This window comes from Absicoccus sp. (genome assembly GCF_034090965.1).
GTDB lineage: Bacteria > Bacillota_I > Bacilli_A > Erysipelotrichales > Erysipelotrichaceae > Absicoccus > Absicoccus intestinalis.
Genome location: NZ_JAXDRQ010000016.1, coordinates 1 through 57,671, shown reverse-complemented (window position 1 = coordinate 57,671; position 57,671 = coordinate 1). Strand labels below are relative to the sequence as shown.

Annotated in this window: 60 protein-coding genes, 1 tRNA gene and 1 other annotated feature (1 of these 62 running past the window's edge); of the genes, 49 read left to right on the top strand and 12 right to left on the bottom strand. The window is 40.1% G+C overall.

All coding sequences use genetic code 11. The features are described 5' to 3' along the window. From SOS22_RS02810 to SOS22_RS02775, 8 genes are all read left to right on the top strand, one after another. On the top strand, window positions 1-133 hold the end of the coding sequence (locus SOS22_RS02810) for a DNA polymerase III subunit alpha (RefSeq protein ID WP_320596259.1). Its footprint begins 2,900 nt before the window's first position; only the last 133 of its 3,033 coding nucleotides appear in the window; the start codon falls outside the window, past its left edge; the stop codon is at window positions 131-133. Between the two features lie 53 nt (window positions 134-186). Then, window positions 187-258: a sequence feature (ribosomal protein L21 leader region), on the top strand. An 11-nt stretch (window positions 259-269) separates the two neighbouring features. After that, on the top strand, window positions 270-572 hold the full coding sequence (rplU, locus tag SOS22_RS02805) for a 50S ribosomal protein L21 (protein WP_128519581.1): 303 nt from the start codon (window positions 270-272) through the stop codon (window positions 570-572). Between the two features lie 2 nt (window positions 573-574). Beyond that, window positions 575-895, top strand: coding sequence for a ribosomal-processing cysteine protease Prp (locus tag SOS22_RS02800; RefSeq protein ID WP_320596258.1), 321 nt, complete (start codon window positions 575-577; stop codon window positions 893-895). Window positions 896-900: 5 nt separating this feature from the next. Beyond that, on the top strand, window positions 901-1,185 hold the full coding sequence (gene rpmA / locus SOS22_RS02795; RefSeq protein WP_128519583.1) for a 50S ribosomal protein L27: 285 nt from the start codon (window positions 901-903) through the stop codon (window positions 1,183-1,185). Between the two features lie 58 nt (window positions 1,186-1,243). Beyond that, a complete protein-coding gene (obgE, locus tag SOS22_RS02790; RefSeq protein WP_320325823.1) occupies window positions 1,244-2,527 on the top strand; it encodes a GTPase ObgE in 1,284 nt (427 codons plus the stop codon). Between the two features lie 44 nt (window positions 2,528-2,571). Further along, a complete protein-coding gene (locus SOS22_RS02785; protein ID WP_320596257.1) occupies window positions 2,572-4,113 on the top strand; it encodes a single-stranded-DNA-specific exonuclease RecJ in 1,542 nt (513 codons plus the stop codon). A 55-nt stretch (window positions 4,114-4,168) separates the two neighbouring features. Continuing rightward, on the top strand, window positions 4,169-4,690 hold the full coding sequence (locus SOS22_RS02780) for an adenine phosphoribosyltransferase (RefSeq protein WP_320325754.1): 522 nt from the start codon (window positions 4,169-4,171) through the stop codon (window positions 4,688-4,690). Between the two features lie 29 nt (window positions 4,691-4,719). Then, complete coding sequence (locus tag SOS22_RS02775) at window positions 4,720-6,921, top strand: bifunctional (p)ppGpp synthetase/guanosine-3',5'-bis(diphosphate) 3'-pyrophosphohydrolase (RefSeq protein ID WP_320596256.1); 2,202 nt, start codon at window positions 4,720-4,722, stop codon at window positions 6,919-6,921. A 10-nt stretch (window positions 6,922-6,931) separates the two neighbouring features. Here the strand turns inward: SOS22_RS02775 and SOS22_RS02770 are convergent, their stop codons facing one another. Both SOS22_RS02770 and SOS22_RS02765 read right to left on the bottom strand, forming a co-directional pair. Next, the gene (locus SOS22_RS02770) at window positions 6,932-7,468 is read right to left on the bottom strand and encodes a YdcF family protein (protein WP_320325752.1); all 537 of its coding nucleotides are present in this window, start codon (window positions 7,466-7,468) and stop codon (window positions 6,932-6,934) included. Beyond that, window positions 7,465-8,463, bottom strand: coding sequence for a nucleotidyltransferase family protein (locus tag SOS22_RS02765; RefSeq protein WP_320325751.1), 999 nt, complete (start codon window positions 8,461-8,463; stop codon window positions 7,465-7,467). The genes SOS22_RS02770 and SOS22_RS02765 overlap by 4 nt, the downstream gene beginning before the upstream one ends. 77 nt (window positions 8,464-8,540) lie before the next feature. Here SOS22_RS02765 and SOS22_RS02760 point away from each other — a divergent pair, with 77 nt between their 5' ends. The 7 genes from SOS22_RS02760 to SOS22_RS02730 all read left to right on the top strand — a co-directional run bounded on the left by SOS22_RS02760 (window position 8,541) and on the right by SOS22_RS02730 (window position 14,385). Next, window positions 8,541-9,068, top strand: a complete 528-nt coding sequence (locus tag SOS22_RS02760; RefSeq protein ID WP_320325750.1) for a YceD family protein — start codon at window positions 8,541-8,543, stop codon at window positions 9,066-9,068. Window positions 9,069-9,079: 11 nt separating this feature from the next. After that, window positions 9,080-9,250 (top strand): 50S ribosomal protein L32, encoded by a 171-nt coding sequence (rpmF, locus tag SOS22_RS02755; protein WP_128519590.1) that lies wholly within the window; start codon window positions 9,080-9,082, stop codon window positions 9,248-9,250. 103 nt (window positions 9,251-9,353) lie between these two features. Next, window positions 9,354-10,796, top strand: a complete 1,443-nt coding sequence (locus SOS22_RS02750; RefSeq protein WP_320325749.1) for a leucine-rich repeat domain-containing protein — start codon at window positions 9,354-9,356, stop codon at window positions 10,794-10,796. A gap of 51 nt (window positions 10,797-10,847) precedes the next feature. Further along, window positions 10,848-12,437, top strand: a complete 1,590-nt coding sequence (locus tag SOS22_RS02745) for an ABC1 kinase family protein (protein ID WP_320596255.1) — start codon at window positions 10,848-10,850, stop codon at window positions 12,435-12,437. Between the two features lie 4 nt (window positions 12,438-12,441). Next, window positions 12,442-12,942: a signal peptidase II gene (lspA, locus tag SOS22_RS02740; RefSeq protein ID WP_320325747.1), complete on the top strand. Its 501-nt coding sequence runs from the start codon at window positions 12,442-12,444 to the stop codon at window positions 12,940-12,942. Further along, window positions 12,924-13,841 (top strand): RluA family pseudouridine synthase, encoded by a 918-nt coding sequence (locus SOS22_RS02735; RefSeq protein ID WP_320596254.1) that lies wholly within the window; start codon window positions 12,924-12,926, stop codon window positions 13,839-13,841. Before lspA ends, SOS22_RS02735 begins: the two co-directional genes overlap by 19 nt. 46 nt (window positions 13,842-13,887) lie before the next feature. Beyond that, window positions 13,888-14,385, top strand: coding sequence for a deoxycytidylate deaminase (locus SOS22_RS02730; RefSeq protein ID WP_320325745.1), 498 nt, complete (start codon window positions 13,888-13,890; stop codon window positions 14,383-14,385). A 7-nt stretch (window positions 14,386-14,392) separates the two neighbouring features. On the opposite strand, the gene rnhC is transcribed toward SOS22_RS02730, so the two are convergent. Next, window positions 14,393-15,241 carry a ribonuclease HIII gene (gene rnhC / locus SOS22_RS02725; RefSeq protein ID WP_320325744.1) on the bottom strand — a complete coding sequence of 283 codons (849 nt, stop codon included), beginning with the start codon at window positions 15,239-15,241 and terminating at the stop codon, window positions 14,393-14,395. A gap of 36 nt (window positions 15,242-15,277) precedes the next feature. Between rnhC and SOS22_RS02720 the strand changes: the two genes are divergently transcribed. The 5 genes from SOS22_RS02720 to SOS22_RS02700 are packed head-to-tail and all read left to right on the top strand — an operon-like array spanning window position 15,278 to window position 21,398. Next, window positions 15,278-15,793 carry a CvpA family protein gene (locus SOS22_RS02720; protein WP_320325743.1) on the top strand — a complete coding sequence of 172 codons (516 nt, stop codon included), beginning with the start codon at window positions 15,278-15,280 and terminating at the stop codon, window positions 15,791-15,793. After that, the gene (locus tag SOS22_RS02715; protein WP_320596253.1) at window positions 15,774-18,083 is read left to right on the top strand and encodes an endonuclease MutS2; all 2,310 of its coding nucleotides are present in this window, start codon (window positions 15,774-15,776) and stop codon (window positions 18,081-18,083) included. Before SOS22_RS02720 ends, SOS22_RS02715 begins: the two co-directional genes overlap by 20 nt. A 14-nt stretch (window positions 18,084-18,097) precedes the next feature. Then, entirely contained in the window at window positions 18,098-19,855 is a 1,758-nt protein-coding gene (uvrC, locus tag SOS22_RS02710) for an excinuclease ABC subunit UvrC (RefSeq protein WP_320325741.1), read from the top strand. A 25-nt stretch (window positions 19,856-19,880) separates the two neighbouring features. Further along, window positions 19,881-20,927 (top strand): M15 family metallopeptidase, encoded by a 1,047-nt coding sequence (locus tag SOS22_RS02705; RefSeq protein WP_320325740.1) that lies wholly within the window; start codon window positions 19,881-19,883, stop codon window positions 20,925-20,927. Between the two features lie 9 nt (window positions 20,928-20,936). After that, complete coding sequence (locus tag SOS22_RS02700; protein WP_320325739.1) at window positions 20,937-21,398, top strand: metallophosphoesterase family protein; 462 nt, start codon at window positions 20,937-20,939, stop codon at window positions 21,396-21,398. Here the strand turns inward: SOS22_RS02700 and SOS22_RS02695 are convergent. Both SOS22_RS02695 and SOS22_RS02690 read right to left on the bottom strand, forming a co-directional pair. After that, a complete protein-coding gene (locus tag SOS22_RS02695; RefSeq protein ID WP_320325738.1) occupies window positions 21,392-22,063 on the bottom strand; it encodes a B3/4 domain-containing protein in 672 nt (223 codons plus the stop codon). The genes SOS22_RS02700 and SOS22_RS02695 overlap by 7 nt on opposite strands. A 121-nt stretch (window positions 22,064-22,184) precedes the next feature. Next, a tRNA-Arg gene (locus tag SOS22_RS02690) sits at window positions 22,185-22,261 on the bottom strand. 51 nt (window positions 22,262-22,312) lie between these two features. Here SOS22_RS02690 and SOS22_RS02685 point away from each other — a divergent pair. The 5 genes from SOS22_RS02685 (at window position 22,313) to yihA (ending at window position 28,056) form a co-directional block, all read left to right on the top strand. Continuing rightward, window positions 22,313-23,071, top strand: coding sequence for an InlB B-repeat-containing protein (locus tag SOS22_RS02685; RefSeq protein WP_320326543.1), 759 nt, complete (start codon window positions 22,313-22,315; stop codon window positions 23,069-23,071). 43 nt (window positions 23,072-23,114) lie between these two features. Continuing rightward, the gene (locus tag SOS22_RS02680) at window positions 23,115-23,843 is read left to right on the top strand and encodes a DUF3196 family protein (protein WP_320596252.1); all 729 of its coding nucleotides are present in this window, start codon (window positions 23,115-23,117) and stop codon (window positions 23,841-23,843) included. Continuing rightward, a complete protein-coding gene (gene tig / locus SOS22_RS02675; RefSeq protein WP_320596251.1) occupies window positions 23,833-25,110 on the top strand; it encodes a trigger factor in 1,278 nt (425 codons plus the stop codon). Before SOS22_RS02680 ends, tig begins: the two co-directional genes overlap by 11 nt. A 68-nt stretch (window positions 25,111-25,178) precedes the next feature. Next, window positions 25,179-27,482: an endopeptidase La gene (gene lon, locus SOS22_RS02670; protein ID WP_320326546.1), complete on the top strand. Its 2,304-nt coding sequence runs from the start codon at window positions 25,179-25,181 to the stop codon at window positions 27,480-27,482. Window position 27,483: 1 nt separating this feature from the next. Then, entirely contained in the window at window positions 27,484-28,056 is a 573-nt protein-coding gene (gene yihA / locus SOS22_RS02665; protein WP_320326547.1) for a ribosome biogenesis GTP-binding protein YihA/YsxC, read from the top strand. A 560-nt stretch (window positions 28,057-28,616) separates the two neighbouring features. Here yihA and SOS22_RS02660 read toward each other — a convergent pair. The 3 genes from SOS22_RS02660 to SOS22_RS02650 are packed head-to-tail and all read right to left on the bottom strand — an operon-like array spanning window position 28,617 to window position 33,443. Further along, window positions 28,617-29,954, bottom strand: a complete 1,338-nt coding sequence (locus SOS22_RS02660; RefSeq protein ID WP_320596250.1) for an MATE family efflux transporter — start codon at window positions 29,952-29,954, stop codon at window positions 28,617-28,619. Continuing rightward, on the bottom strand, window positions 29,951-31,882 hold the full coding sequence (locus tag SOS22_RS02655) for an NAD(+) synthase (protein WP_320596249.1): 1,932 nt from the start codon (window positions 31,880-31,882) through the stop codon (window positions 29,951-29,953). The genes SOS22_RS02660 and SOS22_RS02655 overlap by 4 nt, the downstream gene beginning before the upstream one ends. 55 nt (window positions 31,883-31,937) lie before the next feature. After that, window positions 31,938-33,443 (bottom strand): 4Fe-4S dicluster domain-containing protein, encoded by a 1,506-nt coding sequence (locus SOS22_RS02650; protein WP_320326550.1) that lies wholly within the window; start codon window positions 33,441-33,443, stop codon window positions 31,938-31,940. 108 nt (window positions 33,444-33,551) lie between these two features. On the opposite strand from SOS22_RS02650, the gene SOS22_RS02645 reads away from it, so the two are divergent. The 3 genes from SOS22_RS02645 to SOS22_RS10875 are packed head-to-tail and all read left to right on the top strand — an operon-like array spanning window position 33,552 to window position 35,513. Beyond that, window positions 33,552-34,190 (top strand): HAD family hydrolase, encoded by a 639-nt coding sequence (locus tag SOS22_RS02645; protein WP_320326551.1) that lies wholly within the window; start codon window positions 33,552-33,554, stop codon window positions 34,188-34,190. Next, the gene (locus SOS22_RS02640) at window positions 34,177-35,052 is read left to right on the top strand and encodes an RluA family pseudouridine synthase (RefSeq protein WP_320596248.1); all 876 of its coding nucleotides are present in this window, start codon (window positions 34,177-34,179) and stop codon (window positions 35,050-35,052) included. The genes SOS22_RS02645 and SOS22_RS02640 overlap by 14 nt, the downstream gene beginning before the upstream one ends. 35 nt (window positions 35,053-35,087) lie before the next feature. Further along, window positions 35,088-35,513, top strand: a complete 426-nt coding sequence (locus SOS22_RS10875) for a prepilin peptidase (protein WP_370659487.1) — start codon at window positions 35,088-35,090, stop codon at window positions 35,511-35,513. Here SOS22_RS10875 and SOS22_RS02635 read toward each other — a convergent pair. Further along, window positions 35,407-36,324 (bottom strand): RluA family pseudouridine synthase, encoded by a 918-nt coding sequence (locus SOS22_RS02635; protein WP_320596247.1) that lies wholly within the window; start codon window positions 36,322-36,324, stop codon window positions 35,407-35,409. The genes SOS22_RS10875 and SOS22_RS02635 overlap by 107 nt on opposite strands. Window positions 36,325-36,380: 56 nt before the next feature. On the opposite strand from SOS22_RS02635, the gene SOS22_RS02630 reads away from it, so the two are divergent. From SOS22_RS02630 to SOS22_RS02600, 7 genes are all read left to right on the top strand, one after another. Then, entirely contained in the window at window positions 36,381-36,770 is a 390-nt protein-coding gene (locus SOS22_RS02630) for a desulfoferrodoxin family protein (protein WP_320326554.1), read from the top strand. A gap of 36 nt (window positions 36,771-36,806) precedes the next feature. Continuing rightward, the gene (locus SOS22_RS02625) at window positions 36,807-38,030 is read left to right on the top strand and encodes a chloride channel protein (RefSeq protein WP_320326555.1); all 1,224 of its coding nucleotides are present in this window, start codon (window positions 36,807-36,809) and stop codon (window positions 38,028-38,030) included. 94 nt (window positions 38,031-38,124) lie between these two features. Beyond that, window positions 38,125-39,264, top strand: coding sequence for a glucose-1-phosphate adenylyltransferase (locus SOS22_RS02620; RefSeq protein ID WP_320596246.1), 1,140 nt, complete (start codon window positions 38,125-38,127; stop codon window positions 39,262-39,264). 2 nt (window positions 39,265-39,266) lie between these two features. Next, window positions 39,267-40,376, top strand: coding sequence for a glucose-1-phosphate adenylyltransferase subunit GlgD (glgD, locus tag SOS22_RS02615; RefSeq protein ID WP_320596245.1), 1,110 nt, complete (start codon window positions 39,267-39,269; stop codon window positions 40,374-40,376). Then, on the top strand, window positions 40,376-41,818 hold the full coding sequence (gene glgA, locus SOS22_RS02610) for a glycogen synthase GlgA (protein WP_320326558.1): 1,443 nt from the start codon (window positions 40,376-40,378) through the stop codon (window positions 41,816-41,818). The genes glgD and glgA overlap by 1 nt, the downstream gene beginning before the upstream one ends. A 118-nt stretch (window positions 41,819-41,936) precedes the next feature. Continuing rightward, window positions 41,937-42,203: a phosphocarrier protein HPr gene (locus SOS22_RS02605; protein WP_022092731.1), complete on the top strand. Its 267-nt coding sequence runs from the start codon at window positions 41,937-41,939 to the stop codon at window positions 42,201-42,203. 93 nt (window positions 42,204-42,296) lie between these two features. After that, a complete protein-coding gene (locus tag SOS22_RS02600) occupies window positions 42,297-43,997 on the top strand; it encodes a phospho-sugar mutase (RefSeq protein ID WP_320596244.1) in 1,701 nt (566 codons plus the stop codon). A 45-nt stretch (window positions 43,998-44,042) separates the two neighbouring features. Here SOS22_RS02600 and SOS22_RS02595 read toward each other — a convergent pair whose 3' ends face one another. Continuing rightward, the gene (locus SOS22_RS02595; RefSeq protein ID WP_320325735.1) at window positions 44,043-45,212 is read right to left on the bottom strand and encodes a pyridoxal phosphate-dependent aminotransferase; all 1,170 of its coding nucleotides are present in this window, start codon (window positions 45,210-45,212) and stop codon (window positions 44,043-44,045) included. After that, complete coding sequence (locus tag SOS22_RS02590) at window positions 45,212-45,706, bottom strand: Lrp/AsnC family transcriptional regulator (RefSeq protein ID WP_320325734.1); 495 nt, start codon at window positions 45,704-45,706, stop codon at window positions 45,212-45,214. The genes SOS22_RS02595 and SOS22_RS02590 overlap by 1 nt, the downstream gene beginning before the upstream one ends. A 150-nt stretch (window positions 45,707-45,856) precedes the next feature. Here SOS22_RS02590 and gap point away from each other — a divergent pair, with 150 nt between their 5' ends. The 12 genes from gap to rnr all read left to right on the top strand — a co-directional run bounded on the left by gap (window position 45,857) and on the right by rnr (window position 54,330). Beyond that, window positions 45,857-46,870, top strand: a complete 1,014-nt coding sequence (gap, locus tag SOS22_RS02585; RefSeq protein WP_320325733.1) for a type I glyceraldehyde-3-phosphate dehydrogenase — start codon at window positions 45,857-45,859, stop codon at window positions 46,868-46,870. Between the two features lie 104 nt (window positions 46,871-46,974). Further along, window positions 46,975-47,148 carry a hypothetical protein gene (locus SOS22_RS02580; RefSeq protein ID WP_320325732.1) on the top strand — a complete coding sequence of 58 codons (174 nt, stop codon included), beginning with the start codon at window positions 46,975-46,977 and terminating at the stop codon, window positions 47,146-47,148. A 12-nt stretch (window positions 47,149-47,160) separates the two neighbouring features. Beyond that, a complete protein-coding gene (cysS, locus tag SOS22_RS02575) occupies window positions 47,161-48,513 on the top strand; it encodes a cysteine--tRNA ligase (protein WP_320596243.1) in 1,353 nt (450 codons plus the stop codon). Beyond that, window positions 48,513-48,899 carry a Mini-ribonuclease 3 gene (locus SOS22_RS02570; protein ID WP_320596242.1) on the top strand — a complete coding sequence of 129 codons (387 nt, stop codon included), beginning with the start codon at window positions 48,513-48,515 and terminating at the stop codon, window positions 48,897-48,899. The genes cysS and SOS22_RS02570 overlap by 1 nt, the downstream gene beginning before the upstream one ends. Next, window positions 48,896-49,600, top strand: a complete 705-nt coding sequence (gene rlmB, locus SOS22_RS02565; RefSeq protein WP_320325729.1) for a 23S rRNA (guanosine(2251)-2'-O)-methyltransferase RlmB — start codon at window positions 48,896-48,898, stop codon at window positions 49,598-49,600. The genes SOS22_RS02570 and rlmB overlap by 4 nt, the downstream gene beginning before the upstream one ends. A gap of 25 nt (window positions 49,601-49,625) precedes the next feature. After that, window positions 49,626-50,204 carry a hypothetical protein gene (locus SOS22_RS02560; protein WP_320325728.1) on the top strand — a complete coding sequence of 193 codons (579 nt, stop codon included), beginning with the start codon at window positions 49,626-49,628 and terminating at the stop codon, window positions 50,202-50,204. Between the two features lie 49 nt (window positions 50,205-50,253). Continuing rightward, window positions 50,254-50,403, top strand: a complete 150-nt coding sequence (rpmG, locus tag SOS22_RS02555) for a 50S ribosomal protein L33 (RefSeq protein WP_128519633.1) — start codon at window positions 50,254-50,256, stop codon at window positions 50,401-50,403. A gap of 6 nt (window positions 50,404-50,409) precedes the next feature. Continuing rightward, window positions 50,410-50,619: a preprotein translocase subunit SecE gene (gene secE, locus SOS22_RS02550; protein ID WP_320596241.1), complete on the top strand. Its 210-nt coding sequence runs from the start codon at window positions 50,410-50,412 to the stop codon at window positions 50,617-50,619. Window positions 50,620-50,628: 9 nt separating this feature from the next. Beyond that, complete coding sequence (gene nusG / locus SOS22_RS02545; protein WP_320325726.1) at window positions 50,629-51,180, top strand: transcription termination/antitermination protein NusG; 552 nt, start codon at window positions 50,629-50,631, stop codon at window positions 51,178-51,180. An 18-nt stretch (window positions 51,181-51,198) separates the two neighbouring features. Further along, complete coding sequence (locus SOS22_RS02540) at window positions 51,199-51,978, top strand: HAD-IIA family hydrolase (protein ID WP_320596240.1); 780 nt, start codon at window positions 51,199-51,201, stop codon at window positions 51,976-51,978. 14 nt (window positions 51,979-51,992) lie between these two features. Further along, window positions 51,993-52,223 (top strand): preprotein translocase subunit SecG, encoded by a 231-nt coding sequence (gene secG, locus SOS22_RS02535; protein ID WP_320325724.1) that lies wholly within the window; start codon window positions 51,993-51,995, stop codon window positions 52,221-52,223. Window positions 52,224-52,266: 43 nt separating this feature from the next. After that, window positions 52,267-54,330, top strand: a complete 2,064-nt coding sequence (gene rnr, locus SOS22_RS02530; RefSeq protein WP_320596239.1) for a ribonuclease R — start codon at window positions 52,267-52,269, stop codon at window positions 54,328-54,330. Here the strand turns inward: rnr and SOS22_RS02525 are convergent. Continuing rightward, entirely contained in the window at window positions 54,299-55,069 is a 771-nt protein-coding gene (locus tag SOS22_RS02525; RefSeq protein ID WP_320596238.1) for a Cof-type HAD-IIB family hydrolase, read from the bottom strand. The genes rnr and SOS22_RS02525 overlap by 32 nt on opposite strands. Before the next feature lie 256 nt (window positions 55,070-55,325). Here SOS22_RS02525 and SOS22_RS02520 point away from each other — a divergent pair, with 256 nt between their 5' ends. Both SOS22_RS02520 and SOS22_RS02515 read left to right on the top strand, forming a co-directional pair. Beyond that, the gene (locus SOS22_RS02520; protein WP_320325722.1) at window positions 55,326-55,997 is read left to right on the top strand and encodes an ankyrin repeat domain-containing protein; all 672 of its coding nucleotides are present in this window, start codon (window positions 55,326-55,328) and stop codon (window positions 55,995-55,997) included. A gap of 15 nt (window positions 55,998-56,012) precedes the next feature. Further along, window positions 56,013-57,671: elongation factor G (locus SOS22_RS02515; protein WP_320596237.1), on the top strand; the 1,659-nt coding region annotated here is incomplete at its 3' end.

Sequence of the window (57,671 nt, the reverse complement as noted above, 5' to 3'; positions counted from 1 at the left end):
TGCGATCATGCCGCGTATGTATGAAAAAGAAAAAGAAAACATCCAAGTCGGTGCGTTTGTGAAGATCCATGGGAAAAAGGATCGATCGGATTCGATGATCGCGAATGCACTGACATGGATCAAAGAAAAGTAAAAAAAGATTGACGTGAAGGGGTCCTTTGGATAAAATACTATTGTTGCAGACTCCGCAGTCGGCAACCGCACAGAAAAGGTTTGAAAGATGCTTCGCACACCTTAATGGCGAGTATTCATGAATAGGAGGTGCACATATGTACGCAATTATTGAAACTGGCGGAAAACAAATCAAAGTTGAACAAGATGCTGTAATTTATGTTGAAAAATTAGCGGCTAACGAAGGTGATGAGGTCGTATTCGACAAGGTATTGTTCGCAGATGGTAAAATTGGAAAACCATATGTAGAAGGTGCAAAAGTTACAGGTGTCGTTGAAAAACAAGGAAAAGGTAAGAAGATCACGATCGTAAAATACCGTCCTAAGAAGAGTTCAACTCGTCGTAAACAAGGACATCGTCAACCATATACAGCTGTGAAGATTGCTTCTATTGAGGCTTAGTAATGTTCATTGCTGTTCACGAGCAAAGACATCAAAAAAATTGGGAACTCATCGTTGTAAGTGGGCATGAAGATCAGCAAGAACATGAGCAATATGCTCTTGTATGTGCACAAGTGAGTGCCATCAGTGTAGGGATTCTCAACAGCATTGATCAACAATGCCCAAACAGTTGTGAGCTCACCATGGAAGATGGCTTTGTGAGTATTCATGTAAAAGAGTCTACCCCTCTTTTACAATCGATCCTTGAAACATTTGTTATTCAATTGGATACGGTGGCTCAAGTGAATTCGAAAATAATCAAAATAAAGAAAGTTGAGGTGTAACCGACATGAAATTCGTTTTAAATAATCAATTATTCGCATCAAAAAAGGGAGTTGGTTCGACTAAGAACGGTCGTGACTCAGAATCGAAGCGTTTAGGATGCAAAGTAGCTGATGGACAAGCTTGCCATGCAGGAAGCATCATTTATCGTCAACGTGGAACAAAGATTCATCCCGGAACTAACGTAGGTCGTGGTGGCGATGACACATTGTTCGCATTAGTGGATGGTGTTGTTAAATTTGAACGTTTGGGAAAACATAAGAAACAAGTTTCTGTTTACCCACAAGCTTAAGACGAAGGACCCCGGCAATACCGGGGTTTTCTTTTAGAAAGAAGGTGTGGAAATGGCAATGTTTGTCGATCAAGTAAAAGTCAATGTCAAAGCCGGAAATGGTGGAAATGGAATCGTCAGTTTTCGCCATGAAAAATATGTTGCTTACGGCGGTCCTTTTGGCGGTGATGGGGGCAAAGGCGGCGATGTCATCTTTGAAGCCGATCCCAATATGATCACATTAATGGATCTTCGTTATCATCGAAAGATCAAGGCGACACCGGGAGAAAATGGCAAGACGAAAAAAATGCATGGAGCCAATGGCCAAGATACCATCGTGAAGGTGCCTTTAGGCACGATCGTAAAGCATGCAGATACGGGTCAAATTGTAGCGGATCTTACCCAACCGCATCAGCAACAAATTGTCGCTCATGGTGGTCGAGGTGGCCGGGGCAATTATCATTTTAAATCCAGTCGGAACACGGCACCTAAATATGCCGAAGATGGCAAACCCGGAGAAGAATTTGATTGTATCGTAGAGTTACGGGTATTAGCCGATGTAGGTCTGGTTGGTTTTCCAAGCGTTGGCAAATCCACTTTTTTAGATGCGGTCAGCCGGGCCCATCCAGAAATCGGTGATTATCCGTTCACGACACGAGCACCGAACGTTGGTGTGGTGGAAACCAAAGATGGACGCAGTTTTATTTTGGCAGATTTACCCGGATTGATCGAAGGAGCCAGCCAAGGCAAAGGTCTGGGACATGAATTTTTGAAACATATCGAACGTTGTCGGGTCATTCTACATGTGATCGATATGGGTGGTGAAGAAGGCAGGGATCCTGTCCAAGATTACAAGATCATCAATGATGAGCTGGGCTCTTATCAAATGCGCTTGTTGGAAAGACCGCAAATCGTGGTCGCAAATAAGATGGATCTGGATGCGGCAAAGGAAAATCTGCAACGCTTTAAAGCCACCTATCCCGATGTCCCGGTATTTGAAACATGTACGATCATTCACGAAGGATTGGATCCCGTCTTACGCAAAGCAGCGGATCTGTTAGCCAGCACGCCACCATTTCCAATCATGGATGACTGGGGTCAAGATGCTGGGGTTACCTATACTTTGGAAGCCAAACCCAAAGACTTTGAAATCATCAAAGTGGAACCGCATGTCTTTGAAGTCAAAGGGCCAAAAATTGATCGATCCTTTGACATCACCAAGCTCAACACGGAAGAAGACTATTATTTATTTAGTCAGCGGATGCGTTATATGGGCATTGATGATGCGTTGCGTAAAGCAGGTTGTCAAGATGGCGATACGGTTCGAATTCATGGATTTGAATTTGATTTTATTGAAAGCTAGAGCAGAACGATCGTTCTGCTTTTTATTTGTGCTATAATACGAACATGGAAAATTTAGCACAAAAAGTTTTACAATTTATCGTCTCCGATCCAAAAGAATGGGACTATTGGACCCATACGCAAAGGCTGGCTCCCGTTTCACAAGCACCATCTATACAATCGTTTGTGGACTTTATTTCAACCCATAAAGACGAGAAAATCTTTGTGGGTGGTGATTATGATTGCGATGGGATCCTGGCCACAACGATCATGGTCCATGGTTTACGTCGCTATGGCATCGAAGTGGGTTATTATATACCCGATCGCATTCGAGAAGGCTATGGCCTTCATCCCCAAACTGTACAGAAAGCCCATGCCAAAGGGTATACGACCATCATTACGGTCGATAATGGGGTAAAAGCAATCGATGCTTTAGAAAAAGCCAAGTTGTATGGAATGACAACCATTGTAACCGATCATCACGAAATCGAAAATCCCGTACCTTGTGATCTTCTCGTGCATCCAACCAACATGGAACCCGTATTTTCAACTTTATGTGGTGCCGGTGTTGCCTTTGAGTGTATCCGTGCTTTAGGCCTCGCCACCGGTTATGATCTGGAATTGGCTGCCATTGCGAGCATTGGCGATGTCATGATCGTCAAAGGCCAAACGCGAGCCATCATCCAACAAGGTCTAAAACGATTGAATGAGAAAGCGGAATCACATATATCCCCATTGGCGAATGACCGGCAATTGAATGAAGTCAATGTTGGTTTTCAAATTGTTCCTAAATTAAATGCGGTTGGCAGGTTATCCAATTTAGGCAATGTGAATACTGTGGTTCGATATTTTTTATGCAGTGATCGCAGTCAATTGTTCACTTTCCAGCAACAAATCAATCAATTGAATGATCGCAGGAAAGATTTATCCATGCAGATGGTCAATCATGCCAAAGCGAAATGTGCCCTACAAGAAGAGGTCTTATTGGTCAGTGATGCCTCGTATCATGAAGGCATCATTGGATTGGTGGCTGGAAATTTATGCAACGCCTATCATAAACCAGCCATTGTCATGACAAAAAATCAAGAGGGATACAAAGCATCCATACGCTCGCCCGAAGGTTTCAACTGCATGGCCTTTTTGAAAGATTTTCCATCTTATGCCACATTTGGAGGCCATGCCCAAGCGGCGGGGTTTAGTTTGAGTCCGCAAGATTATACCCTTTTCAAAAAATATATTCATGATCGGATCCAGACCTTTCAATGGGAAGAGCCCCATTTGGAAACCCTATCGGTATTGCCGGAAGAATTAAGCCTATCCGCAATCCAAAGTTTAGATCAACTCCGACCTTTTGGGCCTGGTTTTGTCTGTCCTTCTTTTGAATTGATCCATCCTGAAATTCAATCGATGTTTCCCATTCAAAATGGCAAGCATGTACGATATATCTTGCGGAATGGATTGGAATGTATGAATTTCAATCAAACGGAGCAAGAAAAACAAAAAAGTGTGAATCAAATTTATAGTTTTGTCGGTCAGGTACAAATCAATCAATTTCGAGGTCAAAGAAAACCGTCTTTTATCATTGAAACCATCAATTATATTGGCTAGATGAGTCATCGTGTTGTAAAATAGCGATATATAAGAAAAGAGGAAAAGAATAAGTATGGATATTAAAAAGTATATTGCCAGTATTCCTGGATTTCCCAAAGAAGGAATCATTTTTAGAGATATCACACCGATCCTTCAAGATCCAGAGGCATTGCGTTATGTCACACAAACATTCGTGGATTTTGTGAAAGAAACCCAGGCGGATTTTGTGATTGGACCAGAAGCGCGAGGCTTTTTGTTTGGTGTACCCGTTGCCTTAGAGTGCAATTTGGGTTTTGCCCCCATTCGCAAACCAGGCAAATTACCACGCGAAGCGATTTCGGTAAAATATGGTCTAGAATATGGCGAAGATGAGTTATGCATGCATACCGATGCCATCAAACCGGGACAAAAAGTCGTTGTGATCGATGATTTATTGGCCACCGGAGGAACGACACAAGCAGCGATTCAATTGGTTGAACAAATGGGTGGTCAAGTTGTTGGTTGTGGCTTTGTGATTGAATTGGATGATCTTCATGGTCGCGAAAAAATTGGGGATATTCCGGTTTGTTCCTTAGCTCATTATGCGGGCGAATAAATAGTTAAGAAGAAAGAGAGGGTATGGACATGAGTGAATTTAAAGAAGTTTCTTTTGATGAATGTATGGAACATGTGAAAACTTATATCCATAACCCGGACAGTTTAGAAAAGATCCAAGAGGCGTATGCCTTTGCATTTGACGTCCATAAAGATCAAAGGCGCAAAAGTGGGGCTCCTTATATTACGCATTGCATTCAAGTAGCGGATACGTTGGCGCAAATTCATTGTGGGCCACGAACCATCGAAGCTGGCTTGCTGCATGATACTGTGGAAGATTGTGATGCAGTCACATACGATACGATCAAAGAAAAATTTGGTGAAGAAGTAGCTGAAATGGTGGAAGCGGTTACCAAGGTTGGTAAGATTAAGTTCCAAGATGAAGAAGATTATCAAGCGAGCAATCATCGGAAATTGTTTATTGCGATGGCCAAAGATGTGCGTGTCATCTATATCAAATTGGCCGATCGTTTGCACAATATGCGGACGCTTCAATATATGAAGCCCGAGAAGCAACAACGAATCTCTAAGGAAACTTTGAGTGTTTATGCCCCTATTGCGCATCGTTTGGGTATGAATGAGATCAAGAGCGAATTGGAAGATCTTTCTTTTAAATACCTAAAGCCAAGGGAATATGAGAACATCAAAGAATTGGTCCAAACACGGGTTTCCGAACGTAACGAACAAGTCCAAATGATGATCAATGATATCCAAACGATCTTGGATTCATATCATATTCCATATCGTATCTTTGGTCGAAGCAAGCATTTTTATTCCATCTATAAAAAGATGGTCAACAAAAATAAGCGATTTGAAGAAATTTTGGATTTGTATGCGATCCGGATCATTACCGATACGGTAACGCATTGTTATGAAATATTGGGCTATATCCATGCAACCTATCGGCCGATTCCAGGGCGATTCAAAGATTATATTGCGATGCCGAAAGCCAACTTATATCAATCTTTGCATACAACGATCGTTGAACCTACGCATGGTAATATTTTTGAAGTTCAAATTCGTACGGAAGAAATGGATGAAGTTGCGGAACGTGGTGTCGCTGCTCATTGGAAATACAAAGAAAACAGCAATTTCAATCATCAGACGCGCCAAAAAGATATTGAAGACTCATTAGCCTGGTTCCGGGATTTTTCCCAAATGACCGATGAAGAGAGCGAAGATGCCAAAGAATATATGTCCGTTCTACAAAAAGACATCTTTGAAGCCAATGTCTATTGCTTGACACCAAGAGGCCGTGTCATCACCTTACCGCCTGGTTCTTGTCCTGTCGATTTTGCGTATCGCATTCATACCGATGTTGGACATAAAACAGTGGGAGCCAAAGTCAATGGGGCCATCGTTCCATTGAATACACGATTGAATAATGGCGATGTCGTTGAGATCCTCACCAATAAGAATTCACCGGGACCATCGCCAGATTGGATCAAGATCGTTCGGAGTGCGCATGCTCGAAATAAGATTCGTTCTTTCCTGCAAAAGAAAGATCGCGAAGAGCAGAAAGAAATGATCAAACAGGGCGAACAGATGTTGAAAGAGGAGATCGTGCGGCGGCATTTGGATGAAAAACTCATTGAGCCCCAACGATTGGAAACGATCATTGGTTCTTTATCCTATAAAACGTTGGATGATTTCTACATTGGCTTGGCCAATAAGAGAGTATCGATGCAATCGGTCATGGATCGCATTGATACGACTAAGGCCAAAGCGATGGAAGATGATGATATCATCAAATTGTACAACAAGCCAAATCCAATGCGTAAAAAATCCGAAACCGGCGTGATCGTACCCGGTATCGATACGATTGCGGTTTCCTTGGCCAATTGTTGTCAGCCGATTCCTGGAGATGAGATCGTTGGCTTTATTTCACAAGGACATGGTGTGAAAGTCCATCGCAAAGATTGTCCGAATGTGGCACATGAAACCAAGCGATTGATTCCGGTGCAATGGGAAGAGGATCTGGAAGAGAAACAATACGAAGCGCAATTGATCATTTATAGCGATGATCGCAATTATCTATTGAGTGATATTGTGACCGTGATCCAACAATGTAACGTTAATTTACGGCATGTGGATTCAGGTGTCGACACCAATCGATTGACTGCAACGACCAAATTGACCTTGGGCGTGAAAAATGCAGCCCATCTTCAAAATTTGATGTCCAATTTGAAAAAAGTTCGCTCGGTTCGTGATGTGGTTCGTGTCATACAATAAAGAGGTTGTCTTAGGGCAACCTCTTTTGTAGTTCGATCTTGATATATAAAAGCCGAGAAACCATTTCTCTGAAAATATGTTTGGGTCGATGTTCTGGATACCAGATGGCACTGTATTGGTGAAAGTGTTGCTTCGCAATGGCACAAGCCCGACGAGCATGCGTTCCACTGGTAATGATCAATACAGGCTGGTTTTGGATGATTTCTTTGGAGTAGACCATATTTTCCCAAGTATTCTTGGATCGGGTCTCACAGATGATCGGCATGGAACATTGGGCAAGAATATAATTTTTCATCGCAATGGATTCGGTATATTGATTTTTGACGGCACCACCTGTAATTACCAACGTTTCAAATTGATGATCTTGATAGGCCTGAATGGCTCTTTGGCAACGTTTTTTTGCGGATGTGCATAAACTCCCATCTGCATGGGTTGGACACCCTAACAATAATGCATAGGGATAGACGCCCTTGGGTCTGGGAATGGGCGGAAAGTAATATTCATAGACGAAAAAACATACAAGGATCAATAGCAAAAGTAGGATCATTTTTTCAGGACCGCCTTTCTATGAATGGGTCGTGGTTGCACACTGTTATATAGAGTAAGCGTTTGATTTTCAATGAATTGATCAAATGCCTGCATTTCTTTGAATTTGGTGGCACAATCCTTGCCTTTCAATAGTTGTTGGCCTTTTTCATTGAAGCCCAAGACGATCAGTCGATCAAATCGATTGTGATCTTTCATTTTATCTTTGGTGATTTGTAGCAAAATCATCAAACAGGTTCGTTGGATCCGTGAGCGGGAATAGGTCTTGGAAATGGCAGTTTCAAGAAAATCAGACCACGTGTCTTGTTTGGCAGCTTTCTTTAAGCGATATTCAATGCCTTCATTGACCAAAAAATACTGTTCTAAGGTTTCGGGTGGACTCAATTGAAGGAATGTTTTCAAATAGGGATAATAATTTTCCCATTGTTGGTGGGTTTGAAAATAGGTATCATACAATACTGGCTTTCCACTAAAATAGTCCAGACGGGTTTGCGTAGCGGATGGATAGCTTGTATCTCTTTGCATCGATACCGGTTGGATTCCCCTTTTTTTGCATTCGTGCACATAATAGAGGGCCAATTGATCATTGGGCAATATATCCAATTGAAGATTATGATTCATGCTGGTAGAGGCATCGATTGGTTTTGATTGAATCGATTCATAGGTTTTTTCCAAATGATGGATGTCATTGGATTCGGAACCAAACAACAAATGATCGATGGGAATCTGGTGTAGGGCTTGTAAACTGTATTTCGCAAAATAAGCGGCACTTTGTGCCGTGTAACAGACGGGCAGGCCAATCACCAGGTCCGCTCCATGTTCCAAACACAGTCGTGCTTTATCTTCCGGTAAGAGCAAAGAGGGCAGACCTCTTTGGCTGTAATACATGGAAGTAAGGATAACAAGAGTATCAAAATGTTTTTTCGCATAAGCAAGCTGATAGGCGTGCCCTTGATGAAAGGGATTGTATTCAGCAATAATTCCACAGATCGACATACTTATAGTCTAACATATTTTATTGACATTCTTGTGTGCTTTTACTATAATATCAAATGCGACATGAGGTGAAGATCGTGAAATTTACAAAAACAGACTTCTTGCATTCCGAAAATGGAATCATACATATTGATGAACATCTCGCTATGGAAGAAAACGATCTACTCCATCATACTCAAGTCAAGTCCATTCCTGAAGTGCATGTTACGGGCACTTTACAGTTTGACGGAAACGCACTGGTTTTCTCTGATTTGGACATGGACGGTGTGATGATCGTTTGTGATTCGATTACTTCAGAGGATATCGAAGTGACATTTGACACGACGTCGCAATCAACCTACTCATTTGTTCGACTCGATCAATTGGATGAGGATGCCGATGATGAGATCATTGTTGTAAAACATGACTTCATTGATCTTAATCCGGAAATATTTGAAACGGTGTTGTTAGAGGCACCAATCAGCGTGAGTCGATTGCCACGTGACCAATATCCCAAAGGGGATGGCTGGCAATTGCTTTCTGATCAAGATCCGATAGAAGATGAAGATACGATCGATCCACGATGGGCAAAGTTAAGTGAATTCAAACTGGATGATGATGACTAGGAGGTGCGAGCATGGCAGTTCAACAAAGACGAGGATCTAAAACACGTAAGGGAAAACGTAGAAGTCACTATAAATTAGTGCCACCAACATTGGTTCGTTGCCCGAACTGTGGCGAATACAAATTGGCTCACAAGATGTGTTCTTGTGGAGAATATCACGGTCGCCAAGTCGTTGAAAAGTAATCCTTAGGCATAGATGAAGATCTATGCTTTTTTTAATTAAATTTTGTACTTTCCATAGGTTTTGTTTGTTATAATGAAACTAGTGAAGTTAGGAGGTTATCTCATGTTGATCAAAGATGACGCCTTGCGTGCCGCTGTTGCTTCAGCCTTGCGCATTAAAGAAGACGAAATTACCCCAGAAAAGATGAAAGAACTTATCAATTTACAAGTTCCTGGAAAAGAAATTGAATGTTTGGATGGTTTGGAATATGCGGAAAATCTAGAACGCTTAAATGCATCCAATAATAAGTTAGAAACATTAGAACCCATCAAGGATCTTCGCAATCTGGAAGACTTGAATGTATCGATCAATCAATTGCGTGATATTCAAGCGTTGCATGGATTCCGACAATTGAAACGATTGGATATTTCTCGTAATAATTTGTATACGATGGATGTTTCCAGCATTGCCGCTATGATCGATCTGGAATACTTGAACTTGGAGCGTTCAAAGATCGACAGTATTGAATATATCGAGCATTGTCGAAAACTGGAAACGGTCAATATCAATACCGAAAATGGTCCATTTAGCTATGCCATCTTAGGTACTTTGAAGCATTTAAAGAAATTGAAGATGGCAAGAATGCGTTTATTTGATGTGGAGGATCTGACGTATCTATCCCATATCGAAGAATTGGACCTTTCAACCAATTTGATGTCTGATCTTTCACCCTTGTTGTCGATGACCAATCTGACCAAATTGGATGTATCCAACTGTCCTTATTTGACCGAATACGATATATTATCGAAGTTTCCAAGACTAAAGGTCTTAAATCTTTCCTATAATCATCCAAAGAGCTTTGATTTCTTAAAAAAATTACACTATATTGAAGAAATCTATATGGAACAAACCGGATTTACCGATATGCGTTTGTTGAATGGCTTTCCTAGTTTACGTATGGTGAATGTTTCCATGAATGCTTTGACACACTTGGATGAATTTACGAATGTAAAGAATTTAGAGTCTTTTTCGGCTCGTTTCTGTCAGATCTACAATATTGATTTCTTGAAGAATGCCAAAAAGTTGGTTCATTTGGATTTGTATACCAATCATATTCGCAATATTGATGTATTAAAGGGATGCAAAGATATGGTGGATCTGAACTTGGCTCGAAATAGTGTAAAAGATATCAGTTGTCTGAAACAAATGAAGTTATTAGGTATCTTGTCTTTGGAGGATAATGATGTCAAAGATATTCGCGTATTGAGCAATTTGGAAAATTTATGTAATGTTGATCTCTACAACAATATCATTACGGATCTGAGCCCATTAGAAAAATGTCCATTTATTTCTTATTTGCGCTTGGATCACAATGCCATCAGTGATTTGACGCCCTTATCACATCTGCAATTTTTGCGTTCCTTAACCTTGAAAGGCAACTATATCACAGATGTGACCCCATTAAAAGATCTTCAACTCTTGGAAGCCTTACGATTGGATGATAATCCAATTGCGGATACTTCCGTATTGGAGAGCATGGAATTTTATGATAAATTTACTGACTAGGTCCGTATTGACGGACCTTTTCATTTATCTATAGTGTGATAAAATAAAAGCATGGCAAAAACAAAAGCAAGTGGAGCTCGTTTTATAGAGATCCTTTCGATTTTACGCAAACATAAAATTCAACAAGGAATGGATCCTGTAAAATTTCGTGAGATCTTGGAAGATCTAGGACCTACATTTGTGAAGATCGGACAAATCATGTCGACACGACAAGATATGTTTTCACAACGATATTGTAAGGAATTGGAAAAATTAAGATCGAATGTACGTCCCATGCCAATGAGTGATGTAGACAGCGTCTTGACCCGTGCATTTGGTCCGAATTGGCATTCGCTGTTTCCTTATTTTGATGAAGATCCGTTGGGTTCGGCTTCGATTGCTCAAGTTCATGCTGCTAAACTAGCCAATGGAGAGCATGTGGTCGTCAAGATTCAACGTCCCAATATCTATCAAATCATGGAACGCGATATCAAATTGGTTCGCAAAGCCGCTCGGTTTTTGAATTTATCCGATATTGTGAGTTCCGTTGTTGACCTGGATATGGTCTTGGATGAATTTTGGACCACTTCCCAACAAGAAATGGATTTTACCATTGAGGCTCGCTTTGCCAAGCGTTTTAAGGAAATCTATGCCGATGTGAAATATATTGATGCACCCGTCATTTATGATCAATATACGTCCCGCTATGTTTTGGTCATGGAATATATTGATGGGATCGATGTGAATCAATCCGCTCAATTGGATGATCATGGCTACGATCGGACCGATCTAGCGAAAAAATTGGCCTATAACTACATTTCCCAAATTATTGAGAATGGTTTTTTTCATGCGGATCCACATTCTGGTAATATTCGGGTGCGAGATGATGTGATCGTATGGATCGATTTTGGGATGATGGGGATCCTGGATTCACGGGAGCGAGAAATCATGAAGGATGCGGTCCAAGCCATTGCGATGCGAGATACCATGAGTGTCGTGGATGATATCTTAGCTCTAGGAAAGCCCAAAAAAGAAATTGACTATGCGAAATTCATGGTTGAAATTGAAGAATTTATGAATCAATACATCAATATGCCGTTTTCGCAAATCGATGTCGCCAAAATGATCCAAGACGTTTTTGCGATTTGCCATAATTATGGCATTCAATTGCCAAAAGGAGTCTCTATGTTGGCTCGTTCGATGACCGTCATGGAAGCCACCTTGGAAGATCTCGATCCCAATACGAATATGTTGCAGATTGCAGCCAATCATAAAGCCACGATGCGCCAATTTCATTTGAAACATGATTTCAAACAATGGATGCGGGATAATGTACGGGCTTATGAAAAAACCTTACATATTCCGGGGCAGACCAGCGATGTATTAAAGATGCTGGAAAGAGGTCAATTAAAGATGAATCTGAATTTATTGGGCTCGAATCAGCCCATCGCTAAATTGGATCGAATGGTCAATCGTTTGATTGTTTGTATCTTGATTTCAGCCCTCTTATTAGGATCCAGTCTATTATGTATGACCAATATGAAACCCGAAATCTTAGGCATTCCGGCGTTGGGCTTTTTTGGCTTTGTGGTGGCCATCCTGATGAGCTTCTGGCTCTTTGTGAAAATGTTAGTATTGCATCGAAGAAATAAAATGTTTTAAGCGTATGAAACCAAAAAAAAGTTCTTTATTATTAAGTGTTTGTATTCTATTTGTGATGATCGGTTTTGATCAATGGACCAAAAGTGCCATTGTCCATACTATTCCATTAGGACAATCCATTGAAGTCATTCATCGTTTCTTTTACTTGACGTATATTCAAAATACTGGTGCTGGATTCTCCATTTTTGAAGGCTTTGGCATATGGTTTTTTGGTGCCATCACCCTGGTTGCCTTGGGCGTGATGATTTATTTTTATTTTCATTGTGACAACGATTTACGCACCCAACTTTGTTTATCCTTTGTGGTTGCAGGGACCATTGGCAACTTTATCGATCGATTCAAACTGGGCTATGTGCGTGATTTTTTCTCTTTTTTAATTTTTGGACAGCCATTTCCCGTATTTAATGTGGCCGATATTTGTATTACCGTTGGCTTTGCGGCTTTGGTGATCATTCTTTTCTACGATGATTGGAAGGTGAAATCTCAATGGAAAACAAAATCATGACAATTTCCAGTGAAATGGCAGGTGGCCGTTTGGATAAGATCATTTCTACGTATTGTGCGCTTTCGCGATCACGCGTCAAGGAATTGATTGATCAAAATAAGATCCATGTCAATGGCAAGCAGGAAAAAGGAAGCTATACGTGTAAGGTGAATGATCGTGTTGTCATTGAAATTCCCGATGATCAGCCTTTGGATGTCCAACCAGAAAAGATGGATCTGGACATCATTTATGAAGATCATGATGTATTGGTCATCAACAAACCAAAGGGACTGGTGGTCCATCCAGCTCCTGGACATATGGATCATACATTGGTGAATGGATTAATGGATCATTGTGATGATCTATCAGGAATCAATGGCATCTTGCGCCCAGGCATCGTGCATCGAATCGATAAAGATACATCGGGGCTTTTGGTGGTGGCCAAAAACGATCAAGCCCATATGGCTTTATCCCAACAATTGACCGATAAGACCTGTCATCGGGAATATGTAGCCATTGTTCATCATCCATTTGATCACAGTTATGGAACGATCAATGCGCCGATAGGACGGGATCCTAAAGATCGTCAAAAAATGGCGGTAACGGAAAAAAATTCCAAACCGGCCATCACGCATTTTCAAGTAATCGAAAATTTTAAGGACTATGCATATATTCGTTGTCAATTGGAAACGGGACGAACGCATCAGATTCGTGTACATATGGCATATATTGGACATCCCATTGCGGGCGATCCCAAATATGGATATCGCAAGACCATTTCGGCCAATGGCCAATTACTGCATGCCTGTGCTTTGGAATTTATCCATCCCACCACGCAAAAACGAATGCATTTTGAAGCTCCCTTGGACCCAACGTTTGAAAGAATATTAAATGCGTTGGAATTGGGAAAGAGTATATAAAGCAATCCGCTTGATTGGCATCGACAAATAGAAACGGAAGGACAATATGAAACGAAACAATGTTTTGACATGGGATGAATATTTTATGAGTGTTGCGCATTTAAGTGCCATGCGTTCGAAAGATCCGAATACCCAAGTGGGGGCTTGCATCGTGAATGCCGATAAACGCGTGGTTGGCCTGGGCTATAATGGCTTTCCCCGCGGTTGTGATGATGATGTATTTCCCTGGCAACGAGAGGGTTCTTTTTTAGAAACCAAATATCCCTATGTCGTACATGCCGAATTGAATGCTATCTTAAATAGTATCCAAGATCTGAAAGGTTGTACCATTTATGTTTCGCTCTTTCCATGTAATGAATGTGCCAAAGCCATCATTCAATCGGGCATTCGTTGCGTGGTCTATGAAAGTGATAAATATAAAGGAACGGAAGAAAATATCGCCAGCAAGAAGATGTTTCGCGATGCCGGTGTAGAGTTGGTGCATTTAACGTATCAGACAAAAGTGGATGTACAGATCCTGAAAGATGAAAATAGCGGCCAATAACGGCCGCTTATTTGATTTTTTTTGTATTCGCAAAATGCAACTTCGCAACATGACATAATTCAGATGGACCAAATTGATCGACAAAATGTTGTGCACAAAGATCCACTTGTTTGCCAGCGCCTTTTTCAAAGTGAAATTGATACTTGGCTTCCATGGCATCCCATGCTTCTAAGAAGGCATTTCGTGCCAAGATGCTTCCACACGCAACGGATAGGTATTTGTTTTCGGCTTTGGTCTCAAAATGGATATTCGGAATGACTTCCGGCTGATCTTGAAGGTATTTGTAGTAAGACTTTTTTTGGACAAATTGATCAATGATCAAAAAGGAGGGCAGGACATAGCCTTTTTGATGGAGGTTGAGATAGGCTTGATTGTGTAATAAACACTTGATATCGACCATATTATGCGTTTGATGCACTTGATTGTATTTGTCATTGGATACGACCAAGATCGTATAGGGACATAATTTTTTGATTTCTGGTGCCAGTTGACGAATCTTTTCATCATTGATCTGTTTGGAATCTTGAATGCCCAACGAACGCAATACATCGACTTGCGCTTTTTCAACAATGGTTGCACTTACGACGACCGGTCCAAAATAATCACCGGTACCGACTTCATCACTGCCAGCTTGTGGATAAACATCGGTTTGTTCTTTAGTATCGGGAACCAACCAATCTAAATTTTTTCCCTGGAAAACGACTTTACCAGATGTATAAGCCGTAATGGTACATTCACGCAATTTAATTTGATAAAACGTATAGGCCGGATGACTTTCTTTTTGAATTTGATCAGCCACACGATTTTTTAAGTCGAAGATTTCTGCTTTCGACATTTTTTTTGTCAGAGTATTCATGGCTACATTTTATCATAAAATATGGTAGAATGAGACATGATACTTCAATCGAACTATTTTGTAATCTACGACTTTGTGCTCGTATTGATCAGTTTTTTCATTTTATTGCGCGCCTTTCATAAAGGCTTTCTGCGCCAACTTTTTGATCTTATGGCAACCATCCTTTCATTTGTAGGCGCTTGGTGGTTCTATGATGATCTAAGCCAAGCCTATCCACTGGTTCATCTATCCAGTTTGATTGATGATCCATTGAATAAGTTGGTATGGTTTGTGCTTTTGATCCTTGGCATTCGTATTTTTTTACGTTTGTTTCTGTTTCTTGTCGATGCCTCACGCCCCAAAAGAAAAAAGAGTGCCCTTTCTTTGATCAATCATATGGCCGGTTTAGGCATTGGATTTGTGGAAGTTGGATGCATCTTTTTCCTATGGACGGCGTTTTGTCAATTGCCATTTGTGGAAAATGGCGATACCTATGTGCAACACAGTGTTGTGATCCATACTGTGAACCAATGGAAAGAAGAGGTGACTGACCATGTCAACAACCTACGATGAATTTGACCACGCCATTGACTGGCAAACCGTATTGAAGCAAATTTCTCATTTTGCTTCTTTTTCTTGTTCGCAACAAGATATTTTGGCAAGTATACCCTTGACCAATCTGCATGAAATACAATGGAAATTGGATTTGGTCAAAGAAACTATAAAGATCCATCAACAAGGGGTCGTCGTAGAATTTGGTGGTTGTAAAGATATCCAACCCTATATCCAGCAAGCCACTAAACAAATGGTCCTTTCCGGACATGATCTGAGTGATATCGCGATCTTTTTGGGAACTTGTCGAAATGTCCAAAATACATTGCGCAATACCGATGCGTCACGATGCATGGAATTAGCCAATACGATGGATCCCTGTATACCGTTAATGAAAGCCATTGATCGAAAAATTGATCGAACCGGATCGATCAAATTGGATGCGACCCCGAAATTGGCTGGTTTACATCGTGCCTTGACGGGGGCTCGCTTGGCTTTGCAGGCCAGTGCAAAAGCTTTTATCAAAGCCCATAAAGAGCATTTGATGGATACGACCACAACGACCATTGGCAATCGCTTGTCGGTTTTGGTCAAAGCACAGGACAAAAACTATTTTGGGGGCATGGTCCATGGCCAGTCGCAAAGTGGTTTGGCTTTTTATGTGGAACCTCAAGCGTTTGTTGCAGCCAATAATCAGATTCAAGATCTCGAAGGAAAGATTGAACAAGAAAAAGAACGGATCTGCCGAGAATTGAGTCAACAAGTAGCGAAAAAAGCGATCCTTCTTTTGTCGAATCTGGAAACGATGACGGTATTGGATGTCGCTTTTGCGAAAGGAATGTGGGCATATCAAAAGGATGGATGTGTGCCCATGATCCAAACGCGAGATCATGCTTTTTTATTGGAACAAGCACGACATCCTTTGATCGATCCCAAAAAAGTGGTGGCCAATACGTATTCGTGTTCCAAAAATCAATATTGTTTAATGATTTCTGGGCCAAATATGGGAGGAAAGACCGTCACCTTAAAGACCATTGGTTTGTTTGTGACTTTGGCACATGCTGGTTTTCCGGTAATTTGTCATCGTGCCATCGTCCCCTATTATACGTCATTGTGGTTTGATATTGGTGATCACCAATCGATTGAACAGAATTTATCTACGTTTTCCTCCCATATTTCAAAATTAGCCACTATTTGTGCACAAGCCGATGATCGCACGTTTGTATTGATCGATGAACTTGGAAATGGTACGGATCCTTTGGAAGGGGCTAGTTTAGCGGTTGCCATCTTAGATTATTTGATCCAGAAACAAACCACGATCATTACGAGTACCCATTTCAATGAAGTGAAAGCCTATGGCAAGACCAATGATTCTATCTTAGTTTCCAGTGTGGAATTTGATCAAGAGACCCTTCAACCTACCTATCGCTATCTGGAAGGCATTTCGGGTTCTTCGTATGCCTTTTCGATTGCGGCTCAATATCATCTGGACCCGCAAATTTTGGCCTCGGCCAATCAATGGAAACAAACCCATATGCAGAAAGTGGATCAAGAGTTAGCTCGTTTAGAAAAGATGCAAAATGAAGTTCAAGCCAAAGAAGATCGTTTTGATGCTTTGATTGAAAATGCCCATGATCTGCAACGAAAGGCCGAAAAAGAAAGGCAACAATGGCAACGAAAAAAAACAGATCTGGATCGTACGTATCAAGAGCAGTTGCATGAAATGTTGGAAAAGAAACAAGATCAAGCACAAGCCATCATTCGTGCGTTGCAGCAGCAGAAACAAGGAAAGTTGCATGAACAAACGGCCTTGTTGCATCAATTGCATGTGATGGATCAAATCCCGCAAGAAGAGGAGGCTGTAGCCGAATCGTTGCAAGTGGGCGATTATGTACAAATCAAAGGGTTACAATCGCATGGTACCATTATTGATATTCGCAAGAAAGAAGCAACAATCGAAACCAATGGGATGCGTATGAAGGTGAAATTGAATCGGCTGACCAAGATCCATAAACCACAAGTCAAACCGGTCGTACGCAAGACCCATGTGGATCCCAGCTTTCATCGGTTTCCGTTGGAATTGAATTTGATTGGCATGCATGTTGAAGAAGGCATTGAAGCATTGGATCGCTATTTGGATCAAGCCATCGTTCATCATGTCAAACAAGTGCGTATCATCCATGGCATGGGTACCGGACGGTTGCGTGCGGCTGTGTGGGATGATTTGGATAAAAATCCCGTGGTAAAATCAAAAACGGCCGCTGGTCCAAATGAAGGTGGATTGGGAGCAACGATCGTATTATTGAAATAAGGAAGGGAATGCGTATGGCTATTTCTCAAAATCTACAAGATAAATTGGCTTTGTTGCCGGATCAGCCGGGTTGTTACATCATGAAAGATGAAAACGGCGAGATCTTATATGTGGGGAAAGCCAAGGTATTGAAAAATCGAGTGCGTTCGTATTTTCATGGGGTCCATAATGAAAAAACAACGCGATTGGTCAGTCACATTCGTGATTTTGAATTTATTGTGACGGATTCGGAAAAAGAATCGCTTTTGTTGGAAATCAACTTGATCAAGAAACATCATCCTCCTTACAATATTTTGTTGATGGATGATAAAAGCTATCCATATATCGTGATGACGCATGATGATTATTTTGCTGTTCGTTTAAGCCGGCGTGTGACTTCCAAAAAAGACACCTATTTTGGTCCGTATCCGAGCAGTGGGGCTGCCAATGAAATCGTGAAGCTGATCAATACCCTTTGGCCCATTCGTAAATGTCGTACCCTTCCTAAACAGGCTTGTTTGTATTATCATATGCATCAATGTCTGGGTCCTTGTATCCATGAAGTGGATAAAGAACAAATGGCTACGTATCGAAAAGAAATCAGTGCGTTCCTAAAAGGGGATGCGGATGCCATCATAAAACAACTCCAAGACAAAATGATGGTGGCCAGTGAAAATTTACAATTTGAAAAGGCCCAAGAATATCGGGATATGATTGCTTCCATTCATCATGTCATGGAAAAACAGATCATTGATTTTAAAGATCGCAAAGATCGAGATGTATTTGGATGGTATGAAGATAAAGGGTATATTTCGTTACAAGGATTCTTTATTCGGGATGGTAAGCTGTTGGGACGGAATTTTACGGTCATGCCCATCTACGAAGAGACGATGGATGCGTTTGTGAGCTTTATCTTGCAGTATTACCAAAATAATTTGATTCCCAAAGAAATATTAGTGCCAGAAGGCACGCCAACCGATATATTAGAAGATACGTTAGGTGTTCATGTATATATTCCACAGCGCGGGGATAAAAAGACCTTGGTGGATCTGGTTTGTAAGAATGCTAAAACAGCCCATGAACAAAAATTTGAACTGGTTTTTCGTAAACAAAAGGAATTGGATCAGGCCAATGCCCAATTATCGGCCATTTTCCATGCACCGATCCATACGGTTGAATTGTTTGATAATAGTCATTTATCAGGAACTTTTAATGTCAGTGGTTTGGTTGTATTTGTGGATGGTAAGCCCGATAAAAATCAATATCGTCACTATCATTTGGATACCTATCGATCGGATCTGGATAGTATGAAAGAAGTGATTTATCGCCGATATGTGCGATTGTTGAAAGAACAAAAACCTATGCCAGATCTCTTACTGGTGGATGGGGGAGCCCAACAAATTGAAGCAGCCAAAGAAATTCGGGATGCATTGGATCTAGATTTACGAATTGCTGGATTGGTCAAAGATGACAAACACAATACCCGAGCTTTAATGAATGATCAGTTGGAAGAGATTCCTCTACAAAAAGAATCCAGTTTGTTTTTTTTATTGACAAGAATGCAAGATGAAGTGCATCGATTTGCGATTTCGTATCATCGGAAACTGCGCAATCAATCCATGACCAAATCCATCTTAGATACGGTAGAAGGGATTGGACCGGCCAGGAAAAAGGCTTTGATGAGGGCATTCAAAAGCATGAAAAAAATGAAAGAAGCCAGCATCGATGAATTGGCGCAAGTGGTGCCAAAAGGGGTCGCACAAAGCTTATATGATAGGTTACATGAAGTATGATATAATGCTTGCGAGGTATTGAATATTGGAACGAAACGTACTTTTGGCACGTATTCTATTGTTGGTTTTATGTGCTATCTTAACCGGAACTTGCTTCTATCGATTGAATGAATCGTATGATCCTTTGGCGCGCTATCCGTATGCGACCGAAAAGAATCGGGAAACGATCTTAGAATATATGGATGCACGGGATATTGATTATATCATTTCCCAACAAATCCGACCTTCCGTTTTTATGGATTTTATCAAGATCCCAGGCTTTAATATTCGTTTAGCGAATGAATATCACTTGGCTAAAAAAACGCAAAAAGAATCGGATGCGTACATCGTTAACTTTGTGAATAAGTATTCCAACTATTTTACATCCAGTGAATTAGTGGATCTATTGACCTATTATACCTATGCGGATCTGACTACTTTTTATGAAAATGATGCCACCACGACAAAAAAATTGACCCTAGCATCCGATCCTACCGATAAATATTTGATCTTGGATTCCAAGACATCGGTTTATCGTTATCAACCATCCAATTTGGTTTCCCAAGATTCCATCCAGATCCAAGCCGATGTGCTCGATGATTGGAACGAGATGCAAGAAGCCTATAAAGCTATGTGGAATGGGGAAAGCTTAAGTGCTATATCGGGGTATCAATCGTATGATACAATCAATGAATCCTATATTGCCTTGGAAAATCAATATGGAGAGACGGTACTCAATCGTTTTCAATTGCCAGCTGGACAAAATGAAGCGCAGCTGGGATATACCATTCAATTGATCGATCCAACGGTTTGGATCGATGCCTGTCAAGCCAATCAGAATGATGATGGCACATACAATTATGAAAATGCCATCAAATCCTTATCCCAAAGTCAACAAAATCAAATTGTGTGGTTGGAGGAAAATGCGTATCGGTATGGTTTTGTGATTCGCTATCCAAAAGAGAAACAAAATGAGACCAATATGGCTTATCAACCTTTTGTATTGCGTTATGTTGGCAGAAAAGCGGCCAACAAAATGTGGAAAAATCATGTATCCATGGAAAAAATGGATTTTGAAGAATATCAGGAGTAGGAGGTAACGATGCGTATCATTGTCGCTAGTGATTCACATGGAAGTAATGAAATTCTAGATACGATTTATGATCAACACCCAGAAGCGAGTTTATTTCTGCATTGTGGTGATCTATGTGAAGATCCACGAAATTATCCGAACTGGTTATTTGTGTTAGGAAATAATGATTTCTGGGGTGAATTTCCTACGCGTCGGATTCTTTCTGTTGGGACTCATCGTCTATTGATGGAACATTCCCATCGTTGTTCTTTTTTTCATCGAGAAGAGGAGCTCGTTCGTTTAGCGAAAGGACATGCTTGTGACATCGTATGTTACGGTCATACCCATCGCAGTCATATCGAAAAAAAAGCCGGGATCTTTTTATTAAATCCCGGTTCTGTCTGGATGTCTCGTGATGGCAATCCACCAAGCTATGCCATCTTGGATGTGGATACGACCATTTCGGCCCAAATTGTTTTTTTGGATCAATAAATGATCTGGCCTTGGCCACCACAAAATTGAGTCACACGATCAATGAGCTTTTGCGCCGTCGTTTCCAATAAAGCATCGGAAGTAACTTCATTGCCTTGGATAATGAAATAAATATTTTTGGAATGTTCATCGACCAATGTTTTATTGACTTGACGAATCTCTAAGTGACAAATGATTTCATTGGCATCATCAATATAGCTGTATTCACCAGCCTTGACAGGTTGTGGTTCATCCAAACCAAGGGGAACAAATCGTTCACTCCCATCTTGTAGTCGTAATGTGACGTTGCCATCGATTTTATCGATATCATGAGCTCCCAATGCTAATTCCGTATCGGTAGAAATGATATTGTAGATATCCACCAATTTATTGATGGAAGGAAGATCGTTGCGCTTTTGCAGCAATTTGATCAAAGTTTCCGATGCCGGGGGATTCTTGCGACGACGAACCCCTACCTGATCATGTAAGGTATAAAAGCCTTGTACAATGGCTTCTTGTTTGGCATTGATGCCTTCATATTTTTGTTGAAGTTGTTGGATAGCTTCTTTTCGATAAGCAAGATAATCCGAAGAAAGGGAGGTATTATCGATCCCTTCTATGACAACGGCTTTTACTTTGACACCAAGATCCAAGACTTCCTTTGTAACGTTAAATTGAAATGTCATGTGTATCACCTCGATAGTATCGTATCGAGAAAAGATACAAAGAGGAACTAGAAGTATTTGATATTGGATATCAATGAAATTTATAAAAAAAAGACCTTCTGTGAAGGTCATCAAGTCTAGGTGGCGTCCTGGGAGGGATTCGAACCCCCGACCGATCGCTTAGAAGGCGATTGCTCTATCCAACTGAGCTACCAAGACAGCTAACTTATTATAACAAATCTATTATAGAATATCAATGGGGAATCGGGTATGAAAAAAGAAGGATATCAATTTGTGGGATGGTATGTTGACCCCGAATGTACGAAGCAGATCAATCCGGCGGCGGAATTATCAAAGGTCACGATCCTCTATCCCAAATGGGCACCAGTTTGGTACCCGATACAGTATAAAATGAATGGTGGTATGAATTCACGACTGAATCCACGATATACAAGTTGTGAATCGCCTGCTTATGTGTTGTATCCACCACAAAAGAAAGATCAAGTGTTTGTTGGATGGACCTATGAAGGACAACCTACAGATGTTGTACCAGCAAGACCACAGGGTTCGGTCACGATCGAAGCGCATTTTGTTGATCCTTGTGTGGTTTCGTTTGAAACATTTGGTGCTCGGCCCATCGATCCCATCGAAGTCGCACAAGATGGATATATTCATTCATTACCCATTGCCAAGCGCAGTGGCTATACCTTTGAAGGCTGGTATTGGGATGAGCAATTTTTATTTCCTTTCCATCTAAGTCAGGGCATCAATCATTCGTGCACGTTATATGCGAAAATGACAAAAAATGAATATCCTATCACTTATGATACACAGGGGGGATATTCAGCTCGAAGCAATCCGGATCATTATTGTTTTGATGATCCAACGATCTTGATTAAGCCCGCAAAGAAAAAGGGATATATATTCGATGGCTGGTATGATCAGATTGGTCGAAAACATGATTTTATTCGTCATCATTCTTTGGGCCCATTACATTTAGTTGCACGGTTTCATCGTATTGATTCTTAAAAGACAGTATGATAAAATTAATATGTTTCGCTAGGAGGATTTGGTGAATCTATATTATCAAGCACTTATACAAGAAATTCATGAATTAATGGGACAGGAAAAATATGATTTAGCTTTGGATAAAGTACAAGCTGAATTGGATTTGCCCTATGTTCCACAACCTGAATTGGATGTATTAGAAGCCTACAAGGAGGACTGTTTGGCACATATTGACAAGCCGGTTCCTCATCATGAAATCGAGATCTTGATTCATGGCAATATGGAGCAACAAGAAGCAGCCGTGGCGATGATGGCTGACATGAATCTTCGCACGATGCATGACGAAGTGCAACTCTTATTGGATTCCGATGTCCTGCTGAATGAAATCAAGGGAGAATTGATCGAGCATTTGATGGCTCAAAAGATTGATACACCCTATACAATGAAACGATCTGGATTGGGACTGACTTTTGTGCCGAGTTTGATCATTCCAAAGGAAGACGATCAAACCCTTTTGCAGATCAATCAATTGTTTACCGATTGGTTTGCGAATGATAATCCGACTTTCTATCAATTTTGTACACGTCTTTTAGAACAAGAAATGTTAGAAAACCGGCCATTTGATTTTATGAATCGTGATGCCAAACCCATTGCGAAAGCAATTGTGCGTTTGGTTGCAGAAGCATTTGGACAATCCGATGAATTTAAGTTGTTTGTTACCCAAAATCAGTTGGGTGAGATAGCGGATATACCGCTGATGATTGAAAGTCGAGGAGAACAAAATGAAAAGTAGTTGGACATTGAAAGAACATTCAGAAGGTGTTTTGGAAGTTGTTGTGGATGGTGATGTTTGGACAAAAGCCCAAAAACATGCATTTCAATATTTTAAGAAAAATATCACGATGAAAGGTTTCCGTCCTGGACAAGTTCCAGAAGCTTTATTAAAGAAACAAATTTCTAAAGAAGCCATTTATGAACAAGCTGTTGAAAATATCGCCAATACGGTTTTAGCCCAAGCTGTCAAAGAACAAAACTTAGAATTGGTCGCTCGTCCTACTTTGGATTATAAAGATGCAACAGATGAATCGGTTACTTTAGAATTCCATTGTGTAGTTGAACCGGAAGTGACTTTGGGAGACTATAAAGGATTAGATATTCATAAAGATGAAGTAGAAGTAACTGATGAAGATGTAGATAAAGAATTGGAACGTGTACAAGATCGTTATGCCGATTGGGTATTGCGTGAAGAAGGAGAAGCCGCTGTAGAAGGCGACCAAGTCATCATTGACTTTGTTGGTAAAAAAGACGGAGAAGCTTTCGAAGGTGGTTCTGGTGAAAATTATCCATTGGAATTGGGTTCGCAATCTTTCATCCCTGGTTTTGAAGATCAATTGATCGGTGTGAAATCGGGTGAAGTAAAAGATGTCAATGTGACATTCCCAGAAGATTATCAAGCCAAAGATCTTGCTGGACAAGATGCTGTATTCACAGTAACTGTTCATGATATTAAATATAAAGAACGTCCAGAAGTAAATGATGACTTGATTAAACAATTAAAACGCGATGGGGTAGAAACCGTAGAAAAATTTAAGGAAGTCACAAAAGAAGACCTTACAAAAGAGCGTGAACGCCAAGCAGAAGATAAATTCACTTCGGAAGTGATCAAGGCAGCTAGTGATAATGCAACGGTTGATATTCCTGCTGTGATGATCGAAAATGAAGTAGATAATGAATATCAACAATTTGTACAACGTATGCAACAGTCTGGATTTACCGTTGAACAATATTATCAAGCAACAGGTCAAACCGAAGAAGATATGAAAGCACAGATGCGTCCAGAAGCAACGGATCGTGTCAAGAATTCTTTGGTTTTACAAGCCATCGTTAAAGCTGAAAATATTGAAGTTTCTCAAGAAGATGTCGATAAAGAATACAATGAGATGTCTGAGTTGTACAAAATGGATGTCAATCAGATCAAACAATTGCTTCCAGCTTATCAAGTTCGTGCAGATCTAGCTCAACAGAAAGCATTAGAATTGATTAAGACTTCCGTTAAGTAGTAAAATACATATGATATAAAAAGGCGCTTAGCGTCTTTTTTAGAATCTAGAAATAAGGAGGAATTCCGATGACAGAAACATTTCCTTTAGTTTGTACACGTGGGGTTGTTGTTTTTCCGGATCAAGATATTGTGATTGATGTAGGGCGTGAACCATCCCTACAAGCTGTTGATAATGCCCAAAATAATTTCGAAAACCACATCGTATTGGTTTCGCAAAAAGACATAACAACGGATGAACCAGGTTTAGATGATATTTATCATGTGGGAACCCTTTGTGAAGTTCGCCATGTTCGTCGTTTTGAAAATTTTATTCGTGTCAAGTTTAGAGGATTGAAACGCGTTCGCTTGAATGAATGGATCCAAGGCGATACCAGCGATATGGCTGTGGTAGAAGAATTGGTGACCTATCGTCAAGATGAAACTGAAGAGCAAGCTTTGATGCGTATGATCGTAGATGCCTATGATCATTTTACGGGTGCGGATAAATTCATGTCCAAGGATATGATGATCGAGCTGTCCAAAGGCGTAGGTCCAGAAGGATTGAGCGATAAAGCCGTAACGGCCTTACCTATTTCTTTGGATCGTAAACAAGCCTATCTAGAAACATTAGGCGCCAATGATCGTTTAGAGATGTTGTTGGCCGATATTGAAAAAGAAAAGAAGATGGGCGAAGTTGAGAAAAAGATCAATGATACGGTCAAACAACGAATTGATCAAGGACAAAAAGATTATTACTTACGTGAAAAGTTGAATGCCATCAAAGAAGAATTAGGCGATGTCGTTGAACAAGATAAGGATGCGGAACAAATTCGTAAACGTCTCGAAGAAAATCCCTATCCTGAAAATATCAAAAAGAAAGTCAAAGAAGAATTGTCTCGTTATGAGATCTTACCGATGGCCAGTGGTGAAACCGGCGTTATCAAGACCTATGTGGATTGGTTGATGGATCTGCCTTGGTGGCAAGAAACCCAAGACAATCAAGATCTCAATCAAGCCCAGGCTACGCTTGATGCCGATCACTATGGCCTGGAAAAAGTCAAAGAGCGGATCTTGGAATATTTAGCAGTCAAACAAATGACCAATTCTTTGAAAGCACCAATCCTTTGTTTGGTTGGTCCTCCTGGGGTTGGTAAGACATCCTTGGCCCGCAGTGTAGCTCGTGCTTTGGATCGTAAATTTGTGAAGATTTCTTTGGGTGGTGTACGTGACGAAGCCGAAATTCGTGGGCATCGTCGTACCTATCTAGGGGCAATGCCAGGACGGATCATTCAAGGAATGAAAAAAGCCGGCGTTGTGAATCCCGTCTTCTTGATCGATGAAATTGATAAGATGGCCAGTGACTATAAGGGCGATCCTTCCTCAGCTATGTTGGAAGTATTGGATCCCGAACAAAACTCCTTCTTTTCCGATCATTACATTGAAGAACCGTATGATCTAAGCAAAGTCTTATTTATTGCGACGGCCAACTACTTAGAAAATATTCCACCGGCTTTACGAGATCGATTGGAAATCATTCAATTATCCAGTTATACCGATGTGGAAAAGATCCATATTGCTAAGGAACATTTATTGCCAAAACAATTAAAAGAAAATGGCCTACAATCCAGTCAATTAAAAATATCGGATGATTTGTTGCTGTATTTGATCCGGTATTATACCAGAGAAGCTGGTGTTCGACAGTTAGAACGAACGATCGCAACCATTTGTCGAAAGACGGTTTTAGCTATCTTAAAAGACAACAAGAAATCCATTCGCTTATCCAAGAAATTGATCCATGAATGGTTAGGCAATGAAAAAGTAGACTATGGCCATAAAGAAAAGAAAGACCAGATCGGAACGGTAACAGGTCTTGCCTACACGAGTTTTGGTGGCGATATTCTGCAAATTGAAGCCAACCGTTTTGAAGGAAAAGGCCGATTGATCTTGACCGGACAATTAGGTGATGTCATGAAGGAAAGTGCCAATATTGCGCTGGACTACATCAAAGCACATGCCAAAGAGTACAAGATCGATCCAAAATTATTTGAAACCAATGATGTGCATATCCACGTACCAGAAGGTGCCGTACCAAAAGACGGACCAAGTGCCGGTGTGACCATGACCACAGCTCTAGTTTCTTGTTTTGCCGAAATTCCAGTCAAAGCCAATCTGGCAATGACGGGTGAAGTTACCTTGCGTGGAAATGTATTGCCTATTGGCGGTTTGAAGGAAAAGTCTTTAGCTGCCTATCGTTCCGGTATCACAACGATTTTGATCCCAAAAGAAAATGTGCGTGATTTGGATGAGATCCCACAAGAAGTAAAAGATGCCGTTGATTTTATTCCGGTATCGAGCGTAAAACAAGTTTTAAAACACGCATTAGTTGCATAGTATGAAAAGCGAATTTGTAACGAGTGCGACCAATAAGGATCAATGGCCACAAACTTCATTACCCGAAGTTGTGGTGGTTGGTCGCTCCAATGTGGGCAAAAGCAGTTTTATCAATGCATTGACCCAAAGAAAAAAACTGGCTTATGTCGGAAATACACCAGGAAAAACACGATTGATCAATTTTTTTACGATTGATGAAAAATGGATGCTCGTCGATGTTCCGGGTTATGGATATGCCAAAATGAGCAAACAAATGCTTCTAAAAATGGGTACCATGATGGATGAATATTTTACCCAAAGAGAACAAATTGCAGGCGTCATTTCTTTGGTGGATGCACGACATGAGCCCACACACGATGATCTGGACATGATCGATACGTTGAAACAGCTACAAATTCCCATCGTGGTCGTGGCAACCAAGATCGATAAAGTACCAAAGACCAAACGAGTCAAGGCCATCAAAGTCATTTCCCAGAAATTACAATTGCCTATGGCAACTGTTTATCCGGTTTCAAGTGTGGAAAAAACGGGCTTTGAACTGGTTTATCGTGCAATTCAAGATTGGATTCGATGAGCTTCGGCTCATCTTTTTTTTACAAATTCCATAAAAAAGACCAAGAATGCCAATTTATTGTAAAAGAAAATAGATTTGTTATTATAAAGGTGCAAAAGATAGATACGAAGAAATATTCTTCGATATCAACCATTTGTTCATACACAGTACAACGATTCATTCAAAAAAGGAAAGAGGTAAGAATAAAAAAGTTCTGAAAAAGCTGTTTTGGATGAAGGAAGAGTATTCGAAACGTACATGCATGCGAAGAGAGATCCAATGGAAAGAAATCTTCAAAGGGCATGAATGAAGGATACGTGTACTAAATAAATCATTTGGAAGGGGATAGCGGTAGGAATAAAAAATTCTGAAAAAGCCGTTTCAAATGAGAAATGATGGAAGTACTTATTAAAGGGTGAATGCGAAGAGAAGACAAATAATACAAATCTTCAAGAATGGTCATCTTTGAAAGAGTATGGAAATCAAGTGTAATGGTCAAAGTGATAAAGGTACAAGGAAAAAATAACAAAACAAACAGATCGTACGTAGAAGGACCGAAGAACAAATGGCATAGAAAAGAGCTAATCGAAAGGGTTAGCTCTTTTTCCTTGTATAAGGCGATATGACATCCACAATTGCAAGCTCATCAATGACCAAACCACGGGTTCACACAAAATTACACCAAAATAAGCGAGGGTCGGAATGATCCATAGGGTAAATATGATCTTACCACCAAGTTCAATACCACTAGAAATCAATGGATAGATCTTATAGCCCTGTCCTTGGAGCGCATTGCGATATGTCAATAAAGGACCTAAGACCACAAAACCAGGAATATTGATCCGTAAGTATTGCGTGCCATTTTCCAAGACAATGGGATTGGTCGATCCACTCAATAGATGGATCATCGATTGGGCAAAGCCAAAAACGATACCCGTCAGTACAAGAGTATAGATCCAATCAAAATGTATACAAAAGCGAATGCCTTGTTCGATGCGCTCCCATTGTTTGGCACCACGATTTTGCGATACAAACGTCGATGTTGTAGCTCCCAATGTTCCCAAGGGCAATACCAGTAAAGCAAACCATTTTCTAGCTGCTGTATGCGCGGCAATGATGTTGGTACCCAAAGGATTGATTCCACTTTGAAGAATGATGGTTCCCACCGAAACAATGGAAAACATAAATCCCATGGCCAAGCCTTGTGTCAACAATTCGTGGATGATGATGGGATCGATCCGAAAATGTTTTCGTTCTGGTACCAACAAAGGCTCTTTTTTGTGGATGAGACCAAAACAAAGAAGCGCGGCGATGGCTTGAGAAAGTACCGTTGCATAAGCAGCCCCACGTATCCCAATATGCCATTGGGTAATAAAGAGGGTATCCAAGATCACATTCAAAATGGAAGTGATGATCAGTACGTATAAGGGGGTTAGACTATTACCAATCGATCGAAATAAACAAGCGGCTAAATTATAAAACATCGTGATGACTAAAGTCGCTGCAATGAGCTGGATATAACCATAAGCCATGGAATAAATAGACTTTGGAGTTTTTAATACATGGAGCAACCATGGCATGAAAGCACAGGAAACAATGGATAAGATCAAGGCTATGCCAAAGCCTAGAATAATACTTTCGGCAATGGCCATTTTTAAATGATTCTCATCTCTGGCTCCATAAAACCGACTAATCACAATGCCAAATCCGAGGCCCATCCCGCTACAAAACTGAACGATCAATTCAAAAATAGCAGCGGTCGATCCCAATGCCGCTAAAGGGGCATCCCCAAGAAAATGACCAATAAGCAGAGTATCTACCGTATTGTACAATTGTTGGAAAAAATTGGAAAAAAACAAAGGAATCGCAAAATATAGGATTCCTCGTTTGATGTTGCCTTGTATCAATGTTGGTTTCATTCGATGTCAATGGCCTCAACTTGTTGCAACCAAAGATCGCGACTGGCGTCGCTAGGCATACGCAGATCACCACGTGGCGATAAACAAATGGAACCAACCTTTACGCCATCTGGCATGCAGTTTCGTTTAAATTGCTGGGCAAAGAAACGTCGATAGAAAGTAAGTAATCCATTTTTGATGGTTTTTTTATCGATGGTAGGAAAAGCCTGGACACAGAGATCAAAGATCTTTTCCGGTTGTTCATGATGACGCAATAAATGATACAAAAAGAAATCATGTAGATCATACGAACCTAATACTTCTTCGGTTTTTTGAGCAATTTTACCAGAAGCATCCAAAGGTAATAGTTCTGGCGATACCGGCGTATCACAAATATCCATCAATACATCATGTAATGCATTTTGTCCTTCTTTTTGAGCTTGTAGAGCACGCGTTTCCACAATATAGCGAACCAAGGTTTTTGGCACCGATACATTGACTGCATACATGCTCATATGATCGCCATTATAAGTACACCATCCCAAAGCCAATTCACTAAGATCGCCCGTTCCAATGACGATTCCATTGTATTGGTTGGCAAGATCCATCAAAATTTGTGTTCGTTCTCGAGCTTGTGAATTTTCATACGTGATATCCATGATTTTTGGATCATGATGAATATCTCTAAAATGTTGATGGACAGCATCACCAATTGAAATGGTTTCTTTGGAGGCATGCAACAAATCAATCAATTGATCGGCATTGGTTTTGGTGCGCACGCTTGTACCAAAACCAGGCATAGAGATCGCATGGATATTTTTTGGATCGTATTGGCACAATTGGAAGGCACGTTCACATACCAACAAGGCCAAAGTAGAGTCCAATCCTCCTGAGATTCCAATAACGACATGTTCACAATGGATCTTGGATAGACGGGTAGCCAATCCCTGTGCTTGAATGTTTAAGATATTTTGGCAACGATGAATGCGTTGTTCACTATCGTTGGGTACAAAAGGATAGGCATCATAGGTTCGATGCAAGGCGATGGTATGGATGGGCTTTGACGCATAGGTGATGGTTTTTACATCGTGGACTTCATCTTCCATGCTGGTCTTAAAATGGATGCGATCATTCATGACATTTTGAATATCGATTTCACCCACAATAAAGTCCTTGGCATCTAGATAATTGCGTTCGGCTAAGACTGTCCCATTTTCACAAATCAAATCATGGCCTGAAAAGACCAGATCACTGGTTGATTCTTGGGGACCGGCACTGGCATATACATAGCCAGAATACGTTCTTGCACTTTGATCCACGACCAATTGATGACGATACACGTCTTTGGCAATTGTATCATTCGAAGCCGATAGGTTACATAAAATGTTGGCTCCAGCCAAAGCTAATTTTGAACTTACTGGAATGGTGACCCATAGATCCTCACAGAGTTCGGCACCAATACATGCCTGCGTAGTGGTATCATAGAAAACCAGACCATTCGATACAGGTACGATTTCTCCTTGCCAATTCATGGTATCGACTGGACAGTTTTTGCCACTGGTGAACCAACGCGTTTCGTAGAATTCATTATAGCTTGGAATATAGGTTTTTAATTGAAAGCCTAATACGCGATGATCAAAACAAAAGGCAGCCGCATTGTATAGTTTATTTTGAATTTGGACAGGCAAACCCACAAGTGCCGCCATTTGATCAGGCATGGCCTCTAGAAAATGAGAAAGCCCTTGTTGTGCTTGTCTCAATAAAATATCTTCATAAAAAAGATCTTGGCATGTATAGCCAGTGATGCAAAGTTCAGGAAAGACGATCAATTGCGTATCCTGGGGAACTCTTGTACAAAGATCCAACATCGCTTGGACATTTTTTTGTGGATCACCGATTGCAACCGATGGTGTGGCAGCCACGACTTTATAGTATTGATAACGTTTCATTTCTTCCTCCCATAAAAAAAGATGGATAACACGTATCCATCTTATCATATTTTACTTAATTATTGACCAATTCATGTACTTCATCGCCATATTGCGAAAGATCTGCGGTTTTCATCTCATCTTCATTGGCATATTTCTTGACCAACGCACTGGAGCGAGGAATCGCTTGTAACGTTCCGGCACCACCAACGCAGCCACCAGGACAAGCCATACCTTCAAGCAGATAGCCATTTAAACGACCTGCTTTTGCCATCATCAACATGGTCTTGCAGTTTTTCAAACCTTCGGCAGCTTGTACCTTGACTTTGATGTCTGGATGTTCTTTTTCAATCAATTCTTTGACGGAAGCCGCTACACCACCAGTGACCGCAAATTGACGACCGGCTTTGGTTCCATCCACAAATGGATCATCGACCGTAATTTGTTCAAGGTCAATTCCTTTGGCTTGGAACATACCCATGACTTCTTCAAATGTTAATACAAAATCAATATCACTACGAACCGAATGACGACTTGCTTCCAACTTTTTGGCGGCACAAGGACCAATAAAGACCACTTTGGCTTTTGGTTTACGCTTTTTGATCCAACGACCCGTTAGCACCATTGGGGTCAGGGCCATCGAGATATTTTTCGCAAATTGTGGGAATTCTTTTTTCGCCATGACCGACCAAGAAGGGCAACAACTTGTACCCATAAAGTCTAAGTTTTCTGGAACATTTTTCAAAAAATCTTCGGCTTCGTCAATCGTACAAAGATCGGCGCCAATGGCTACTTCTACTACATCGGCAAAACCTAATTCTTTCAATGCGGTCTTGACTTTATCGGGAGTCACTTTGGGACCAAATTGACCAACAAAGGCCGGAGCAATAGCCGCAATGACCTCATAGCCTTGTTTCATCGCATAGATAGTTTGGAAAATTTGTCCTTTATCAACGATTGCGCCAAATGGACAGTTCACCAAACATTGTCCACAACTGACACATTTATCATAATTGATCTCGGCTTTGCCATTTTCATCGGAACTGATGGCATTCATTCCACAGCTGGAAGCACAAGGACGCTCCATCTTGATGATTGCATGGTAAGGACAAGCCTCGGCACAACGGCCGCATTTGATACAGCCACTTTGATCAATGTGCGAACGTCCATTGACAATTGAAACCACTTTCTTTGGACATACTTCGGTACATTGATGAGAAAAACATCCTTGGCACATGTCCGTGACAATGACCTTTTTTTCTGGACAGGCATTGCAGGCAAACTTGATGATGTTCACTAGTGGTGGTTCATAATACTTTTCGGGCTGAATACCATTTTCAATACCATCACTGACAACGCCAGCTTCACTCACATCTCTTAGATCGAGTCCCATTCCTACACGTAAACGTTCACCAATGATGGCACGCTCTAGGAAGACATTTTCTTGATTTCCTGGTAAGATGTCATAGGGAACTTGTTCCATTTGTTTCGCATAGTCTTCGTTGTCGTTATAGGCCATTTCGGCAATGGCAGCAAAGACCTTTCTGCGCGTATCTGTTACTGAATTGTATACTCCTCGCATAAATTTTTCTTTCACCTCAATATTTATCTTCTGTCTGTTAACATAATAACAAACTTATGATGCTTTTAAAAGTGATTTTTTTCACAAATAATATGGTACAATCTAACTATGAAAAAAATTGTATGGGATTGGAACGGTACATTGTTTGATGATTTACATCTATGTTTTTCTTGTATCAATCGATTATTGAAAAATCATGCATTAGATCCATTGCCAAATATTGATGCCTATCGAAATGTATTTGGTTTTCCAATCGCTGATTATTATCAACGAATTGGATTTGATTTTGAGCAAACACCATTTTCAGTATTGGCTCAAGAATATATGGAGGATTATCAAGCTAAAAGTATGCATTGTTCCTTATATAGTGATGTGATGGATACGATTGAAAAAGTAGAAAAGAAAAAAACGCCACAAGTGATCTTATCGGCCAGCAAGAAAGCTTTTTTATTGGATCAAATTGAACAATTTCCTTTGGAACAACATATGGATGGGATTTATGGTATCGAAGACATCTATGCCAAGAGCAAAGTCGAATTGGCACAAGCCTATCGAAAACAGAATCCATGGGATGAATTGTGGTTTGTCGGCGATTCGGTCCATGATTATGAAGTGGCTCAGGCAATCGATGCCCATTGTGTATTGGTGGCGAGTGGCCATCAAGCCAAGTCGACCTTAGAGAAGATGCCCACACCGGTTGTAAATCAATTATCAGATAGTTTGGAGTATATCTATGAAAGAGATTGAAGTATCCGAAAATGATGCAGGACAACGATTGGACAAATTTTTATTGAAGACCTTTCCAGATCTATCGAAATCCATGATGTATAAGGGAATTCGTAAAAAGAAGATCAAAGTCAATCGAAAACGATGCACCTATGATCAGAAGTTACAGATCCATGATCATATCTTATTATTTTTGCCACCGGATGTATTGAAAGAAAAGGAAAGAGAAGTGCCAACGGCATCCACCCAATTGGATATCGTATTCGAAGATAAGAATCTTTTGATCATCAATAAACCGGCAGGATTGTTGAGTCAATCGGATCAAAAAGAACAACAAGATTGTGTGGTTTCCCGACTTCAAGCCTATCTCTACCAAAAGGGAGAATATACGATGGCGGATCACAGTTTTGCGCCGACGATCTGTCATCGTTTGGATCGCAATACGGCTGGCTTGATCATTGCGGCTAAAAACGCGAATACCTTACGGATCATCAATCAAGCCATTGCGGATCGATCCATCAAAAAACAATATCGCGCCTTGATCAGTGGTACTTTTTTATTGGATTCCTTTCAAATGCATGGCTATATCAAAAAAGAAGGAACCAAAGCCATCGTAAAAGACAACCCCACACCCGGATTTGTAGAAGCCTATATGGATGTGAAAACCCTAGCTAAAAAGAATGATGCGACATGGTGTGATATCCAGTTGCATACGGGAAGATTTCATCAGATTCGAGCATTGATGGGGCATTATCACCATCCATTGGTGGGAGATCACAAGTATGGCTATAAAGGTTTAGAAAAACAGTATCATTTGGTTGCATATCGTTTGGATCTGAGTCATGTACCCATGCGGATTTCGCAACGTATTTTTGAAATCTAAAGAATATCTTCATTTTGGATGTCTATAGTAAACGTATGGACATCTTTTTTTATCTATATTTATTGGCCATTGCGATCAATGATTGGCAAACGATGTATTTTTCCAAATGGTGGATCTTGCCATCTCTTGTGATGATAGGCTGCTTTTTTCCGGTCGATCTTGTCTCATCCGGTATGGGGCTTGGTTTGTTTGGCGGGATCGGTTGGTTGCTGTATCGTATCCATCCCGATTGGATAGGGACAGCCGACGTTGCCTTTTTGGCTTATTTCGGTTTTCTTTTGGGCTATGAAAGAATGAGTATAGCTCTCTTCACTGGAATTGGTATAGGGCTCATTTTAGCTTACGTTCGAAATCTTAAGATGATTCCTTTTCTAACTTGTTTAAGTCTAGGATGCTGGTTGGCTTGGCAGCATGGATATGGACTCTTTTACGCCATGCTTGGTCGAATCTGGATTCGATAGGTAGAGTAAGGACAAGTTCTTTTTGGGTTAGGGGATGCACAAATTCCATTTGATAGTTTTGCAACATCAATCCTTGATCATCTTCTATTTGACCATAGAGTGGATCATTGATGATGGGATGGGATAGATGTGCACAATGTAGTCGAATTTGATGTTTTCGTCCCGTCAACAAGTTGACATGTAAAAAAGAAACGGTAGGCGTAGCCTGGATCCGTTGAAATTGGGTGTGTGCTGGTTTTCCATGTGGATGGATGATCATGGCATTCTCATGTCGATGGCGTCCTATCGAGAAATTCGCTTCTTTGATGTTGGCAGGAAATTTCCCTTTCACCAGACAACGATACGTTTTCTGCATTTCATGCGACCGGAAAAGATGATCCAGCATTCCTTGAAAGAAAGGATTCTTGCAGAATAAAACCAGGCCACTGGTCTCAAAATCAATACGATGACAGGCTTGGGCTTTATGTGGCCAGCCACATTGATAGAGATAGGCACTCACTTGATCTTGTAGAGATGGGTTGCCATTTCCATCGTCATGCACCAATAAAAAAGGGGGTTTATTGACAACGAGCAAGATCTCATCTTCATAGATGATGGATATTGGATCGGAACTTGAAACGATGATCGAATCTTCCCATGGAAAGTAGATCGTGATCAATTGATGGGCTTTGTATTGCGCCGGGATCGAATATTGTGCTGCTTTTCTTTTGGACAGATGAAAAGCTTGGATAAAGTCTTGTTTCGTTCCATCTTGTTGGGGCATGATTTGCATTTGATACGCATCCAAATAGAGGAAAATAAAGTGATTCATAGATTCAGTATAGCACGGATACGTGTTATAATTGGAATAGAAAAGGAGTGATTTATATGCGTATTTTTAAATGTGATAAGTGTGGAAATGTGTATGAAATGATTGAACAAAAAAGTGGTTGTACACCTGTTTGTTGCGGTAGCCCAACACGGGAATTAAAAGCGGGCGAAGTGGATGCGGCCATGGAAAAACATGTACCTGTCTTAAGCCAGGAAAACGATACATTGATCGTCAAGGTAGGTAGTGTTCCTCATCCAATGCAGGATGTTCATTATATCATGAATATCTGGGCAGAATTTGAAGATGGTAGCATGGATAGGATCTCATTGGTGCCTGGCCAAGCACCTGAAGCCAGCATTGCTTTAAGAAATCGCAAGGGACATGTTGTGGTGTATGAATATTGTAACTTGCATGGTCTTTGGAAAGCGGAAATGGATATTGCATAGCTCTGTTTTAAACAGAGCTTTTTCATGGGAGAGTGTATGACGTTTTTTGAAGATGGTTTTAAGAAAAATGGCTTGATTTGGTTACGGTATATCTATTATGCACTGGTTGGCTGTCTGATTGGTGCCATCGTTGGTTTGGCCGAAACGATATTTTGTCTTGTATTAAATGGAATCTTTAAAATTCGCGTGGGCTTAGAGATGCCATTGCTTCTATTGATGCCTTTTGCCGGGTTATTGATCGTTTATATCTTTGTGCATTATGGCGGCAAAAGCAAAGAAGGAATGAATCTAGTCTTTAAAGTCGATCAAGGAAAATATAGTACCATCACCTATCTTTTAGTACCTTGTATGGCGATTTCGACTTGGCTGACCCATCTTGTGGGTGGCAGTGTAGGTCGAGAAGGTGTAGCCGTACAAATTGGCGCTACATTATCGTATCGCATTGGTGAAAAGTTACCGTTTTCCATTCCAAAATCCATGTTGCTGGAAACCGGAATCGCAGCGGGTTTTTCAGGCTTGTTTGGGACACCGATCGCGGCCGCTTTTTTTGGGCTTGAAGTTTTAGTATCGGGAGCGATTCGCTATGAAGGACTTTGTTCTGCCTTGACTGGATCCTTTATGGCTGCATATATCTCTGGTTTGTTTGGGATCCATGCCACCCAATTTGTCTTGCCACATGTGTCGATCACTTTTTTCTTGATGTTGCGGGTGATCGTATTGGGCATCGTATGTGCTTTCATTGGTATGTTTTTTTCAAAAAGCTTGCAATTTATGCGTAATAATTTAGCAAAGCTTTGGCCAAATCCATATCAAAGAATCTTTATCATGGGCATCCTGTGTGCGGTATTATTAGCGACTTTGTATCATGGTCGATATTGTGGTTTGGGTGTGAATTTGATCCAAGCGGCCATGACTGGGAAAACAATTTATCCGTGGGACTGGATCTTAAAATTGGTCATGACCGTTTTGGTTTTGGCAAGTGGTTTTCAAGGTGGTGAAGTCATGCCATTATTTACGATTGGTACGTGTTTAGGCTATTGGATTGGTACGCTTTTAGGGATTCCTCCTATGTTTGCAGCCGCTTTGGGATATGCCGCTTTATTTGCCGCGGGAACCAATACCTTGTTGGCACCCATTGCGATTGGTATGGAAATCTTTGGTACGCAGTATTTTATGCCTTTTTTTATTGTCTGTGCCATCGCCTTCTTATTGAATAAAAATCATTCCATCTATGTTTTGCAAAGAAATTTACGAATTTAGTATGTAAACTCTTACAATTTAACTTAATTTATATACATCGATTCATTTTGTGTTATAATTTTTTTAGTAAATACTTAGTATTAGGAGGATGAGTATGGAAAAGAATAATATGCTCGCCATGATTTTAGCGGGCGGGCGCGGAACGCGTTTAAAAGATTTGACGGCTAAAAACGCGAAACCGGCCGTACATTTCGGTGGAAAATATCGTATCATCGATTTCCCATTGAGCAACTGTGCCAATGCAGGTATTGATATCGTGGGTGTGTTGACCCAGTATGAACCCGTTGAATTGAATGCCTATGCCGGTGCAGGACAACGTTGGGGCTTGGATACGCGAGGCAGCGGTGTCTATGTATTACCACCAAGTGAGAAAGATGGAACCAAATTTGATGTCTATCAAGGAACGGCGGATGCCATTACTCAAAATATCGATTTTATCGATCGTTTTGATCCTGAATATGTTTTAGTTTTATCGGGTGACCACATCTATAAGATGGATTATGCGAAAATGCTTGCATATCATAAAGAACATGATGCCGATGCGACCATTGCGGTATTACCTGTTTCTTGGGATGAGGCCAGTCGTTTTGGTATTATGAATACCGATGAGGATGGAAACATTGTTGAATTCGAAGAAAAACCTGCTCAGCCAAAGAGCAACTTGGCAAGTATGGGTATTTATATCTTCAATTGGAAATTATTGCGTAAAGAATTGATTGCCGATATGAAAGTGGAAGGATCAAGCCATGATTTTGGAAAAGATATCATTCCATCGTATTTAAATCAAGGAAAAAAATTAGTGGCTTGGCGTTTTGAAGGGTATTGGAAAGATGTTGGAACCATTGATTCCTTATGGGAAGCCAACATGGATCTATTAAATAAGAGCAGTGAATTGAATTTAGATGATCCAACTTGGAAAATTTATACGGAAGACATTCCGGCTTTGCCAGAATATATCGGACCAAATGGAAAAGTAGAACATTCTTATGTCAATCAAGGAGCCATTATTTTAGGCCATGCGAAAGAATCCGTCATCTCCAATGGTGTCACGATTGAAGAAGGGGCTATCGTCGAACAATCGGTATTATTACCAGGTGTTACTGTAGGTGCAGGTGCAAAAGTTTATAAGGCTTTGGTCGCAGATAACATCAAGATCGATGCCGATACAAAAGTTGGTTCTTTATCAAGTAAAGAAGTCACTTTAGTGGCAAAACATGTGAAGAAAGGTGGATAATCATGGCAAAAGCATTAGGTATCATCGCTTATAATGACTCCAGCGTATATGTAGAAGGAATGCAATCGTATCGTCCTATGGCAGCCTTCAATTTTATGGGACGTTTCCGTATGGTCGATTTTCCCATGTCAAATATGACAAATAGCGGAATGGATAATATCCAAATTTATATCAATGGAAATCCAAAACCATTGTTCAAGCATATTGGTCGAGGCCGTCAATATAATATCAATGCGAAACATGGAAATTTGGAATTGGTGCCATTATATAAAGAAAATATAACGGGTCGAATCACACCTGATGTGGATACGTATTATGATAATTTACATAGTATTCAAACATCCAATTGTGAATATGTGATCATTGCCCCAACAAATATCATTTATCAAGCGGATTATGCAGAGCTTTTAGATCAACATATCGAAAGTGGTGCGGATATTTCGATTTTGTATCAAAATATCGATACGGCCAAAGAAGAATATATTGGTTGTGCAACGGTTCAATTGAATCGTCAAAAAGGAATCGAATCTTTAGGATATAATATCGGTAAATATAAAAATCGTAGTTTATCGTTGGAAACCTATATCATGTCAAAAGAGATTTTTGTGAATGCCATCCTCGAAGCAAGAAAAACATCAGCCTTATATTGGTTACGTGATATTGTCAACGATTTATGCAGTGAATTGGATATTCGTGGTATTCCATATCGCAAGAAGATCTACTATGTATATGATCTAAAATCCTATTATGCGGCAAATATGGCAACCTTAGAACCTGAAAATATGAAACAATTACAAAATTGGTCTGTGTATACACGTTCGTATGATTCAAGTCCTGCCATCTATCCAAATGGCGGTAATGCAACCAATTCTTATGTTTCCAATAGTTCCAAGATTTCGGGTACAGTTGTTAATTCGATCATTGGACGGGGAGCAGTGATTGGTAAAGATTCTGTGATCGAAAATTGCTTGATCATGCCAGAAGCAACGGTTGCTGCCAATGCCCACTTAAAAAATGTCATTGTTGATAAATATGCAAATATCATTCACAAAAAGGAATTAGAAGGTGAATCGGACAAACCTCTATATATTGGTAGAAGGGAGACTGTATAATGGCTTCAATCTTAATGGTTGCCAGTGAAGCATTGCCTTTTATCAAGACAGGTGGACTGGCAGATGTGGTTGGTTCCTTGCCACAAGCATTATCGCAAAAAGGACATGAAGTAAAAGTAGTCATTCCACTTTATCGTAAGATCTGGGAAAAATATCAAAGTGAATTATATTTTGATTGTGAATATTCAGTATCAATCAATTATCATGAAGTGCCCGTACGTTTATATTCCAAGATGGAAGGTGATGTATGTTACTTCTTTATTCAGCATCAAGGATACTTTGAACGAGATACTTTATATGGCTATGATGACGATGGCGAGCGTTTTGCGTATTTCCAAAAAGCTGTCATTGAAATGCTGAATCAATTGAATTATTGGCCAAATATCATTCATTGTCATGATTGGCAAACCGGTATGATTCCTTGTATGGTCAAAGAAACCCATGATTCGGACCCTCGATACAATGCGATTCGTTTCGTATATACGATCCATAACTTATTGTTCCAAGGAAATTTTGGACCAGAAATGTTAGATTCTTGTTTGGGATTGCCTTATTATTTAATGGAAAATGGAAATGTGAAATTTGATGGTGGCATTTCTTTCATGAAATCAGGTATTTTATATGCCGATAAAGTGACGACCGTATCTCCAACGTATTCACAAGAAATATTGACGCCACAATATGGTGAACATTTGGAAGCTGTCCTCAATATGCGTAAGTACGATTTATGGGGCATTGTCAATGGCATTGACACCAAATCTTGGGATCCCAAAACGGATCCAATGATCGAATATCATTATGATAAGATCAATGTGCGGGTCCAAAAGCTCAAAAATAAATTGGCTTTACAGAAGGAATTGGGATTGAATCAAGATGAAGATGTTTTGTTGGTTGGCTGTGTAAGTCGCTTGACTTGGCAAAAAGGTTTTTATCTATTGATGGAGCAATTAGATGCTTTATGTGCAGCTCCTATTCAACTGGTCATCCTTGGTACAGGTGAAGCTCCGATCGAAAACAAATTCCGTGATTTGGAAAATGGCAATAAAGGTAAGATCGTATTCTATAATGGCTATAATGAAGAAGTGGCCCATCGCATCTATGCTGCCAGTGATTTGTTCTTGATGCCAAGTTTGTTTGAACCATGTGGCATTTCACAATTAATTTCGCTTCGTTATGGAACTCTACCTTTGGTGCGTGAAACAGGTGGATTAAAAGATACAGTCGATGCATACAATGAATATGAGAAGAGCGGAAATGGATTTAGCTTTGAAAAGTATGATTCCAACGATTTGATCAATGTTTTATATTACGCATGCGATGTATACTACAATCGTAAAGACGATTGGCAAATGCTGCAAACCAATGCGATGAATACCGATGTATCGTGGGAGAATAGTGCCAACACGTATTCATTGCTGTACAATGAACTGATGAATCAATAAGCTTTTTTGCGATAGCTATATCGCTTACATATCCCTGTGAAAATAAGAAATATGTATTGTTTTCTCAGCTAAAATGGATTAATATATTTGTAGTTATTGAAGTAGGAGGAATATCATAATGAAACAAATTACTGTAACTGTAGTAGATCCAGTAGGACTTCATGCACGTCCTGCAACGGTAGCTGTTAATGCAGCTTCTAAATTCAAAAGTGAAATTAACGTTGCTTTCAAAGGACGCGAAGTAAACATGAAATCAATCATGGGTGTTATGTCTTTAGGAATCCCTACACAGTCAGAAATTACAATTAGCTGCAATGGTGAAGATGAAGATGCTGCTATTGCTTCTATCGAAGAAGTATTGCGTGCACAAAAAATCATCGACTAATTGATGCAAATAAAAAGGCCACGAAAGTGGTCTTTTTTTATAAATGAAAACGATTTCATATGTTATAATATACTTAAATATGGAGGGAAGTATATGTCTTTAGTTGAAGAAAGATATGAAAAATGGGTGCATCATCCCAATTTGGATCCTCGCTACAAAGATGTCTTAGAAAACATGAGCGAAGAAGAAAAAAATGATGCGTTTTACACAACGATTGAGTTTGGTACAGCGGGTATGCGAGGTTTATTAGGTCCTGGAACCAATCGTATTAATATTCATACCATTCGTAAAGCAACACAAGGTTACGCAAATTATATCAAAAAGAATGGCGAAGAAGCTTGTAAAGCAGGCGTTGCGATTGGTTATGATAATCGACATATGTCTCGTGAATTAGCTTTTGATTGTGCCGACCTCTTAGCGAAAAATAATATTGCTTCATTTGTTTATGATTCTTTGCGTCCAACTCCTATGTTGAGCTTTGCGGTTCGATACAATCATTGTTTCGGTGGGATCATGATCACGGCCAGTCATAATCCGAAAGAATATAATGGCTATAAATTGTATGATGATAAAGGCTGTCAATTGATTCCTGCTTTGGCCGATGCAGTCATCAAAGAAGTGAATGCCATCGAGGATGAATTAGCAATCGATGCCAATTGTACTGAAGAACAAAAGAAATTGATCACTGTTATGGGTGATGATGTAGATCAAGATTACTACAAGCATGTATTAAGCATTCAATTGAATCCAGACGTAAAAAAAGACATCAAGATCGTCTTTTCACCAGAACATGGTACAGCCAATATTCCTGTACGTGACATTTTTAAAATGACTGGCTACACTTGCATTCCGGTAGAAGAACAATGTACACCAGATCCGGACTTCTCTTGTACGCCAACACCAAATCCAGAACAACCTGGTGCGTATGAATTGGCATTGAAATATGCGAAAGAAAATGATGCTGATTTGATCTTGGTTTGTGATCCCGATGCAGACCGTATGGGTGTCGGTGTGAAACACAATGGGGAATATGTTGTCATGACAGGAAATCAATCGGGTTCGGTTGAAATCGAATATATTTGTTCTCAATTGCGTGCGCAACATAAAATGCCTGAACATCCGGTTATGTTTAATACGGTCGTAACGAGTGACTTGGGTGAAAAAGTAGCTGCAGATTATGGTGTTGAAACCGAAAAAACATTGACGGGATTTAAGTTCATCGGTGAAAAAGTAGCCAAATATGAAATAACGCATGAAAAGAATTATGTATTTGGCTATGAAGAGTCGTATGGATCTTTGGTAAAACCATTTGTTCGTGATAAAGATGCCCCACAAGCTTTATTGATTTTGGCAGAAGCTTGTGCATTCTACAAACAACAAGGAAAAGATCTAGTGGATGTGTTGGAAGAATTGTATCAACGTCATGGTACGTATGAAGAATCACAAGTTGCCTTGACTTTATCGGGTGAAGAAGGTGCAAAACGAATCCAAAAGATCTTATCGGATCTTCGTGCCGAAGCACCAAAAGAAATTGCGGGTGTCAAAGTTGTGAAAAGCGAAGACTTCCAGACGCAAACGATCCATGAAAATGGCGAAGTACGACCATTGGAAGGATTCACCAAGTCGAATGTATTAAAATACTTCCTAGAAGATGGCAGTTGGGTAGCGGTACGACCAAGTGGTACTGAACCAAAATGCAAATTCTACTATTGTATCCGCGGTACAGATAAAGCCGATGCACATAAGAAAACCGAATTGGCACAAAAAGCCATGTCGGAACTAACGGGTGCATAAAGACATAAAAAAACAGGAATCGTCATGGATTCCTGTTTTTTTCGTTCATTCCTTTTGATAATCAATATCTTTTAAGAATTGTTCAATGCGTACGCAAGCTTCTTTGATGTGATTCAAACTATAGGCATAAGAAATACGGATGAAACCTTCACCATGTGGACCAAAGGCATTGCCGGGTACACATGCTACGTGTTCTTTTTCTAGTAGTTGACTACAGAAAGTTTCACTATTCAGACCTGTCTTTCGAATATCGGCAAATACATAAAATGTACCATGCGGCATATTGGTATGTAGACCCATCGCATTGAGGCGATTTACCAATAGGTTCCGACGATGGTTGTATTCTTCTCGCATCATCACGACATCGGGATAGCCATTCTTCAAAGCTTCAATAGCAGCATATTGACTCGCAACAGAAGCCGACATGATGACATATTGATGAATTTTTGTGATGGCTTTCGATAAAGGGGCATTGGCAAGAATATAGCCAAGTCGCCAGCCTGTCATCGCAAAGGCTTTCGAGAAACCATTAATGACAATGATCTGATCACGGACTTCATCAAATTGGGATAGAGAAGCAAACTCTTGATCAAAACTCAATTCAGCATAGATCTCATCACTTACCACAAAGATACCGGATTCTTTTAAAATAGGTACTAATTTGGCATAGTCCTCATGTGTCATGACCCCTCCGGTCGGATTGGATGGGTAATTGATGATCATGGCTTTGGTTTTTGGACTGATGGCTGCTTTCAGATCTTCTGGTTTCAATTTAAACTCATTTTCTTTGGTCAGAACAATGGGGACACAAACTCCACCGGCTAAAGCAACGGCCGGTTCATAAGCTACATAATTGGGATCCATAACAATGACTTCATCACCTGGATTTAATAGAGCGCGCATGGAAATATCAATGGCTTCACTTCCGCCAACGGTGACGACGATCTCGGTTTGTGGATCGTAGGATTGTTGATAGTGTTCTTTGTGGAATGTAGCAATTTCTTGTCGCAATTCCAATAAACCTCGATTGGCGGTATAGTGTGTCTTGCCATCGGCCATCGAGGCCATGGCGGCCTGGCAAATGTGCCATGGTGTGGAAAAATCGGGTTCACCCACACCAAGGGAGATTACATCATCCATGGTGCTTGCTAAGTCGAAGAACTTGCGGATGCCACTGGGTTTCATTTTTTCAACAACAGTAGAAATGGATTTCATTATGGTGTCACGACCAATCTATCGGTATCATCTTCTTTGATGGATTCCATCAATACACCGGATTCTTTATATTGTTTCAGAACAAATAAGGTTTTTGTTGAGATCACACCATCGACACATGCAATGGAATCGGAAACAAAGCGGGCTACCTCAAACATGGTCTTGCCCTCAACCAAGCATAAAAAGTCACAATCACCACTCAATAAATACATGGTGGTCACTTCCGGATAGTTCGCAATGACCATGGCTGTTTGGTCATAGCCACGATTGCGTTGAGGAGAACAAGAAACTTCGATATAGGCCATTACTTTTTCATTTCGTTGGGCGCGGTTGTAGTTGATTACGGTATGATAACCACATATGATCTTTTTATCTTCTAATTCTTTGATCTGATGGGAGACATCTTCTACATTTTCATTTAAGATATCCGCAAGATCTTGTGGACGTAAACGAGCGTCTTTTTCTAACAAGTCTAATAATTGATTTTGATTCATAAAAACCTCCTTGGAGACATTCTATCATGAATTGAAAAAAGGGGATAGATATAACGATAATGAAAGCGGTTATATACGTTGTGAAACGATTGACAAACAGGGTGGCATTTTCTATAATATGGATGATTGATTAAAGGAGGAATTACTGATATGACAGTAAAAGTTGCAATCAACGGTTTTGGACGTATTGGACGTTTGGCATTCCGTCAAATGTTTGGTGCTGAAGGGTATGAAGTAGTAGCTATCAACGATTTGACTAGCCCTGATATGTTAGCCTATTTGTTAAAATATGATACTACTCAAGGAACGTATGCATTAGCAGATACAGTTGCTGCTGGTGAAGGTTCAATCACTGTTGGTGGAAAAGAAATCACAATTTACAAAGAAGCCGATGCTTCTAAATTGCCTTGGGGTGAATTAGATGTAGATGTTGTATTGGAATGCACTGGATTCTATACTTCAAAAGCAAAAGCACAAGCTCATATCGATGCAGGTGCTAAGAAAGTCGTTATCTCAGCTCCAGCTGGATCTGATTTGAAGACGATCGTTTACAATGTTAACCATAAGACATTGACTCCAGAAGACAAGATCATCTCTGCTGCATCTTGTACAACAAACTGCTTGGCTCCTATGGCTAAAGCATTAAACGAATTGGCTCCAATTAAATCTGGTATCATGACAACTGTTCACTCTTATACTGGTGACCAAATGGTATTGGATGGACCTCAACGTAAAGGAAACAAACGTCGTAGCCGTGCTGCTGCTCAAAACATCGTTCCAAACTCAACTGGTGCTGCAAAAGCTATTGGTTTGGTTGTTCCAGAATTGAATGGTAAATTGATCGGTTCTGCACAACGTGTTCCTACTCCTACAGGATCTACAACGATCTTAGTTGCTGAAGTAGAAGGAAAAGTTACCGTTGATGACATCAATGCAAAGATGAAAGCTTCTGTTACTGAATCTTATGGATACAATGACGAAGAAATCGTTTCTAGCGATATCATCGGAATGCGTTACGGATCTTTGTTTGACGCAACGCAAACAATGGCAGTTGAAACTGGAGACGGAAATACATTAGTACAAGTCGTTTCTTGGTATGATAATGAAAACTCATTCACTAGCCAAATGGTTCGTACAATCAAATATTTCTCTGAATTAGCTTAATTGATGTTCAGATAAAGGAGCACTCTTCGGAGTGCTTTTTTTGTTGGATTGAAAAAAGTGGCTATTTAGAGTATCCTTTAGATACGCATAGAGAGGAATCAACCATGGCGATCAGACAAAAATTATCCGATGAAGATCGGGACGAATTGACCAAAGATGTCAATGATCTTGATAAAGTTTATTTGGAAAAAATGAAAAAAGAAGGAATAGATCCAAAATGGATGGAACAATTCCGTGATTTATCTTTAGAAATGGATAAAAATAAAAAGGAGAAATAGGGAGTGAAGAGAATGAAGCTATACAATAGTTTGACACAAAAAATAGAAACACTAGAACCCATCGTTCCAGGAGAAGTTTCTATGTACGTGTGCGGACCTACTGTGTATAACTATCCACATGTAGGAAACGCCCGGCCTATCGTTGTTTTTGATACATTAAAGAAGGCTTTGGAGATACAAGGCCTCAAAGTGAAATATGTCAGTAACTATACGGACGTGGATGATAAGATCATTCATGCCGCGATTGAAAATAATGTGAGCGAAAAAGAGATTACAGATACTTATATCAAAGCATATGCCCAAACTCGAAGTGACTTACATGCCGATCAGCCGGATGTTACGCCACGCGTTACCGAAACGATGGATCAAGTCATTGCTTTTATTCAAAAATTGATTGATGATGGCGATGCCTATCAAGTGGATGGTGATGTGTATTTTCGGGTAAGTGCCGATTCGAAATATGGCGAATTATCCCATCAAAAAATGCAAGATCTGATGGTTGGTGCACGTATTGATGAAAACGATAAAAAAGAAAATCCCTTGGATTTTACGCTTTGGAAAGCAACCGATGAAGGGATTCAATGGGATACACCATGGTCAAAAGGACGTCCGGGCTGGCATACAGAATGTGTGGTCATGATTCAAGATGTATTTAAAAAACCATTGATTGATATTCATGGTGGTGGTTTGGATCTGAAGTTCCCTCACCATGAGAATGAAATTGCTCAATGTGAGTGTATCAATCATACCCATCTTGCCAATATTTGGGTCCACAATGGCATGATCAATATTAAAGATGATAAAGCTTCAAAATTTGAAAAAATGTCTAAATCCATTGGAAATGTCCAATGGGCCAAAGATTTGATTGCGGAATACGGTGGTAACACCATTCGTTGGATCTTGATATCTACGCATTATCGGGCTCCATTGAATTTATCGAATGAAAGTTTTGCGAGTGCACAAAAAGAATTAGGTCGTATCGAAACCGCCTATCATCAGGCGCAAGTCAAACTTCAGCTGGAAGGGGCTAAGACAAGTGATGAGGTGGACACAACGTTGTGGCAATCTTTCTTGAATGCATTAAACGATGATCTCAATACGCCAAATGCGATATCTACCGTATTTGAAGCCGTGAAACAATTGAATCAATCTTTGCGTACTCGTCAGATCGATACGGCAAAAGTTGGTTCCTTGTTGCATACACTTGAAAAGATGTTGTATGTCTTAGGAATTGTGTTTGAACCTGTTGTATTAACGGAAGAAGATAAAGAAACCTATCAAGCATGGCGTGAAGCGGTCCAAGCAAAACAGTTTGATGTTGCGGATACCTATCGTGCAAAACTACAAGCTAAGGGAATTCTCTAATGGAAATCGTGCATCAAAATGCGATTAGTCTAGCTTGGATGGGAGATGCCATCATGACCATGTATGTGCGCCAACATATTTTAGAGAAGGGAATCCAAAATCCGCAGAAACTACAACGAATGAGTGCAAAAGTTTGTTCAGCTAAAGGACAATCTGCCCTTTTGGATGCATTGAACCAAGAAGATTTTTTTACGGCGGATGAAAAAGAAATTTTACGACGTGGACGCAATGCCTCTTATCACACCAAAGCAAAAAATGCGACCAGTCAACAATATATGAAAGCGACTGCATTGGAAGCTTGTATCGGTTATTTATACTTATATGATCATGTCGATCGGTTGCATCGGTTGATGGATCGAATCATTCAATTAGGAGACCAATTATGATCGTTTATGGAAAAAATGTCTGGACAACGTTGTCTCAATTTCCGGACCAAATTGAAACTATATATGTGCAACAAGGCATGAAAGATAAAAAACGTATGGTTCAAATTGAGCAGTCACAAATTCCTTATCAATGGATGAATCGAAAACAGTTGGATCGAATGGCTCAAAATGTCCATCATCAAGGGATCGTATGCGTAGTGAAAGATATTCCAACGGTCGAATTAGAGACACTCATTCATCCCAATGGATTGCTGGTTGCTTTAGATGGTATCCAAGATCCACAAAATGTGGGGGCCATCTTACGTACTTGTGATTGTGTCGGGGTCGATGGCATGATCTTAACCAAACACAAAAGTGCGGGCTTGACACCGTCTGCCATCAAAGCAAGTACAGGAGCGGCTTATACCGTTCCAACCTGTATTGTCAATAATTTGACCAATACCCTGAAGACTTTAAAAAAACAAGGCTATTGGATCATAGGAACGGATATGGAACAGGCACGGGACTATCGTGAAGGCATTTACGATGTTCCCGTTTGTTTGGTCATTGGCTCCGAAGGCAAAGGAATCAGTCCTTTGGTCAAAAAACAATGTGATTATGTCGTAAAATTACCAATGGAAGGTTCAATCACATCGCTAAATGCGAGTGTGGCTTGTGGTATCTTACTTTATCAAATACATAGTCAAAGACATCCTCTGTAATCTTTTTTGCTCAAAAGGGAGCAAAATGAAAAGAAATATCAATGAATTGATCTATTACTATTTTATGAATGATGAAGAAGCTTTTTCAGCATTAATTGAAGCTTTTCGACCGACTACGGTTGCCATCATTCAACATCGCTTTCATACCCGCTATGCCGGCGATTATTTGCCACTTTCTGATTGTGTATTGTATGAATGTTTGCAACGTTGTCGCGTCGATCGATGGCCATTTCTAAAATCCTTTTATAGCCGTGTATTGGAAAATCGATTGATCGATGCCCTTCGTATGGAACAAACCCATTCTATTCAAAATTATTATCCAGTTTTTCATTTGGATCAGTCGGTTCGTGAAGATATCGAACACTATGCATCGGATCTCATTGCCGATCCAAAAATGCACATTCACGAAGATGTCATGGTGCATACACAAAAAGATTATTTATATACATTGATGAATCAAAACTTCACCAAAGAAGAATTAGATATTTTGGTTTTGAAGCAACAAGGCTATTCAACCAATGAAATTGCACAACACTATCAATATTCGGTTCGAAAAGTACGTTATATTCTAAGAAAAATTAAAAAATGGGTACAGGTACATTGACAAATTTTTCCATTCAATGGTATCTTTTAAAAGTTAGGAGTGAAATCAAATGGCAGATAAAGTAATTTTGGTTTGTACCGAATGTTTATCAAGAAATTATGTCACACCGAAAAATAAGAAAACCAATACAAAACGTTTAGAAATTCGCAAATATTGTCCAAAGTGTGGAAAGCATACTTTACATAAAGAAACGAAGTGAGAAGATATGGCAAAAGATCAGAAAAAAAATAAAAAAGGTTGGGCGTATTCCCCAGCTAATGTTATGCGTGAGTTAAAGAAAGTAAAATGGCCAAGTGTAAAACAACTTTCAAAAGACAGTCTATTAGTGATCGTCTTTACTGTATTATTTGGCTTATATTTCTTTGTATGTGAATTATTATCAACAGGAATCGTTTCACGGATCGTTGGAAAGTAGGGAGTTGGAATGGCAGATACAGACTTAAAAAAAGAATGGTATGTAGTGAATACATATGCCGGACAAGAAAACCGGGTCAAAGAAAATTTGGAACGTCGTATCAAAACGATGGGTCTTCAGGATAACTTATTTCAAATCGTTGTCGCTGAAGAAAAAGAAATAGAATATAAGAATGGCAAGCCCGTAGAAAAAACCAAAAATTTATTCTCAGGCTATCTTTTGGTGCAAATGATCATGTCGGATGAAGCTTGGTTTGCGGTTCGTAATACTCCAGGTGTTACTGGATTTATTGGTTCGAGTGGTAAGGGAGCCAAACCATTCCCTGTGCCTCAAGCTGAAATTGATTCGGTATTGCGACGTTTAGGAAATCAAGATCTCAATGTAGCTGTGGATTTCCAAGTAGGTGATAATGTTCAAATTTTAAATGGTCCCTTTAAAAATTCAGAAGGTATCGTTGAAAGCATGAATGAAGAGAAAAAAGAAGCAACGGTATTATTGATCTTGTTTGGTCGAGAAACACCTACGGATATTGCTTATCAAGATTTGAAGAAAGTCGAGTAAGACTTTCTTTTTATGCATATGAAAACATTGGTATTTGATCTGGATGGCACGATGTATCGTGGCACACAGATCATCGAAACAGCGAAACAATTTTTAGATCATTGTATTGAAAAAAATATTCCGTATTTATTTTTGACCAATAATTCGATGCGCACCCCACAAATCAATGTGGAGCACATGGAAAAGATGGGCTATACAGGCATTCGCGCGGAGCAATTCTACAATAGTGCCATGGCGAGTTGTCAATTTGTCAAAGAAAAATATACGGGTAGAAAAGCTTATTTCATTGGTGAGAAAGGCATGGAACAAGCCTTATTGGATGCCGGTTTTACCATTACCGATGACCATCCTGATTTTGTTTTTGTGGGATTGACCAAAAAAGGCAACTATGCGATGTATTCTCAAGCATTGACTTGTCTGCTACAAGGAGCAAAACTCATTGGTACGAACAAGGATCGCATCCTGGCCAAACCGGGTGGATTTGAAGTGGGAAATGGCAGTATTGTCGCTATGTTTGAATATGCGACCCATACCCAAAGTCCAGATATTGCCAAACCATCGAAAACGATGCTGGACTTATTTCTTAGCTATTTCCATCTGCATAAAGACGATGTGATCTTAATTGGTGATAACTTAGAAACAGACATTCGTTTAGGTTATGAAAACAATGTACAAACGATTTTTGTAGAAACAGGCGTTCATACACGAAACGATATTGCTCGATTGGATATCCATCCCACTTGGACCGTATCCAATTTGATGGAATGTTTGGAGTATGATACAATACTTCAAGATTGAAAAGAGGAAGGAATATGGAAGATACCTTAAATATTATCTTGATGATCATTTCCGGATTGATCATTATCTTAACATTGCTACAAGGTGGTAAATCCGATGGATTATCGGCTGCATTTACAGGTAGCGGTGATTTGAACTTATTTGCTGTGCAAAAAGAAAGAGGACCCGAAAAAGTCATTAGTCGTTTGACATTGCTTTGTGGTATTGCGTTCTTTTGTTTAGTACTTGCGTTACAAGTCATTTGAGGTTAGGCCATCAAGGCCTTTTTTTGTGGAAGGAGGGAAGTTTATGGAACAAAAAATTCTGGCTTTATTTGATCAAAAACAAAATTGGACACTACACGAAATCGAAGCGACATTGCATTTGCGCTCTACCAATGATTTCGTACAACTTGTCAAAACATTGAATGATCTGGAGGATCAACATGTCCTAATGAATGATCATCATCATTATATGCGTATGGATACCAATCAATATATCGTTGGTAAGCTCAAAGATATTTCACGATTTGAATGGATGGTTTCCGATGGGGTACAGAAAATTTATTTGCCCAAACATAAAAATGACGAACTTTTTGTGGATGATTTGGTCTTGATTGATCGTCAATCCAAAAAAGTGGTCCGTGTCTATGAACATACGATCCAGGAATTAACAGGAACCATGGTCCGTCGAAAGAAACAATTGGTTTTTCGTAGTGACATCGACTATCATTGTGAATTTAAACTCAAGACATTGGATCCTTCCCTTCGTCCGGGTACGAAGGTGGTTGCGCAAATCATAAAGTATACTAGACCGATTGAAATCAGGATTTGTGAGATCATTGGAAAAGAAAACGATCCAGGCGTTGATGTGACGTCGATGTTATATGCCCATAAGGTGCGGATGCATTTTAATGAAAAGGTCCAAAATGAATTGAAAAAAATACCGCATGAAGTGAAGGAGCAAGATCGTAAAGATCGGATCGATCTTCGTAGTTTGATCACTTTTACCATTGATGGCGACGACGCAAAAGATTTTGATGATGCGATCTCTATTGAAAAGAAAGACAGTGGCTATCGTCTCTATGTCCATATTGCTGACGTGAGTCATTATGTTCAAACCAAAAGTGCCATTGATCGAGAAGCCTTTGCCCGCTCAACCAGCATTTATGTATGCGATCGAGTCGTTCCTATGCTCCCATTTGTGTTATCGAATGGAATTTGTTCCCTGAATCCTCATGTGGATCGTTGCACTTTGACAGTGCAAATGGAAATTGACCAGACAGGTCATTGTACATCTTACAAGATCTATCCTTCCTTGATCCATTCAAATCAGCGATGCACCTATCAGAAAGTCAATCAATTATTGGCAGGAAATATGGTTTCGGAATATGCACGGATCAAAGAACAATTATTAGATCTTGAAGCTTGTGCGCATCAGTTGGCCATACAATCCAAAGAGCGTGGTGCGATTCAATTTGAAACCAAAGAGCCAGTCATTCTTCTGAATGAAAAAGGGAAAGCCATTGATGTGTATGAAAAGCAGCGAGGTTATGCTGAAGAAATGATCGAACAATGTATGATCTTAGCCAATGTATGTGTGGCCAATTGTTTACATCAGGCACAACTACCATGTATGTATCGTGTGCATTTAAAGCCAAATCCAGAAAAAGCTAGCACGATCAATACGATGGCATTGGCCTTGCATTTGCCTTATGATATCATGCCCGATGAGATTGAGCCCAAAGCATTAGCGCAGTTTTTGGCATCTTTAGAAGATAACGATGCCTATCCGATCATTTCCATGATCAGTTTACGAGCCATGGAAAAAGCGTATTATGATGCAGCGTGTTTGGGTCATTTTGGCCTTGCATTGGAAGAATATTGTCATTTTACCTCACCGATTCGCCGTTATTCCGATTTGGTCGTTCATCGGATGTTGCGAAAATATCTTTTTGAAAAACAAGATCGAAAGCAAGTGTCAAAAGATATGCATTCGATTGATCAACAAGCAAAGCATGTCTCCGAAAAAGAACGGGATGCCATTGCCATTGAGCGATTGGTCAATGACTATAAAAAAGCAGAATATATGCAAAAACATATCGGCAAGGTCTATACCGGTATGATTTCCGGTGTACAGAAATTTGGCTTCTTTGTGGAACTGCCCAATACGATCGAAGGGTTGGTGCCTGTACATACATTGATCGATGATTTCTATAGTTTCGATGAAGATACTCTGACCTTACAAGCACGCTCACAAAAAAAGGCCTATCAATTAGGCCAGAAAGTTCAAGTGGTTTGTACAGGTGTGGATGTACCAAAAGGACATGTTGAATTTGCCCTCACAACAAGCCAAAATGTGAAAAAGCGTTGATCAATCCATCTTTGTCCACATCCGTTGTGACATAGTCGGCTATGTCCTTGACTTCTGCTTTGGCATTGCCCATCGCTACGCCAATATGGGCAAATTGAATCATTTCCGCATCATTTCCACCATCGCCAAAGGCCATGGTCTCATCTTTATGGATGCCATAGTGCTTGAGCATGGCTGCTATGCCTTTGGCTTTCCCACCACCTAGGGGTATGATGTCAGCAGCAAAATCGATCCATCGAACGATTTGTAGATGATGGGTGTTCTTTAACACTTGCATATCTTGATATTCTTTGGTCGCGATCATCATTTGATAGATATCCTGGTTTAAAAGCGTCTTTAAATCATCGGTGATGGATAACGATTGGTTGGCAATGGTAAAGTAACGTTCCAATTCGGGTTGATAATACGTGGCTTCGAGCTTTTCATTGGTGGTCAGGGCCACTGCTTTATGGATTTGTTTGGCATTGTGTAATACCGTTATCACATCTTTATGGGAGAGCGGATCTGCATAGATCGTTTGATTTTGATCAAAGCAATATTGGCCATTAAAGGTCAAAAAGGCATCAAAATGGATATGGTCAAAATGAGGTACATAGAAACTAGGCCGTCCGGTTGCTAAAACGAGTTTGATTCCTTTGGCTTGGAGTTGATGTAAAGCATGAATGAGCTTGGGTTCGATTTGAGTCGCGCCTAAAGGAATCAGGGTGTTATCAATATCGAAGAAAATGATTTTTATCATGATCAAATTATAATAAGTATGGCTTAGACATGTCAATCTTGGTAGTATCTCTGTCCAAATTGGCACTTGATTTGACCCCTTATATACGATCAGTATAATGGAATTATCAAACGAAGGGAGTGATCAAGATGAATCAAGGACAAGTTGCAGTTGTGTTCTTCATCGTGAATGGTTGCTCTTTTCGAGAGCTATAACTGGATATTTCGTGTATCCAGTTTTTTTCATACTTGATTCAATCATATAAGGAGGATTCAAAATGGATCAAAATTTCAACAAAGTTTTCTGGGATGCATGCGCAAATGGTGATTTTCCGATGGCTGCCGCACAAATAAAAGCAGGTGCAGATGTGAACTATCAAAATGGGGATGGGCGTTCGGCATTGATGCGTGCTGCCAAAAGAGATCGAAAAGATATTGTCCAGTTGCTGATCGATAATGGTGCAGATGTCAATATGACCGATAATAATGGCAAGACGGCATTGATGGGTGCCGCAAAAAAAGGAAATCGTACCATTTGTAAGGCATTGCTTTTAGCTGGTGCCGATGTGAATGCGAAAGACGATCGGGGCAGAACCGCATTGATGCGTGCCGCTTTCCTAGGACGTGATCGTTGTGTGGGGGTATTGTTGGATGCAGGTGCAGATATCAATGCGCAAGATGAAGTTGGTCGTACGGCTTTGATGGAAGCTTGCATTGCCTTTAAAAGAGATACGGTAGCGATTTTGTTGGATCGCAATGCGAATGTGAACTTATTTGATAATAATGGTTGTACCGCATTGATGCGTGCGGCTTATGGCGGATATCCAAGTTTGATTGAAAAATTGTTGGCATATGATGCCGATAAAGATATGGTCGATAAACAAGGACGTACAGCTTTGGATTATGTCCGCGAATCCAATCGTGCTCAATTGGAGCCAATCTTAAGATAATGGGAGCCATAGACTATGAGAGATTATTTAAGTAATGAAGTTCGAAATGTGACCGTTATGGGTCATAGTGGATCGGGGAAAACAGCCGTCATGGAATCTTTATTGTATTTCACAAAGGCGACCGATCGTTTTGGTAAAACGTCAGATGGATCTTCCATGATAGATTTTGATCCGGAAGAAATTAAACGTGGTGCAAGTATTTATACATCCATCATTCCAATTGAATGGGATGATTCGAAAATTAACTTTATTGATACGCCCGGCTATCTGGATTATGTGGGAGAACAAGAAGCTGGTTTTGCGGTTGGCGACAACATTTTAATTGTTACAGATGCTCGTGATCCATTGACTTCAGGAACAAAATTAGCGTATAAAAAGGCAGTTCAAGCCAAAAAGCCAGCCATCTTCTTTATCAATCATCTGGATGATCCGGATACTGATTTTGAAAGTGCCTATGATGCCTTGCGTGAAGAATTTGGTAAAAATGTCATTCCTTTTGAATTACCAATCGTCGAAGAGGGTACCATTGTTGGTTCTGTCAATATCATTCGTAATAAAGCTTGGTACTATAAAGGGCCAAAGGCCAATGAGAGCGTAGCTCAACCAGTACCAGAAGAATTGGAAGATGCCGTGAGCATCTACAAAGATCAGATTGCTGAAGCCGTAGCCATGGGTGATGACGAATTAATGGAAAAATTCTTTTCGGGAGAGGCATTTAGTGATGCGGAATTGACTCGTGGGGTTCGTATCGGTATTCGAAATGGCGAAATTGTTCCGGTATATTCAGGAAGTGCCACAGAGATGATTGGTATTCGTCGTTTGATGGATCTGATCGTTGATTATTTTCCAACGTATTCGGAAAAAGGATTGTATGTCGCAACCACGCCAAAAGGTGAAAAAGTTGAATTAATGACCAGTGAAACAGAGGCATTGACCGCCCAGGTCTTTAAAACGATCATGGATCCTTTTGTTGGTCGTATTTCGTATTTAAAAGTGTTGAGTGGTGTATTGTCGAGTGATTCAACGGTTTATAATGCATCCAATGGACAACCAGAAAAAATCAGCGCGATCTATACAATCAAAGGAAAACATCAAACTGCCATTGGTAAATTGTTTACAGGTGATATTGGTGCTGTTACCAAACTTCAAAATACGCATACCAATGATACGTTGTGTGAAAAAGATAAATTATTGATGGCCGATCCGATTCCATTTGATACTCCTATGTATGGACAAGCTGTTTTCCCTAAGACCAAAAATGACGAAGATAAGTTATCGACGGGTTTGACTCGTTTGTTGGAGGAAGATCCTACTTTTAAAGTGGTGAACAATCCCGAAACCAAAGAAACGGTATTGTATGGTATTGGTGATCAGCACTTAGATGTATTATTAAGCAAATTGGCCAATAAATATAAAGTCAATGTGACACATGCGGATCCAAAAGTAACCTATCGAGAAACCATCACCAAAAAAGCAACAGGTGAAGGTCGTCATAAGAAACAGTCCGGTGGACATGGACAGTTTGGTCATGTATTTGTAGATTTTGAACCAAATCCAGATGAAGAAGAAATGGTCTTTGATGAAAAAGTATTTGGTGGTGCTGTTCCGAAACAATATTTCCCGGCTGTTGAGACTGGTTTGCGTGAATGTTGTGAAGCAGGACCATTGGCCGGC

Bases quoted from the DNA above. Each gene is read 5' to 3' on its own strand.
- rplU (WP_128519581.1), top strand. From the start codon at position 270: ATGTACGCAATTATTGAAACTGGCGGAAAACAAATCAAAGTTGAACAA.
- SOS22_RS02800 (WP_320596258.1), top strand. From the start codon at position 575: ATGTTCATTGCTGTTCACGAGCAAAGACATCAAAAAAATTGGGAACTC.
- rpmA (WP_128519583.1), top strand. From the start codon at position 901: ATGAAATTCGTTTTAAATAATCAATTATTCGCATCAAAAAAGGGAGTT.
- obgE (WP_320325823.1), top strand. From the start codon at position 1,244: ATGTTTGTCGATCAAGTAAAAGTCAATGTCAAAGCCGGAAATGGTGGA.
- SOS22_RS02785 (WP_320596257.1), top strand. From the start codon at position 2,572: ATGGAAAATTTAGCACAAAAAGTTTTACAATTTATCGTCTCCGATCCA.
- SOS22_RS02780 (WP_320325754.1), top strand. From the start codon at position 4,169: ATGGATATTAAAAAGTATATTGCCAGTATTCCTGGATTTCCCAAAGAA.
- SOS22_RS02775 (WP_320596256.1), top strand. From the start codon at position 4,720: ATGAGTGAATTTAAAGAAGTTTCTTTTGATGAATGTATGGAACATGTG.
- SOS22_RS02770 (WP_320325752.1), bottom strand. From the start codon at position 7,468: ATGATCCTACTTTTGCTATTGATCCTTGTATGTTTTTTCGTCTATGAA.
- SOS22_RS02765 (WP_320325751.1), bottom strand. From the start codon at position 8,463: ATGTCGATCTGTGGAATTATTGCTGAATACAATCCCTTTCATCAAGGG.
- rpmF (WP_128519590.1), top strand. From the start codon at position 9,080: ATGGCAGTTCAACAAAGACGAGGATCTAAAACACGTAAGGGAAAACGT.
- SOS22_RS02750 (WP_320325749.1), top strand. From the start codon at position 9,354: ATGTTGATCAAAGATGACGCCTTGCGTGCCGCTGTTGCTTCAGCCTTG.
- SOS22_RS02745 (WP_320596255.1), top strand. From the start codon at position 10,848: ATGGCAAAAACAAAAGCAAGTGGAGCTCGTTTTATAGAGATCCTTTCG.
- lspA (WP_320325747.1), top strand. From the start codon at position 12,442: ATGAAACCAAAAAAAAGTTCTTTATTATTAAGTGTTTGTATTCTATTT.
- SOS22_RS02735 (WP_320596254.1), top strand. From the start codon at position 12,924: ATGGAAAACAAAATCATGACAATTTCCAGTGAAATGGCAGGTGGCCGT.
- SOS22_RS02730 (WP_320325745.1), top strand. From the start codon at position 13,888: ATGAAACGAAACAATGTTTTGACATGGGATGAATATTTTATGAGTGTT.
- rnhC (WP_320325744.1), bottom strand. From the start codon at position 15,241: ATGAATACTCTGACAAAAAAAATGTCGAAAGCAGAAATCTTCGACTTA.
- SOS22_RS02720 (WP_320325743.1), top strand. From the start codon at position 15,278: ATGATACTTCAATCGAACTATTTTGTAATCTACGACTTTGTGCTCGTA.
- SOS22_RS02715 (WP_320596253.1), top strand. From the start codon at position 15,774: ATGTCAACAACCTACGATGAATTTGACCACGCCATTGACTGGCAAACC.
- uvrC (WP_320325741.1), top strand. From the start codon at position 18,098: ATGGCTATTTCTCAAAATCTACAAGATAAATTGGCTTTGTTGCCGGAT.
- SOS22_RS02700 (WP_320325739.1), top strand. From the start codon at position 20,937: ATGCGTATCATTGTCGCTAGTGATTCACATGGAAGTAATGAAATTCTA.
- SOS22_RS02695 (WP_320325738.1), bottom strand. From the start codon at position 22,063: ATGACATTTCAATTTAACGTTACAAAGGAAGTCTTGGATCTTGGTGTC.
- SOS22_RS02685 (WP_320326543.1), top strand. From the start codon at position 22,313: ATGAAAAAAGAAGGATATCAATTTGTGGGATGGTATGTTGACCCCGAA.
- tig (WP_320596251.1), top strand. From the start codon at position 23,833: ATGAAAAGTAGTTGGACATTGAAAGAACATTCAGAAGGTGTTTTGGAA.
- lon (WP_320326546.1), top strand. From the start codon at position 25,179: ATGACAGAAACATTTCCTTTAGTTTGTACACGTGGGGTTGTTGTTTTT.
- yihA (WP_320326547.1), top strand. From the start codon at position 27,484: ATGAAAAGCGAATTTGTAACGAGTGCGACCAATAAGGATCAATGGCCA.
- SOS22_RS02660 (WP_320596250.1), bottom strand. From the start codon at position 29,954: ATGAAACCAACATTGATACAAGGCAACATCAAACGAGGAATCCTATAT.
- SOS22_RS02655 (WP_320596249.1), bottom strand. From the start codon at position 31,882: ATGAAACGTTATCAATACTATAAAGTCGTGGCTGCCACACCATCGGTT.
- SOS22_RS02650 (WP_320326550.1), bottom strand. From the start codon at position 33,443: ATGCGAGGAGTATACAATTCAGTAACAGATACGCGCAGAAAGGTCTTT.
- SOS22_RS02645 (WP_320326551.1), top strand. From the start codon at position 33,552: ATGAAAAAAATTGTATGGGATTGGAACGGTACATTGTTTGATGATTTA.
- SOS22_RS02640 (WP_320596248.1), top strand. From the start codon at position 34,177: ATGAAAGAGATTGAAGTATCCGAAAATGATGCAGGACAACGATTGGAC.
- SOS22_RS10875 (WP_370659487.1), top strand. From the start codon at position 35,088: ATGGACATCTTTTTTTATCTATATTTATTGGCCATTGCGATCAATGAT.
- SOS22_RS02635 (WP_320596247.1), bottom strand. From the start codon at position 36,324: ATGAATCACTTTATTTTCCTCTATTTGGATGCGTATCAAATGCAAATC.
- SOS22_RS02630 (WP_320326554.1), top strand. From the start codon at position 36,381: ATGCGTATTTTTAAATGTGATAAGTGTGGAAATGTGTATGAAATGATT.
- SOS22_RS02625 (WP_320326555.1), top strand. From the start codon at position 36,807: ATGACGTTTTTTGAAGATGGTTTTAAGAAAAATGGCTTGATTTGGTTA.
- SOS22_RS02620 (WP_320596246.1), top strand. From the start codon at position 38,125: ATGGAAAAGAATAATATGCTCGCCATGATTTTAGCGGGCGGGCGCGGA.
- glgD (WP_320596245.1), top strand. From the start codon at position 39,267: ATGGCAAAAGCATTAGGTATCATCGCTTATAATGACTCCAGCGTATAT.
- glgA (WP_320326558.1), top strand. From the start codon at position 40,376: ATGGCTTCAATCTTAATGGTTGCCAGTGAAGCATTGCCTTTTATCAAG.
- SOS22_RS02605 (WP_022092731.1), top strand. From the start codon at position 41,937: ATGAAACAAATTACTGTAACTGTAGTAGATCCAGTAGGACTTCATGCA.
- SOS22_RS02600 (WP_320596244.1), top strand. From the start codon at position 42,297: ATGTCTTTAGTTGAAGAAAGATATGAAAAATGGGTGCATCATCCCAAT.
- SOS22_RS02595 (WP_320325735.1), bottom strand. From the start codon at position 45,212: ATGAAATCCATTTCTACTGTTGTTGAAAAAATGAAACCCAGTGGCATC.
- SOS22_RS02590 (WP_320325734.1), bottom strand. From the start codon at position 45,706: ATGAATCAAAATCAATTATTAGACTTGTTAGAAAAAGACGCTCGTTTA.
- gap (WP_320325733.1), top strand. From the start codon at position 45,857: ATGACAGTAAAAGTTGCAATCAACGGTTTTGGACGTATTGGACGTTTG.
- SOS22_RS02580 (WP_320325732.1), top strand. From the start codon at position 46,975: ATGGCGATCAGACAAAAATTATCCGATGAAGATCGGGACGAATTGACC.
- cysS (WP_320596243.1), top strand. From the start codon at position 47,161: ATGAAGCTATACAATAGTTTGACACAAAAAATAGAAACACTAGAACCC.
- SOS22_RS02570 (WP_320596242.1), top strand. From the start codon at position 48,513: ATGGAAATCGTGCATCAAAATGCGATTAGTCTAGCTTGGATGGGAGAT.
- rlmB (WP_320325729.1), top strand. From the start codon at position 48,896: ATGATCGTTTATGGAAAAAATGTCTGGACAACGTTGTCTCAATTTCCG.
- SOS22_RS02560 (WP_320325728.1), top strand. From the start codon at position 49,626: ATGAAAAGAAATATCAATGAATTGATCTATTACTATTTTATGAATGAT.
- rpmG (WP_128519633.1), top strand. From the start codon at position 50,254: ATGGCAGATAAAGTAATTTTGGTTTGTACCGAATGTTTATCAAGAAAT.
- secE (WP_320596241.1), top strand. From the start codon at position 50,410: ATGGCAAAAGATCAGAAAAAAAATAAAAAAGGTTGGGCGTATTCCCCA.
- nusG (WP_320325726.1), top strand. From the start codon at position 50,629: ATGGCAGATACAGACTTAAAAAAAGAATGGTATGTAGTGAATACATAT.
- SOS22_RS02540 (WP_320596240.1), top strand. From the start codon at position 51,199: ATGAAAACATTGGTATTTGATCTGGATGGCACGATGTATCGTGGCACA.
- secG (WP_320325724.1), top strand. From the start codon at position 51,993: ATGGAAGATACCTTAAATATTATCTTGATGATCATTTCCGGATTGATC.
- rnr (WP_320596239.1), top strand. From the start codon at position 52,267: ATGGAACAAAAAATTCTGGCTTTATTTGATCAAAAACAAAATTGGACA.
- SOS22_RS02525 (WP_320596238.1), bottom strand. From the start codon at position 55,069: ATGATAAAAATCATTTTCTTCGATATTGATAACACCCTGATTCCTTTA.
- SOS22_RS02520 (WP_320325722.1), top strand. From the start codon at position 55,326: ATGGATCAAAATTTCAACAAAGTTTTCTGGGATGCATGCGCAAATGGT.